Origin of the sequence: Pseudoalteromonas sp. GABNS16E (genome assembly GCF_028598715.1) — a bacterium.
In the GTDB taxonomy this organism is placed as follows: Bacteria; Pseudomonadota; Gammaproteobacteria; order Enterobacterales; family Alteromonadaceae; genus Pseudoalteromonas; species Pseudoalteromonas atlantica.
The window spans coordinates 1-57,671 of record NZ_JAQREZ010000030.1 but is presented as its reverse complement, the minus strand read 5'-3'; the positions used below and the strand labels follow the sequence as shown (position 1 = coordinate 57,671).

43 protein-coding genes and 5 pseudogenes are annotated in these 57,671 nt (G+C 41.0%); 15 read left to right on the top strand and 33 right to left on the bottom strand.

Features of this window, described 5'->3' with window-relative positions; all coding sequences use genetic code 11:
• The first annotated feature begins 70 nt into the window (after positions 1-70).
• From PSI06_RS12975 to PSI06_RS12955, 5 genes are read left to right on the top strand one after another with little or no spacing between them, the layout of a single operon-like run.
• A complete protein-coding gene (locus tag PSI06_RS12975) occupies positions 71-661 on the top strand; it encodes a hypothetical protein (RefSeq protein WP_004586576.1) in 591 nt (196 codons plus the stop codon).
• A complete protein-coding gene (locus PSI06_RS12970) occupies positions 645-1,055 on the top strand; it encodes a DUF6950 family protein (RefSeq protein WP_004586577.1) in 411 nt (136 codons plus the stop codon). The genes PSI06_RS12975 and PSI06_RS12970 overlap by 17 nt, the downstream gene beginning before the upstream one ends.
• Entirely contained in the window at positions 1,048-9,360 is an 8,313-nt protein-coding gene (locus tag PSI06_RS12965) for a hypothetical protein (protein WP_273603896.1), read from the top strand. Before PSI06_RS12970 ends, PSI06_RS12965 begins: the two co-directional genes overlap by 8 nt.
• Before the next feature lie 2 nt (positions 9,361-9,362).
• Entirely contained in the window at positions 9,363-12,230 is a 2,868-nt protein-coding gene (locus tag PSI06_RS12960) for a hypothetical protein (RefSeq protein WP_273603897.1), read from the top strand.
• Positions 12,220-12,846, top strand: coding sequence for a hypothetical protein (locus PSI06_RS12955; RefSeq protein WP_273603898.1), 627 nt, complete (start codon positions 12,220-12,222; stop codon positions 12,844-12,846). The genes PSI06_RS12960 and PSI06_RS12955 overlap by 11 nt, the downstream gene beginning before the upstream one ends.
• Before the next feature lie 532 nt (positions 12,847-13,378).
• Here the strand turns inward: PSI06_RS12955 and PSI06_RS12950 are convergent.
• The 18 genes and pseudogenes from PSI06_RS12950 to PSI06_RS12865 form a co-directional block, all read right to left on the bottom strand.
• Positions 13,379-13,900, bottom strand: a pseudogene (locus PSI06_RS12950) (DNA/RNA non-specific endonuclease); the annotation flags it as partial.
• A gap of 229 nt (positions 13,901-14,129) precedes the next feature.
• Positions 14,130-14,417, bottom strand: a complete 288-nt coding sequence (locus tag PSI06_RS12945) for a DNA/RNA non-specific endonuclease (protein WP_273603899.1) — start codon at positions 14,415-14,417, stop codon at positions 14,130-14,132.
• Between the two features lie 467 nt (positions 14,418-14,884).
• Entirely contained in the window at positions 14,885-15,709 is an 825-nt protein-coding gene (locus PSI06_RS12940; RefSeq protein WP_126007047.1) for an alpha/beta fold hydrolase, read from the bottom strand.
• Positions 15,710-16,091: 382 nt separating this feature from the next.
• Complete coding sequence (locus PSI06_RS12935; protein ID WP_273603900.1) at positions 16,092-17,297, bottom strand: response regulator; 1,206 nt, start codon at positions 17,295-17,297, stop codon at positions 16,092-16,094.
• A gap of 364 nt (positions 17,298-17,661) precedes the next feature.
• On the bottom strand, positions 17,662-18,891 hold the full coding sequence (locus tag PSI06_RS12930; RefSeq protein ID WP_273603901.1) for a hypothetical protein: 1,230 nt from the start codon (positions 18,889-18,891) through the stop codon (positions 17,662-17,664).
• The gene (locus tag PSI06_RS12925) at positions 18,888-20,051 is read right to left on the bottom strand and encodes a hypothetical protein (RefSeq protein WP_273603902.1); all 1,164 of its coding nucleotides are present in this window, start codon (positions 20,049-20,051) and stop codon (positions 18,888-18,890) included. Before PSI06_RS12925 ends, PSI06_RS12930 begins: the two co-directional genes overlap by 4 nt.
• 149 nt (positions 20,052-20,200) lie before the next feature.
• Positions 20,201-20,497: a type II secretion system F family protein gene (locus tag PSI06_RS12920; protein ID WP_273605028.1), complete on the bottom strand. Its 297-nt coding sequence runs from the start codon at positions 20,495-20,497 to the stop codon at positions 20,201-20,203.
• A gap of 2 nt (positions 20,498-20,499) precedes the next feature.
• Positions 20,500-20,874, bottom strand: coding sequence for a hypothetical protein (locus tag PSI06_RS12915; protein ID WP_273603903.1), 375 nt, complete (start codon positions 20,872-20,874; stop codon positions 20,500-20,502).
• Entirely contained in the window at positions 20,871-21,746 is an 876-nt protein-coding gene (locus PSI06_RS12910) for a type II secretion system F family protein (protein WP_273603904.1), read from the bottom strand. Before PSI06_RS12910 ends, PSI06_RS12915 begins: the two co-directional genes overlap by 4 nt.
• Positions 21,739-22,704 (bottom strand): CpaF family protein, encoded by a 966-nt coding sequence (locus PSI06_RS12905; protein ID WP_273603905.1) that lies wholly within the window; start codon positions 22,702-22,704, stop codon positions 21,739-21,741. The genes PSI06_RS12910 and PSI06_RS12905 overlap by 8 nt, the downstream gene beginning before the upstream one ends.
• Positions 22,705-22,710: 6 nt before the next feature.
• Positions 22,711-23,043: a hypothetical protein gene (locus PSI06_RS12900; RefSeq protein WP_273603906.1), complete on the bottom strand. Its 333-nt coding sequence runs from the start codon at positions 23,041-23,043 to the stop codon at positions 22,711-22,713.
• 6 nt (positions 23,044-23,049) lie between these two features.
• Positions 23,050-23,817, bottom strand: coding sequence for a hypothetical protein (locus PSI06_RS12895; protein WP_273603907.1), 768 nt, complete (start codon positions 23,815-23,817; stop codon positions 23,050-23,052).
• Between the two features lie 64 nt (positions 23,818-23,881).
• Complete coding sequence (locus PSI06_RS12890; protein ID WP_273603908.1) at positions 23,882-24,271, bottom strand: hypothetical protein; 390 nt, start codon at positions 24,269-24,271, stop codon at positions 23,882-23,884.
• Between the two features lie 351 nt (positions 24,272-24,622).
• Complete coding sequence (locus PSI06_RS12885) at positions 24,623-25,354, bottom strand: tetratricopeptide repeat protein (protein WP_273603909.1); 732 nt, start codon at positions 25,352-25,354, stop codon at positions 24,623-24,625.
• Positions 25,351-27,270: a pilus assembly protein N-terminal domain-containing protein gene (locus PSI06_RS12880; RefSeq protein ID WP_273603910.1), complete on the bottom strand. Its 1,920-nt coding sequence runs from the start codon at positions 27,268-27,270 to the stop codon at positions 25,351-25,353. The genes PSI06_RS12885 and PSI06_RS12880 overlap by 4 nt, the downstream gene beginning before the upstream one ends.
• A gap of 183 nt (positions 27,271-27,453) precedes the next feature.
• A complete protein-coding gene (locus PSI06_RS12875; RefSeq protein ID WP_024033616.1) occupies positions 27,454-28,026 on the bottom strand; it encodes a tRNA-(ms[2]io[6]A)-hydroxylase in 573 nt (190 codons plus the stop codon).
• 75 nt (positions 28,027-28,101) lie between these two features.
• Entirely contained in the window at positions 28,102-28,731 is a 630-nt protein-coding gene (locus tag PSI06_RS12870) for a sulfotransferase (protein ID WP_273603911.1), read from the bottom strand.
• Positions 28,732-28,742: 11 nt separating this feature from the next.
• Entirely contained in the window at positions 28,743-29,117 is a 375-nt protein-coding gene (locus PSI06_RS12865) for an MAPEG family protein (protein WP_004586599.1), read from the bottom strand.
• Positions 29,118-29,235: 118 nt separating this feature from the next.
• On the opposite strand from PSI06_RS12865, the gene PSI06_RS12860 reads away from it, so the two are divergent.
• Complete coding sequence (locus PSI06_RS12860) at positions 29,236-30,594, top strand: DUF2254 domain-containing protein (RefSeq protein ID WP_273603912.1); 1,359 nt, start codon at positions 29,236-29,238, stop codon at positions 30,592-30,594.
• Here the strand turns inward: PSI06_RS12860 and PSI06_RS12855 are convergent.
• From PSI06_RS12855 to ggt, 3 genes are all read right to left on the bottom strand, one after another.
• A complete protein-coding gene (locus PSI06_RS12855) occupies positions 30,584-31,312 on the bottom strand; it encodes an SIMPL domain-containing protein (RefSeq protein WP_004586601.1) in 729 nt (242 codons plus the stop codon). The genes PSI06_RS12860 and PSI06_RS12855 overlap by 11 nt on opposite strands.
• 152 nt (positions 31,313-31,464) lie before the next feature.
• The gene (locus PSI06_RS12850; RefSeq protein WP_004586602.1) at positions 31,465-33,159 is read right to left on the bottom strand and encodes an NAD-dependent malic enzyme; all 1,695 of its coding nucleotides are present in this window, start codon (positions 33,157-33,159) and stop codon (positions 31,465-31,467) included.
• Positions 33,160-33,301: 142 nt separating this feature from the next.
• Positions 33,302-35,080 carry a gamma-glutamyltransferase gene (ggt, locus tag PSI06_RS12845; RefSeq protein WP_273603913.1) on the bottom strand — a complete coding sequence of 593 codons (1,779 nt, stop codon included), beginning with the start codon at positions 35,078-35,080 and terminating at the stop codon, positions 33,302-33,304.
• A gap of 97 nt (positions 35,081-35,177) precedes the next feature.
• Between ggt and rrtA the strand changes: the two genes are divergently transcribed.
• Positions 35,178-35,756 carry a rhombosortase gene (gene rrtA / locus PSI06_RS12840; RefSeq protein WP_004586604.1) on the top strand — a complete coding sequence of 193 codons (579 nt, stop codon included), beginning with the start codon at positions 35,178-35,180 and terminating at the stop codon, positions 35,754-35,756.
• Positions 35,757-35,841: 85 nt separating this feature from the next.
• Here the strand turns inward: rrtA and PSI06_RS12835 are convergent, their stop codons facing one another.
• From PSI06_RS12835 to PSI06_RS12815, 5 genes are all read right to left on the bottom strand, one after another.
• Complete coding sequence (locus PSI06_RS12835; RefSeq protein ID WP_273603914.1) at positions 35,842-38,373, bottom strand: S9 family peptidase; 2,532 nt, start codon at positions 38,371-38,373, stop codon at positions 35,842-35,844.
• Between the two features lie 104 nt (positions 38,374-38,477).
• The gene (locus PSI06_RS12830) at positions 38,478-39,641 is read right to left on the bottom strand and encodes an endonuclease/exonuclease/phosphatase family protein (RefSeq protein WP_273603915.1); all 1,164 of its coding nucleotides are present in this window, start codon (positions 39,639-39,641) and stop codon (positions 38,478-38,480) included.
• Positions 39,642-39,756: 115 nt separating this feature from the next.
• Positions 39,757-40,908, bottom strand: coding sequence for a 5-(carboxyamino)imidazole ribonucleotide synthase (locus PSI06_RS12825; protein ID WP_273603916.1), 1,152 nt, complete (start codon positions 40,906-40,908; stop codon positions 39,757-39,759).
• A gap of 2 nt (positions 40,909-40,910) precedes the next feature.
• On the bottom strand, positions 40,911-41,393 hold the full coding sequence (gene purE, locus PSI06_RS12820; protein ID WP_004586608.1) for a 5-(carboxyamino)imidazole ribonucleotide mutase: 483 nt from the start codon (positions 41,391-41,393) through the stop codon (positions 40,911-40,913).
• A 150-nt stretch (positions 41,394-41,543) separates the two neighbouring features.
• Positions 41,544-43,133 carry an ABC-F family ATPase gene (locus PSI06_RS12815; protein ID WP_083901794.1) on the bottom strand — a complete coding sequence of 530 codons (1,590 nt, stop codon included), beginning with the start codon at positions 43,131-43,133 and terminating at the stop codon, positions 41,544-41,546.
• Between the two features lie 641 nt (positions 43,134-43,774).
• Here PSI06_RS12815 and PSI06_RS12810 point away from each other — a divergent pair.
• Together PSI06_RS12810 and PSI06_RS12805 are read left to right on the top strand one after the other, a co-directional pair.
• Positions 43,775-44,985: pseudogene (locus tag PSI06_RS12810) on the top strand (porin).
• A 203-nt stretch (positions 44,986-45,188) separates the two neighbouring features.
• Positions 45,189-46,325, top strand: coding sequence for an MFS transporter (locus PSI06_RS12805; RefSeq protein WP_004586611.1), 1,137 nt, complete (start codon positions 45,189-45,191; stop codon positions 46,323-46,325).
• A gap of 295 nt (positions 46,326-46,620) precedes the next feature.
• Here PSI06_RS12805 and PSI06_RS12800 read toward each other — a convergent pair whose 3' ends face one another.
• Together PSI06_RS12800 and PSI06_RS12795 are read right to left on the bottom strand one after the other, a co-directional pair.
• Positions 46,621-47,235, bottom strand: a complete 615-nt coding sequence (locus PSI06_RS12800) for a MarC family protein (protein WP_273603918.1) — start codon at positions 47,233-47,235, stop codon at positions 46,621-46,623.
• Positions 47,236-47,407: 172 nt separating this feature from the next.
• Complete coding sequence (locus PSI06_RS12795; protein WP_004586613.1) at positions 47,408-47,890, bottom strand: GNAT family N-acetyltransferase; 483 nt, start codon at positions 47,888-47,890, stop codon at positions 47,408-47,410.
• Between the two features lie 99 nt (positions 47,891-47,989).
• Here PSI06_RS12795 and PSI06_RS12790 point away from each other — a divergent pair, with 99 nt between their 5' ends.
• Positions 47,990-48,193 (top strand): hypothetical protein, encoded by a 204-nt coding sequence (locus tag PSI06_RS12790; protein ID WP_004586614.1) that lies wholly within the window; start codon positions 47,990-47,992, stop codon positions 48,191-48,193.
• 63 nt (positions 48,194-48,256) lie between these two features.
• Here PSI06_RS12790 and PSI06_RS12785 read toward each other — a convergent pair whose 3' ends face one another.
• Positions 48,257-48,451 carry a CPXCG motif-containing cysteine-rich protein gene (locus PSI06_RS12785; RefSeq protein ID WP_273603919.1) on the bottom strand — a complete coding sequence of 65 codons (195 nt, stop codon included), beginning with the start codon at positions 48,449-48,451 and terminating at the stop codon, positions 48,257-48,259.
• 236 nt (positions 48,452-48,687) lie between these two features.
• Between PSI06_RS12785 and msrA the strand changes: the two genes are divergently transcribed.
• The 3 genes and pseudogenes from msrA (at position 48,688) to PSI06_RS12770 (ending at position 51,305) form a co-directional block, all read left to right on the top strand.
• Positions 48,688-49,287: a peptide-methionine (S)-S-oxide reductase MsrA gene (gene msrA / locus PSI06_RS12780; protein WP_138576380.1), complete on the top strand. Its 600-nt coding sequence runs from the start codon at positions 48,688-48,690 to the stop codon at positions 49,285-49,287.
• 208 nt (positions 49,288-49,495) lie between these two features.
• A pseudogene (locus tag PSI06_RS12775) lies at positions 49,496-50,409 on the top strand (2OG-Fe(II) oxygenase family protein).
• A 137-nt stretch (positions 50,410-50,546) separates the two neighbouring features.
• On the top strand, positions 50,547-51,305 hold the full coding sequence (locus tag PSI06_RS12770) for a substrate-binding periplasmic protein (RefSeq protein WP_273603920.1): 759 nt from the start codon (positions 50,547-50,549) through the stop codon (positions 51,303-51,305).
• A gap of 54 nt (positions 51,306-51,359) precedes the next feature.
• Here PSI06_RS12770 and PSI06_RS12765 read toward each other — a convergent pair whose 3' ends face one another.
• The 4 genes from PSI06_RS12765 to PSI06_RS12750 all read right to left on the bottom strand — a co-directional run bounded on the left by PSI06_RS12765 (position 51,360) and on the right by PSI06_RS12750 (position 56,964).
• Complete coding sequence (locus tag PSI06_RS12765; RefSeq protein ID WP_273603921.1) at positions 51,360-53,468, bottom strand: TonB-dependent siderophore receptor; 2,109 nt, start codon at positions 53,466-53,468, stop codon at positions 51,360-51,362.
• Between the two features lie 90 nt (positions 53,469-53,558).
• Entirely contained in the window at positions 53,559-54,821 is a 1,263-nt protein-coding gene (locus PSI06_RS12760) for a DUF3526 domain-containing protein (RefSeq protein WP_273603922.1), read from the bottom strand.
• Complete coding sequence (locus PSI06_RS12755; protein WP_273603923.1) at positions 54,818-56,266, bottom strand: ABC transporter permease; 1,449 nt, start codon at positions 56,264-56,266, stop codon at positions 54,818-54,820. Before PSI06_RS12755 ends, PSI06_RS12760 begins: the two co-directional genes overlap by 4 nt.
• Complete coding sequence (locus PSI06_RS12750) at positions 56,266-56,964, bottom strand: ABC transporter ATP-binding protein (RefSeq protein WP_273603924.1); 699 nt, start codon at positions 56,962-56,964, stop codon at positions 56,266-56,268. Before PSI06_RS12750 ends, PSI06_RS12755 begins: the two co-directional genes overlap by 1 nt.
• Before the next feature lie 431 nt (positions 56,965-57,395).
• On the opposite strand from PSI06_RS12750, the pseudogene PSI06_RS21695 reads away from it, so the two are divergent.
• Together PSI06_RS21695 and PSI06_RS12745 are read left to right on the top strand one after the other, a co-directional pair.
• Positions 57,396-57,479 (top strand): annotated as a pseudogene (locus tag PSI06_RS21695) (metal-dependent hydrolase); the annotation flags it as partial.
• A 38-nt stretch (positions 57,480-57,517) separates the two neighbouring features.
• Positions 57,518-57,671: pseudogene (locus PSI06_RS12745) on the top strand (IS3 family transposase); the annotation flags it as partial.

Below are 57,671 nucleotides of genomic sequence, written 5' to 3'. Positions count from 1 at the left end.
GGCTTGCAAGTGCTCAGTATAAAAACGGCATTGTAACCAGCTGGAAAATTAAAGGGCGGGAGGCGTTTTAATGGAAAGCCTAAACGCTGCCCTACTTGATGATTTAGCCACCAGTGGTCGCGCGCGCTTTTTTGTACGCCTGGCGTTTAAAAGTGGTGATGTTTTACTGCATACAGGTGTGGGTGAACGTCGCTTTGCTAATTTAACCTGGCATGGCGTGGGTATGCTCGGCACTGTTAGCGAAATACCCGCCAGCGATAAAAACGACAGCACCAGCATACGCTTAACCCTGCATACTCAAGACCAATCCGTATTAGCTGAGGTGGCCGAAAACGACCCCATTAGCCAAGGCTGTGAAATTTACCTTGTAACCGTTGATGAGCATTACCGCGTTAGCCAAAGCCAGCTGCTTGAAAGCGGCTACATTGTTGCCTGTGACGTAGAGCGCGGCGATGTATCGCAAATACAGCTCAGTGTTGCGGGTGAAAGCGAGCGCTGGAAAGAAGCCCGTTTAAATCAACGTTGGAACGATGCTACCCAAAAATCACTATACCCGGGCGATGTATTTTTTAGTGAACAAGCCACCGCCAATAAACAAAACCTACCTGATACACAACCTGGTAACTACATAGGAGGTAAGCGCTATGAACGTCGCCGCTAAGCTTAGTGCGTTTATTAACCAACGTAACTGTGAACCGTTTAAATGGGGCAAAAATGATTGTTGTTTATTTGTTGCTGATTGGGTGCTATTTGCAACTGGTAACGATGTCGCTGCAGACTTTAGGGGTAACTACCGCACTGAAAACGGTGCGTTTAAACAATTATTTAAACGCGGTTTAAACGATGTTCAAAGTGTGTTTAAAGACCGTTTAAACCCATCTATACCTACTGCGTATGCCCGCCGAGGAGATTTAGCAGTAGTTAAGTTTAAAGGTGACCTAGTTGGAGGTATCGTAACGGTTAATGCTGTTGTTTGCGTAGGTGAATTCGGTTTAGTTAGCTTACCCATGAACACCATAAAGGCAGTTTATCCTTTGGAGCCGCGCAATGTCTAAAGTCGTTGATACTGTTGTAGATACTGGCGGTGATATATTTGGCCTTGGCAGAAGCATTTTTGATAAAACCGTGGGTGCTCTTTGGGACTCTCTATCCCCAGAAGTACCTGAAGAAGATTTAGCGACCCTTGGCCAGGGGTTACAAAAGGGTATAGACCAGCCTAGGCGCATTACATTTGGACGCGACCTTGTTGGGGGGGTAATTGCACACCAAGCAGAAGTTGAAAAAGGTGACAAGAAATGGATGCAGTTAATTGTTTTAATTAACGGTGCGCCCATTGATGCCCTTGAAGAGATTTACATTGCTGATAAAAAGCTAAGCGAATACCCCACTGAAAGTTGGGATTATGAGTTAAGTGATGGCCGCCAAACCATTGCAAACACGAAAGCAATGGCAAAAATGGCTGGCTGGACAAGTGAGCATATTGGCTTTGGTCAAAGCTATATTTTTATAGAAATTGAAAATAACCGCGAAGTGTTTGAAGACGGCATAAGCGATATGGGTTTTTTAATACGCGGTGCTCGTGTATGGGACCCGCGCGATACAAGCCAAGACCCTGACGATGAAAGCACCTGGATTTGGAGCCAAAATGCGGTACTGTGCGCCCTGCACTATGTACGATTTTATGGTGCGTATGAGGTACCGTTTAGCCGGTTGCCGCTTCAGTGGTGGATTGCAGCCATAAATGTGTGTGACGAAGAAGCCGAATTTACTGACGCTGAGGGCGTTGTGACCACTGAGCCACGCTACACAACCAACGGTAGCTTTACGTTTAGCACCAAACCCATTGAGGTACTAAACCAATTAGAAGCCTGTTTTGCTGGTAAGATATTTAGACAAATGGGCCAGTGGTATGTTCGTGTAGGTGCCTGGTATGGCAACCCTACTCACACGATTAACCAGGATGACGTACACGGCAATATTAAAATTAAGTGGCATGCTGATTTACGAGACCGTGCTAATGTTGTACGTGCCACTTTTACAGACCCAGACCAAAACTATGACCGTACTGATGCACCGCCCGTAGTGTCTGCTGGGTATCAAGCCATTGATAACCAGATACTTGAAAAGTCTATATCACTCCCATTTGTGCGCAGTAGTACTACAGCACAACGCCTTGCGACAATACATTTAGAACAAACACGTTTAGGCGAAATAGAGTTACCCCTTAAACACAAAGGCTTAGCTGCAGCTGTTGGCCGCACTGTGTATTTAAACTTACCTGGCGAATCGATAAATAATAAGGTTTACCGTGTAACAGAGCGCCGCTTTAGACTAGATGGCGGCGTGACCTTAATGTGTGTTGAAGACGCCCCTGATTTATGGGCTGATAATTTAGTACCTGGTGCACAAAATTTAACGCCAAACAGTGACTATTTAGTGGGCAAACCTCAGCCTATTTTTGATGTACGGGTTACCATTGATGGTGACGGCAATGGTATTATTAAATGGAACCACCCTGCGCCGCTTGCTGTACACGAGTACGATGTTGAGTTTATTAATACTGCTGCTAACGAGGCGGTATTTAAAACCTCTGTAACTTATACGCAAGTTGTAATACCTAATTTGCAACTGGGTGAGTACACCGCGCGTATTAGCGCTAAAAACATATTTGGCCAGCGCTCATTACTTGTTGCTGTGCAATTTAGTGTACTCACCCCTACTTTGCCGACTGTGCATGTAACTGCTGATTATAACCAAATTACATTAACCGCCGAGATTACTGCAGCTGGTATTGGCACTGCGTTTGAGTGGGAGTTTTTAGGCTCTGTAGCACAACCGCAAAGTGGCGAACGTGTGCTTGCACAGATTTATAATCGCATTGGTTTAAAAAGTGAAACTGAGTATAAATTTAGAGTTCGCAGTGTTAATCACTTAGGTTCGAGTGATTGGGTAAATATTACGGCCACTACAACTACCGTTGATTTAACTGAATACATTAATGAATTACCACTCACAAAGCTCAGTAAGGACGCACAAACCCTAATAGAAGATATAAACACCCAAGTAGACCGCCTACGCCCTGAAACTGAAAACAACTTGCCGAGCCTAATTGCAAAAAATATTGATGCCCTCACGGGTTTAAATAGCAAGGTTGAGGTTATAGATTCAGAAAACCCTAACAACCTACAAGCCCAGCTTGCACAATCAAACTCTCAAATAACCAATTTAGAGCGCATTACTGAGGTGTTAGACCCACAAAATGAAACGGGTTTACCTTCACTAATCAAGCTAAATAACTTAGCTATTGAAAAAGAACGCCTAGCCATTCGTAACATTGAACTTAGCGTTTTAAACACCGCTGCTAGCTACACTAATTGGCGTCAAGAGTATGAACGTAGAGTCGCAACAGGTGAACGTTTAATTGATGCAGCCGTGTATATTGATAAAGATACAGGCACTATTGTTAACCGCGCTCACGCTTACACCGATGAAGCATTTAGATCCGCCTCTTTAATGGTTGATGGGGTAAATAGTAAAATCTCGCTAAACGCGCAAGAGTTAGCCAGTTCACAAACCCGTATCTCAAAAGCTGAGGCGCAATTAGTTGTTCAAGCGGCGCAAATAAACCAAAAAGCCACCTTTGAACAAGTAGACTCGCAAATAGCCGGTGCATTGGCCGCGTTACAACCCGCTTACAACTGGCAGTTTAATAGTGGTGATGAAGGATTTAACCCACAAAGCCACCACGCCACCGGTTACATTGTGGCCACAAGCAAAATCACTAGCCCAGCAATCAATTATGATGCCGATGAAAATCCAATGTTTCGTTTGCGTGTTCGTAAGCATGCGGGCGCGCAGTGGCTAGGTAAAATCTATTTCAATGGCGGCAATTCAACCATTAACTTACCAGAGCCGACCACAAATGAGTGGGAAAACTTAAACGTTGATGCTACGGGTACGCAAGATTATACCGGCACCATTAACAGCTTAGAGTTTGATCTTGGTGCGTGTGATATAGACTTTATTCAAGTGGGTAAGCGTGGCGCCAATGATTTAGCACTTGCCGACATTACAGCTCGAACCACTGAGCTTGAACAAGACATAAACGCGGCCACGGGTATTATGGCCCAATACGCCACCACAAATTGGGTAACAGCCCTTGGCTATCAAACACAAAGTAACGTTCAAACGTTAATTGATACATTCAATAGCACATACAGCATAGCAGCCACGCTACAAGAGCTTAACGACCAACAAGTCATTATTAAAGCTAATGCCGCACAAACATGGATTGATGGCGCAGAGGCCACAATACGTGACCAGGTTAGCAGTATTTTAAACAGTGACGAGGGTGTAAACCAGCGTTTGAGCCATGCCGAGCAGTCGCTAGACGCTGTAGCGGGTCAAATAACCTCAAGTGTTACGCAAGTGCAAGGTTTAGCGCGTGATGTTAGCGACCAAGGCATTGCTGGCGTGTTAGCCGCGTACAATGACTTATTGCTTGAGCAAGATTTAGCCGTGCAAGGTGTAAAAATAGCCACGGCGCAAGAGCGTTTAACAGCAATAAGTAATGATGTTGAAAACGTAGCAAGCCAAACCCTTGAACTAATGGCACTGCAAGGTCAAAACGCCGCGTACCTAACGAGCTTGAACCAAGCGTTTGCAAATGAGAAAACAGCCAGAACCATTGCAGAACGTGAACTAAAAGCTGAAATAACCACGCAAAGCACTCAAGCTGTAGCGCAAGCTAATGAGCGTTTAAAAGCTGTAGTTGGTTATTGTATTGACGAAAATGGCAACACGGTAGACGAGCCAGATGCCATAGCGTGTATTGCTGCAGGGCATGAATGGGTAGATGGCCCTTTGGTGCAGTTAATTAATGATTACACCACGGTGTTCGTTAATAACCAAGGCTACCAAACAGCGGCCAACGTACAGCAGTTTATAAGCACCTTTGATGGCGAGTATGGTATTACAGCCACACTACAAGAGTTAGACAGTAACGGTACGATTGAAGCCGCTAAAAGTGCACAGCAATGGATAAGCGCCGCCGATGGCACCATTACCGACCTGATCACCCAGTTTGTTAATACCCCTGATGGTATAAACGACTCGATTGCACATGCCGAGCAGCTTATACAAGCCAATGCCGATGATATTGAAAACGAAGCCACGGCTCGCCAACAATTATCAGTACGCATGGGTGAGGCCGAATCTGACTTAGTAAGCCTAGACGAAGCGATAGTAAACGAGCAGCAAGCCCGTGCGAGCCAAGTTTCACAATTACGTGTTGAGTTCCAAGCGCAAGATATAGCCATGTTGGCTATGGCCAACGAGTACACCCGTGCAACAACGGGCTATTGTGTTGATGCCAACGGTGAAATAGTTGATCAGAACGATGCCGCGCAATGTGAACTTGATGGCCACACGTGGGTTAATTTACCCTCAGTACAAAAAGCTATTGAGTTAAGCGCCGCCTATGTAAATGAGCAAGGCTACCAAACGCAAAGTAACGTTAGCCAGTTAATTGATACGTTTAACAGCAACTATAGCATAACGGCCACGTTGCAGGAGTTTAACCAGAACGACACACTGGAAAAAGCCAATAATGCCCAGCAGTTTATAAACGCCGCTGAGGGTTACATTAAAGAGCAAATCACGGTATTTAATGCGGCTGAGGGCAGTGTAAATGCTAAGTTTGCCAATGTAGAACAAACGCTTGATGCGATCAACGGCACCATAAGTAATAATATTGTGCAGGTGCAAGGCTTAGAGTTAGACCTTGAGAATAAAAACCTAAACGATGTAATCAACTCGGTAAACCAGTTACTAAAAAATAATGAGCTGACAAAAGAAGGTGCCAAACTGGCCGTGGCTCAAACCGAGCTAAAAGCGCAAACGGATGAAATAGAATCTGTAGCTAGCCAAGCACTAGAATTAGCCGCGATTTTTGAACAGGCCAGCGGCCAAATAACCGTACTAAATCAAATTGTGGCTAACGAAAAGCAAGCCGCTGTGGTGCGTGATGAACGCTACCTTGCCACCTTTGACACCGTAACCGCCCGATTTAGTGACGTAACCACAGCCATTGCCACTATTGATGAAGCTAATACAGTACGCGATCAAGAGTTTGAATCGTTTGTGGCCGATACCATTAGTAGCTTTGATGAAGTCGCTGAAACCTTTGCAAGTCAAAATCAGGCGTTTACAACACTTTCGCAAACCTTAACCAGTAAGATTGAAAACGACACCGACCAAGCAAAAAATGAAGCTATCGCCACAGCGCAAGAATACACCCGCACCGCCGTTGGCTACTGTGTTGATGCTGAGGGCAACATTACCAGCGAAAATGATGCTGTAGTCTGTGTTGATCAAGGGGGGTCTTGGGTTCAAGGCCCATTAGCTGAGTACATTTCTAACTTACAAATTAGTGATGGGGAAAGCACAGCCAGCATTAAAGAGTTAAAACAAGTCTTTAAAAAGGTAAACGGTGAGTTAGTGGCCCGTGGCGGGTGGGTGCTTGATAACAATGGTCGCGCCGTGAGTGTGGCCGGTTATAACGATGGAGAAACCGGCAATTTAGATTTAGTGGCTGATGTAATACGCCACGGTGTTATGGTCGGTGAGACCTTTGTGCCAACGATATACGTTGATAACACTGATCCGGCTAATCCTGTGCAAACAGTTCGTGGCCGCATGGTGTTAGGTGATGGGTATGCCGTAGATAGCGTAGATGATATACGCGCCCAAGATGGTGCCGATGGGGTGAGTGTTGCACCCGTGTATTTATACAAAAGAGCCAATAATTTACCCGACAAACCTCATGACCCTATTGTTTATGATTTTGTCAGTAAACAACTCGCCTCTCAAACACTAAATGGGTGGAGCAGCACCATTCCTGAAGGTACAGAGCATTTATATGTAATAATGGCAAGTGCATCTAGCACAGGACGTTACGACACAATACAGCCCTCAGAGTGGTCTAACCCCGTAATATTTTCGGTTAACGGCAAGGAAGGTACAGACGGTCTAAATTCTGCCACGATCAATATATATAAACGAGGCACAAGCACACCAAACCGCCCCACAGGGAGTGCAACATATAATTTTGAAAGCACCTCACTTGACGGGCTAACCGGTGGGTGGAGCTTAACCGTACCCAGCGGTAATGACCCTATTTATGTACGGACGGCATTTACAGCCAGTCCATTTGAAACCAGCACCATTGAAGCTAACCAATGGTCAGAGGCTAACGTTTTAGCTAAAAATGGTGAAAAAGGCGAACAAGGCGAAAGTGCCTATACAAACTTAATTCGCTCACAAGACCATTGGGTTGAAAATACCACTGGGTGGCAAGGTATTTACCACCAAAATGGCGCAGAGAAACACAACAAAGTTATCTCATGGATTGGCCCCGAGGGAACGTATGAACCCGTTTGGGTTTCTGACTTAGAAGCTGATGGCCCCGCAGGTGGTTGGACTGCCGAAGTACCAAACACAAATAAAAATCTTTCTTATCGCTACAGCGTATGGATACGTGAAGATGAGGGCGAAGACCATAGCGTATATTTAGGGTGTGGCCAATGTAAAAACCTAGATCACACCGACAACGGCAACCCCTATTTTTTCCACGGTAACTTACCCGCCAAAAGAAAGTGGTATCTGGTTGTGGGTGTTTTACACAGCATTAATAAATCGGATGCTCAAGACTCCGGTATCTCTGGCGTTTATGACCCAGAAACCGGTGAAAAGGTGTTATCTGGTAGTGAGTTTAAGCAAAGTGATAGCTCAAATACACATGTGCACCGTGTATTTAGGTTTTATGCTAAAAACGATAAGTATGCCATGTTTTGCCGTCCACGAATTGAGGCTATCACCGGCGAGGAAATGAGTCTTGGCTTATTGATGGGGCGCATTCCTAAAGATGGCCAAACACCTCAAATCACCACCAACGCTGATGGGTCGTACACGATTCAAAGTGGTACGAGTTCAATAACCATTAAAGATGGTAATGATGGTGATGATGCGCCAATACCAACGGTAACAGATAATGGAAACGGCACCCATACCATTACTGATGGCAGCGGTAATAGCATTGTGGTTAAGGATGGAAATGACGGATATACCCCCGTTAAAGGTGTTGATTACTTTGATGGTAAAGACGGCAGTTATCACAGCCTGATTTATCAAGCCGCAACCACGATGCCCGCTCAACCTTCGGGGGGCACATTTAATGGCACTACCGAAACGTTCCCAAATGGGTGGCATGATTCGCCTTATTACGTAGAAGGTAAAACAACCTATGTTTCTAAAGTTATTTATAGAGACACAGGCGGCGAAAATTGGTCTCGTGGTTATTGGTCTGCCCCTGCCGAGTATATTATTAAAGGCGAGGACGGCAAAGATGGGCAGAACGGCCAGAACGGGCAGAACGGCCAAGATGGCACCCGTGGCTCGGTACAAATTGAAGTGGCCACAAGTACCGGCGTTTGGTATGACTCAACGGCGAATAACTCCCTGCCAAGTGCGCCGGTTATACATGACCGTGTAACCATTTATAAAGCCAGTGACCCAGCGGTGCAAACAACTAAGCGCTATACCGGCAGTAGTTGGCAATCCTATGTACTACACGTTCACGGTAGCGCACTGATTGACGATACCGTTGACGCCAAAGTATTACGAGCAGGTACACGTATCGCTTCACCTCGTATCGACCTGATAGGTGATAGCTTTATGAAAATAGAGTATGCACCAGGTTTTGGGCCAGATAATGTTTGGTATTGGTATGGCCCTAAGATACTAAGCAATGGTTTGCCTAACTTAGCTGCCCTAACAAAAGCCAATGCCCTCGAATGGAAAGACACCGGTGGCAACGGTTACTTTGGTGGCTCTATTGTGGCCGGTACGTATAGCACCGCGCTTACAACCACCGACTTATCAGCCGATGCCTTTGTCGAAATTGGCCCATTTGGCTCAAATGGTGGCGTAATTAATATTGTGTGTTCATTGCAGCTTAACTCGATGGCCTCGGGTACAAGCACAAACCCTGCAGGAAAGCCAGGCGATCCCGTATACACCATACAGCTATCAGAGTTAGTAAATGGCTCATGGGTAGCGCGCCAAACGCAAACCTACCACGGCGCGGGCACAATTGTTAATAATGAGTATGATCGTGAATCCGACTCATACCATTGGCTACTAACCCAATCGGCGTCAGGGTCTTTTACCTATACAGACAATAAGCGAACCACTACAGACAGAACGTACAAGCTCGCAATAACAAGCCGGTCAGGCGTAAATATTTACGGCTCATGGCAAAACCCTTCACAAAAACTTTCAATTATTTCACAAGAGGATTAATTATGGCTGAGTATTCTGCCTCACAAATCACGATAGCTAACGGCTCAAAAGCCGTGGTTATAAACAGTGGCGAAAGCCCTGAGAACGTACGCCAAGGTGACTTTTTATTTGTTACAGGCAGTGACCCTGTAGCTATTAATCGCACCTATATTAATGATAACGGTCAACACGTTATTGAGTTAACCAAAAACTGGGGCCAAGGCAACAAGAACAACCAGCCCGCCATTGTGTTACCTAGCACAGCCGAATACAAAGCCGTGGCCGATGCCCTAAAAAATGCTAATTTATTGGTGAATGATAACTTTGTGGCCATGCAAGACTGGCAAACAAAAACCGGCACCGTAACGTTTGTAAATATTGATGGCACAACCACCACAGTTAAAACACTCAAGCAAATTGAAAGTGAAGCCCAAGCTCAACTAGACGCTTACCACCCCCACCCATGGGCGATGCGTAAGGTTGAGTTTGAAGCGCGTAGAGCGGCTAATAATGAAAAGTTTGCCGCCAGTGGGTTTGTGCATTTTGGTAAGCATGGGGAGTCATCTGGAAATATCGTCCCCGTAAACCAAGGCATGTGGGTGCATGAGGCGGGCGTGGAGGCATCAAAAGCGCTACACTTTGGACGTAGAGAGAATTATATTGGAGGCATCTCTAAAACCGAAAACCCCATAATAAATATTGCCGGTGTGTTATCCGTGATAAATATTAATCATTATTCGGGCGATATTTTTAATGACAAATCCGCAACGTCAATAAAGTTCCCACCCGCAGAAGATGGCACGCGAACATACGACAGTGCAACGGGTATTAGCGTAACTCATGCAACGCCGGCAATTGCATTTGCAAGTGAGACTGATACCAACAAGGTAGTAACTGACCGCGTTGATGCGTGGGGCTTTGAAGCGTTTTTACGTGAGATTAATGATACAGACCCGTTTGTATATGATAAGGGCTTGATTCAATCGCAAGCTACGAATATTAATGGTGTTGCAACGGTTACAGATAACGTGCGCCCAGATACGTATTTTGCATGGTATGAAGGTGATGATTCAAGCACCGGCAAAGGCGTAAACTGGCAAACAGCGACAGAGGCGCAGCGCACCGCTATCGCAAGTAACCCTGATAATAATATTTACTTTGATGATGCAACGGGTAAGTTTTACCAATGGTGTGTCCGTGGGCGTAGTTTTGCGGGTGTTGGCAATGGGGATTGGGAAGAATTATCGGTCAGTGGAGTAAGCGCTCTAACACCGAAAAAAAATGTGAATATGTATCTTCATGCTCAAGGCGGCATAAACGCCATTACCTCTTATGGCTCCCCTAGCACTTACTTTATACCACCTAACGACTCAGGTAAACGTACCGACAAATCGAAGTTAGGGCATTGGACAGGGCAAGGCTCAGCGCTGCAATTATCTGTTATAGAAGGACACTGTTATTTCCTCATTTGCGGCACAGTGAATAGGCTTAACCAAGGAGCTTATCATCCTAGCTACAACCCATTAGGAAGTGGTCGTGTTTCTTTAACAGATAATAATAGTACAAGTAATGGCAATGACTCTTTTTGGTATGCAGATGGAGGTTCGTTCGGAACCAACCCATTCCTTTCGGGGTTGGCGAATAATTTAGAATCTTGTTTTAAGTGGGGAGATCCTAGGGGCAGCATTGCTGGGCAGCGCTCTGGTAGAGCAGATAACCGTTTTTTCGACGCCATCTACGCCAGCGGCCAAGGCGGCGTTTGTCGTGATATGCGCTATTCGGCTTGGGGTCTAACTCAAGAAGATTTTGCTGAGGCTGATTTAGCTATTAAGTCTGGTGAATATCATGGCAGGGAAGGATTACTAAAAACATATGTTATAGAAGGGCAACTGACAGTTGCGGGGTCATCCAGAAACATATATATAGCAGGCTCCAATCTAGGGGCTTTGGCAACAACTGGAGCTAAGTTTTATGTTGTTTCTAGTGATGGGACTGTTCAATCATCAAGGGTTGGATCTACTGGTTCAACAGGCTTTATATCTGATGATACGTTAAATAACTTAGAGACAGTAACCCATGTGATTGTTTCAAGCACTGAAAATGTATCTATATCAGGTAAATACACTTACACAGAAGTAATCGGCGACCCTTCTAACATTCTTCTTTGTGATGATTTAAAAGATGGGTGGGTTGGTGGTTGGAATCCTGAAATTCCCGACGGGACAAACAAGGAATACAGGCTAACTAAAAAACAGGAAGGATCGGCAATATCGGTTATATACTCTGACGATTTAGGGGAAACTTGGAGATTAAGTTCCACTGTCGTCACTGATGCTGCAAAAAACATCCTAGAAGTTGCCTTACCTGCGGACGCCCTTCGTTTGTGGATCTACACAGCCAAAGCGAAAATGACAGAGTTTAGTGAAAATAGTGAGATTTACGGGGGGGCAGAGTCGGTTAAAAATGTTTCATTCTACAGTGACCGTATTTACAGTGCGTTACAGTATTCTCTGATTGACAAGATACCAACACAAAGAAACTGGCTTAACATTCTAGAAAATATACCTTTGAATAGTTTTAATATATTTTCAAATAAACTGAGCCTTTCAGGTAGTCCAGCGGCACATTCAGTTATAAATCCGGCACCGCCGGCTAACAACAGTTCAGCCTTTAAAACCCTTAACTACAACGTAGTCGAAAACCAGCAAGGCTTTATTAACTATGCATACACAGAGCTTACATATGATGACGCTGCGAGTGATTGGGGCGATGATGGCAAAATTCATATCACCGACAACCAAGCAACGCGCTTAGATGATAACGGTAATAGCGTTGTGTATGGCACCGCACGTATTGTTGAACCTTTAGGGTGGATTAAAAATGATAAATAAGATTTTAGATTTTATCGTCCTTGACGATGACCAGGCACCAGTTTTAAACGAGCAAGGTTTGCCGCAATTACTCCCACGCCCTGACACTAAAACCACACAGGATATTGAGCGCTTAATTGCGCTCAATAAGCCGGTAGAGGTGATTAATAAATTTGCTGAGTTAACGAGCTTGGGTGAACAGTGGGATTGGGCGCAAAGCTATTACGATTACTTGGTGGCTAAGCTGGAAGTTGAGCAATACAACGCAAACCTACCTGAACCCTTAGAAAATGAAGAAGGCGAGCTAATTGAGCCTGAACCTAAGCCATTACCCGCAGAGCCAGAACAGCCAGCCGTAAAAACCGTTGAGGACGTACTTGCCCCTTACGCCCGCACCATTTTTAAATTAAATCGTCAAAAGCTATTAGACACCTTAACCGTAGAAGTAGACGGCATGGTATTTGATGGTGATGAAGCGAGCCAAAGCCGAATGGGGCGCGCCTCGTTTTCAATGCAAGACGGTGAAACCATACCGTGGGTTTTGGCTAATAATGAAAAGGCTATCGTAACTAAGGGTCAATTAGCCTTAGCACTGCGTTTGGCTGGCGCGAAACAAGCCGAGTTTTGGACTGAATAAACCAATTTAAAAGAGTTCAAAATTAACTAGGGTTTAAGCTTAGACTAAACCCTTCTTTATTTTTGTTATCTTGCGCCCTTGCCTTCTAGTTATTACTTTAAGCCTTTATTTAACATAATTAAATAATTCTAAAAACAAATGTATATAGTTCTAAATTCAAACAGCGGCTTACAAATAGTCTTTTAAAGTTGGTCTTTCAGTTAACCGTTAAAATTGTTATGCACAGTAGCTTTCACAACAACTTATGCACTACATTATTTTACACCTATATTTTCGCTAATATTTATGTAGTCTTTCAATCTTATAAAGCCTAGCAATTACAAATTCCATATTGCAGCCTCTATACTCCTTTTGTATTGCCTTTATTAATTACCTTTTTTAAACAGGCTCAAATTTTGTAACCGTCGTTTCTATCATTTTATTTAAAGCTAACTTATTGCTACAAAATTTTTTGCGACTCATATCAGGTTTAATTTAAAGCCTTAGATTTAAGTTCTTCAAAACCTAAGGCTTTACTCAAAAATAATATGACTTAGTTACAACCTAGTTCAGACCTTAAACCATACATTGATGATTCAATTGTTTGTGCACTGTTATACGATAAGTTTGGCATTACATTTATACCAGAGCGCGATTCAACTTCATCAATACTTACTTCGGTATTGCAAAAGTTATCACTACGACTTGCTGTTTGCTCCATAATAAATGCCGATGCTTTAATTGTGCTACCAGTTTGCTGCATAACAATTTTAAAATAGCCGCTTGGAATGGTATGTGCTTCGTTAGCTTGTGGTAACTCTGCAAAATAATATTCGTATAATGGACCTGTTACTACATATAAATCATTTCCATTTCCTACGTGATTTCGCACTGCAGATTCAAGCCTAACCCATGGGCCTTGATTTAATGCGGATGATTGCGGCGTAATATTAGAAAGTAAGTTTGTTAGTTTCCAATCATCCGTATTGCTAAAAGATGCTAATGGAACTTGATGGCCTCTATCGGTATTTATTGTTGCATATGCATCGGTGTAATCACTAGGTTTAAGGGCGTGCCAGTCATTCGAGATTGAATTTGCAACAGTGTGTTTGGTTTTTAGGCAAGGCAGAGCCTATGTAGTGTTATTCCCCATAAATTGGCGATAACGCCGCATAAGTACCAAACACGCGTTGCCTGGTAAGGTTCTTTCTAGGGGCGATTTACTCTTTGTTACTCGATTTTTACTTAGCCCACTAGGTTACAAAACTCGTGCCGCGATTAAATAGCCCCTAGTTCGAACAAATTTAATCCTGAAAGACAGGCACGCCATTTGTATAGTGAGAATATAAATCCGGATCGGCTTTCCAACTTCTGCTTCTCGATGGTCCACTCATAGTGCTAGTCGTAACATGGTAAGCCACCCAATCTGCAAACTTTGTATAACGATTATTTTTTAAAGTATAAATACTCCGCTCAATTTTATTGCCATTATCAAAACCTGTTGGGCAACCTTGTAAACAGTTGTCTGCACTTGCGCTGTGTGCAAAACATAAACCTGTAAGTACTATTGATGCCTTTATTATTGTCTTCATTGTTTTATCCTCAATTAAATGAGGGTAAAATTAGCAGTACATTATTACAGCAATATGTATCTAACTAATTGTTTATAAATACAATAATATCGTCATAGGCTTTTGGTATTACTAATAAAAGTCGCGAGTATACAGTTACCCTCGCCTTATATTCAACGTAGTAACGTTGTTTGTAGACCTAGCGAATAAAGGGGTTTTTATATACTCAAGCACATTATGTTAAATTGGCTTGTTTGTGCTTTTCTATGCGTAATCACCCTGATATAAAGCGTATACGCACACTTTTAATGTATGAATGTTGAGCAATTAATAGCGATTTATACTTAAATGGTTTAATACTAAAAAATAGATGAAAACAAAAAGCCGTTTGAATAACTAATTATATAAAAATTAATACAGCTCAAACGGCATGGTTTTATGTACATGTTAGCCAAAGTGGCTAACTAGGCCTTTAAAACTAAGGTGTTTTAAAACTTTTTATCAGCCAAAAATTCACCCATTAACGAAGTTACTCGTTCTGGTTTTTCATCTATAACCCAGTGCCCTGCTTTTTCTATCCAAGTTAGTGTTGCATTTGGTAAGGTTTGAGCTAACTGAGGTGCATATTTAGGTTTTTGAAAGTTATCTTCATCACCCCATAAAATGAGGGTTTCATGCTTTAAGCTTTTAAGCTCACCGGCAATTGCTTGTGTGTACTCTTTATTAAGTCGGCGCATATTATTAAATAACGCTGCTTTACCTTGCTCATTACTCCATTGCTTTAAATACTGTTTTTTAAGTTCGTCGGTCATTATGCTTTTATCGTATACACCTTTTGGCATAAATTCATTTAGCGTATCAACAAACTCATCAACCGATGTTTCTTGCTCTACACCAGGCTCAAGCAAAGGTTCAAACTCGGGTATTGGCCAAGAATCAAAGCAAACACTATCAATTAATATTAAGCTGTTTACTTTTTCTGGGTAATTTACCGCCATGAGTTGTGCAATTCCGCCACCTATATCATGAGAGGCAATGTTTGCTTTAGCAATACCTAGCTCATCCATAAATTGACTGATTATTTTGCACTGAGCATTAATTGATACATCGGTATTTTTTGGCATATCCGATTCACCGTAATTGAGTAAATCAGGTGCAATAACACGATGTTGCTCACTCAGTGTTGGCATAACATTTCGCCATAGCGATTTGTTAGTCGGAATACCATGTAATAATAGTAGCGGTGTGCCCTCGCCCATTTCTTGATACGCAATTTTGTGGCCTTCTACGGTAATGGTTTGTGTTTTACTCATACTTAATATCCTCATCAATATTTAAAATTTAGCCTAAACCTGTGTATGTATAGAGATGAGCAATTATCATCCCAGCTTGTTTTTTAAATAATTTTTTTGAGGTTTTAATAATTATAAAAACCTGAGAGGGCTTTAAAACGCGGTCTGTGGCTATTAATAGTAAGTAGGATTTATTTTGAGTTAAGCGAAAAGAGTAAAATATAAAGAGTTATAAAATAACCTTCATTTTTAAAATTATAAAATAAAGTAGCAGCTACATGAAATAATTACTGCCAGTTTGGGCCTATTAAAAATAATAGGCCCTGTGTATTTTACAGTTTTATATTGTTTAATTTGGCCTAGCTTAGCAAATGCTTAATTTTATTAATTAATACTTGCTGTTTTACTGGTTTTTCAAGCATATCGTCAAACCCAAGTTCAACATACTTAGCATTACTATTTGTGTCAGAATCTGAAGTGTGGGCAATAATTTTGGTCTGCTTGTCTGCTTGTCTGCTTGTCTGCTTGTCTGCTTGTCTCCGTTATGTTTTTTTATTTTAAGCATCGCGTCTGTGCCCGAGAGTTCTGGCATAACAATATCCATTAAAATAATATCGTAATTATTTTGCGACACCATCAACATAGCTTCTATTGCATTTCTTGCATAATCTATTGCTACGTTTTCATCTTTCAGCATGGCTTTAATAACCATTTCTACGAGCGGTTCATCATCAACTAATAACAACGATTTGGTATTGTTAAATTCTGTATGCGTTGTAGTTTCAGTAATGGGTTTTTGCTTGTTTGCACTTACGGGTAACAATTCTACGGTGTTAACTAATAACGATAAATTAATAGATGTTGTTTTACCGCGCTCGTGCACAGTAATTTTTTTACCGCCGAGCATTTTAAAAATTGAGAGAAAAAACCGCAGCTCTAATGTAGCATCAAAATTAATATCGCTTTCAAAAGAGCGTTGTTTGCATACCATTTGTAACTGACTATAAAAACTTCCCTGATTTGTTAAGTTATTTATAGAAAAATCCAGCGACAAATAATGTTTACCTTGCTCGTTAATCAGCTCAGAATTTAACGACAATTTGCCTTGATGTGTGCTTTCTATAAGCTCACTAGCCAGCTGAATAATTAATTGCATAATCAGTTTTTCATCACTGCTTATGCAATTATCTATGGGCACATTGTTATTAATAATTATATTTTTATCATCAGAGTCTTTATTAAGAATATCGGCCGTATTTTTAAGTAAGTCAGCTAAATTAATAGCGCTCATTTTAAGCTTTAATTTACCGGTATCGGTTTTATTTATATTAACTAATTGTTGCACAACACAACTTAACTGTGTGCATGCATTTTCTAACTCATTGTTAAAATTGCCTTTACTGTTTTTATAATTAAGCTCTACTATAGATTGCAGTGAACTAAGTGGTGCTTTTAATTGCATTGCTAAGCGTGCTACAAATTTATCTTTTAGCTGGTTAGCTTGCTTAGATTTTTCTACTACTTGGGCAAGTAATAACTCTTTTTGATGCGCTTGTGTTTCATCTCTAAAGTAACAAACAAAGCCACCAAAGTCGGTATGCCTTTGCACAACGGTGATCCAGCGGCCATCACTAAAGCCGATATCTATTAATTGGCTATGTTCATTAGCTAATTTATTATGCTCTTGATAATGCGTAATAATATTATTTTTTTAGATATACTCATTATTTGGCTGTAACTTAATTGCTTATTGTTTTGAATAACATGAGAAAACAATTCGTTAAATGCCTGGTTAGTTATTACCGGAAATTCGTTACTATTAAAAATGGCAAAACCATGCGGCAGCGCATCAAGCGAGCTTGAAAACAGCGATTCCCTATTAAGTATAAGGGTGTTTTTTTGTTTAATTTCGTCATGTAAGCGCCTTGGTAAACGTGAAAAATAATAAACAAATGCAAATATAGCTAAGCTAATTAATGCCTAGATACATTAGCAGGCGTTATTGGTTTAATGGGTTGCACATGCAAGCGCCACGTAGCAGGGAAACGACTACTTGCTGCGCTTATGCTGTTAGGGATAGTTTTAACATTTAGCTCCCCCCTACTTCCTAATATAAACTGAGGGGTTGATATAAATAAATTATAATTTTGCGTATTTAGCTTACCTATTATGGCATTTAAAAACTTACTTAAATCAAAGGCTTTGAGTGTATAAATAGCGCTATTACCCATGTTTATTTCTGAAATTAAAAACGCTGTATCGGCAACAGTAAATACCTCTACTGATTGTTTATTTGCGCGCATTGAAAATGCGTTTAGCCAATTAGTAAAGCCATAAGCTGCTAAATCAAAGTTGTTTTTAGACCATATGGCAAGTTGTTTATAGTCATTATCAAATACAACAAAACCTTTATACGTTAAACTGCTTGATACCTGCGTTTTTACTAAATCACTTAATTGTTGCTGAGTATAACTTTGTTGGCTTTTTAAAAAGCCTGCGACAATTTTATCTTTTTGAGTAATATAAAGTGCTTGGTTGTCAAAACGCTCTAATGCATCAAACAGCGTTTGCCTTAACTGCTGAGTTTGTATGGCATAGGCACTTTTTTTGTCTTTTTTATCTAACGTATATAAAAGCAAAGCCGAGAACGAGCAAATAACCAGCGCAATTAAAAAGGCCACCGGCGCTAAGCTAAATAAGTGAACAAATCGATTTAGTGATTTTGTCTCACTCGGTTTAACTGTCTTAGTTGGGGTAAAATGCTTATTAAGCTGGGTTTGCAGTAATTGCGCAAAAGATACAAATTGCTCTTTTTGAGAGCCTATAAGTGTTTTAGGTGAAATATCGGCAATGATCAGTACGCCAATTAAGCTGTTATCTAAATTATAAATGGGATATTGAGAGTAAAAGCGTACCTGTTGGCAGCGCCCTTTTGTTAGTGGGTCAAATAAGGTGTCTTCAATTATGTAGAGTTTTTCTTGTGTGCACGTTTGTGCCAAGCTATTTAATTCACTGTCGGCTTTGTATGGGTCATCGCAGCTAATAATTTGTTGCGTATACAAGGCATTATAATCAACGAATTTAACAATAGAAACATCATAAAACTGCTTCATTAGGGTCAGCGTTTCGGTTATTTCTTGTTTTATTTCATCTATTTGTGTGTTGTTAAATTCATTTATATTATTTGCATATGAGCTGTTCATGGGCGCACTCCTTCACCTTTCGGCGGTGTAGAAATCCAACGCGTACTGTTAGCACTTGTATGTGATGGAAGTTTTACTCTAAATGGCGGAAGTAAGTTATTTAAAGCAGGTTCGCCTTGTGTATTTAACACCGGCTCTGCCGAAGTTAAATTGAGCGAAGCCTCGCAGTAAGTCACGCCAGGCTCTATGCCAATAAGGGCCAGCGTTTGAATAATTATGTCGTTATTTATTAAATCGATACCTAGCAGCTCAAAAGTTGTTTCTAAAATAGTAAATACCAGTGTTTCTACTATATTTTCATCTTCTTCTAGTTGCGTACCTTGTGGGCAGCAAATACTGCCTAGCTCCACATCTACACTGCTTGCTACACCTATGAGCGCCAGTGCATCAAGCGCGGTTCCTAATAACACTTCAACTTGTGGCAAATATAAATCAAGAATATCGCCTTGCGGCTCATACCCTGTTTGGCAACTATTGCACGACTGCGATAATTGCTGACTGTCTATGCCTAGTAACGGATTACCAAGCGCAGTTACACCAACCAAGCAACTACTATCGGCTTGTTGTTTAGCAATTGAAAAGCTTTCGCACGGGTTACCAGTAACTACCTTTTGAGACATATAGCGCGATAAAATTTCGTCACCTGTTGCGGGGCACGCTAATGCTGTACTTTTTAGTAATTGACCCATTACGGAGTTACTTAATTGCCCAATGGCATAATTAGGGCCTTGCTGTAGCGCATTGATATAACTTACATTGCCACTATTCGCGGTGTTACTAACTCCTAAACTATCTGAAAACTCATCACTTAAACTTTTTATACACGTGTTGCCTTGGCAATTAGGCGCATCGTAATAAATGGCTTCTCGTGAGGTGAACCTGTCATCGCGTATCCCAATTAAAGCGCGATATGTTGCATTGACTTGGCGGTCTGTGTAAAAAATTAAAAGCGCTTGGTGCTCATCAAACCCAATGGCGATACCTAAAGGGGTGTTATTAGCATCAACCACTGTTATTTGGTTATCTACTTTTGTGTGATAGCGCTTAATGAGTGCATCGCGCACTAAGATAACACCACCAATTGAGCCAATAATTAAAATGGTAATAATTAAAATCAGCTCAATAGTGAGTATGTAGCCCTGTTGGTATTGTTTATTCATAGAGCGCTCCTATAGCACTTCAACCAGCATTTTTAGTACATTCATTACCTGCAGCGCTGCAGGAAAAAACACCAGTACTAAAAACATAGGAAAACAAATTAAGATAATGGGAAAGGTGGTATGCAATGCTTTTTTATTTACTTTTTTAGCTAATAAAATATTTTTTTTAGCGCAAAGCTTTCTAATTGTGACTCAACCGCCTGTATTAACGGGGTGCCAAGCTTAGAGCCAATAAGCATTAAATTAGCTAATTTTTTAAAACCCGAGACCCCTGTTCTGTCATATAACGAATTAAAGGCTGTTTCGCGGTCTTTACCGGCACTGAGCTCAAACAAAAATAGTTTAAGCTCTTTATATAAAGGGTGTTTTTCACTTAACCCGTGATCAACCGCTAAAGCAAATGCGCGCTCTAGCGAAAAGCCAGCGCGCATATACACTAACAGCACACTTAAAAAAACTCTAAGCTATTGTTTATTTGTACTTTACGCTGGCCTTTTTTAAATAAAAACCACATATCAGGCGCAAAAAAGCTAATAAAACAGATAATGGCTACAAGCGGTGTACTTAATACATAACCAGTGATCTCTATGGCAGTATAAGCACAAAATGTGGCGGCCATTTTAAAGCAGTACATGCTCAATAAAATTTTATTTAACTGATACCCTGCTTGTCTAAATTGGCTTTTTGAAATAACAATTAATGGATACCAATTTATATTGGTTTTGATAGGTTGCTGAACCTCAGCCTTTAATGACTGCTTTTGAATATGGATAAATGCACCCATACTCACCAATAAGCCAACAAATAAAAATAGGTCTATCATAGCGTTACCCTCAAGCTTAGGCGAAGCCATAAAAAGCCAAATAACTGGCAAAGCACAGCAACGGTAATAAATGCCATGCCATTGGGGTTATTTAACAGCGGATCGAACCATGTTGGATCGGTGTAATTAAATAAAGGCACTAAAGCGTAGGGTAAAACGCCACTAAACAGCGCAGCGTATTTAGTACCAGAAAGCTTAGCTTTGAGCTGCTGGCGATCTAGCGTTCTTAACGACATCATTTTGCATACACTTTTAAGCATGTCAGTTAAATCGCACTGGCTTTGTGTATGAGTAATTATGCTATGTGCAAATAACCGCACGGTTTCGCAGTTGTAGCGTTTAATCAAAGGGGCAAACGAGCTTTGTATATCACTGCCCATATTTAAGCGCTGCAGTAATAAATGACTTTGCGGTTTAATGTATTTATCGGCGTGTTCGTCGGCAAATTGCATAGCCTGAACAAGTGAAAGCCCAGTACTTAAACACGATTGTACGGTTTCTATGTACTCTAAAAATAAGTGCTCAAACCTGGCTAATTTATAGTGCGCTAAATCAATAATCACTATAAAGCAGGTTATAAATACAACCAAAGAAACGATTAATGCACTTGTAGTTGCTTGAGGATAAAAGTACTGTGCAACATACCAAGTACTGGTGGCAAGCGAGCAAGCAACGCTTATAAATAAAGCATTACTGATGTTAATCCCAAGTACCCGCAGTGACACTGTGATAATGTCTTTTTCTTCAAGTACATCAACCTCGTGTTTAGTACTTGCAGCGTGTGTTTTTACTTTAAGTGTTATAAAAACACTCAGTGCTAAGGTAAATGACATAACACTTGCTATGGCCAGTAAGTAATCAAGTTTATTCATAATTACGCTCCCTGGCCGGTTGCAGTAATGCACTTATTTCGTTTGCATTGACACCTTGGCTTTGCATAAAGCTCACCACGCTTGAGGTACTAATTGCCTTATCATTTACTTGCTCGGTATCGCTTACGCTATACAGCGCAGAGTATTGCGCACATCCGTCTCCGTCTACTCGCTTTATTTCGCCAATACTTTTTAGGGTTCTTACACCGTTTGTATTTCGAGAAACATGCACAATTAACTGAATGCTTGATGCAATTAATGCGTTGGTGTGGGTGTCGCTTAGCTGCGCGTTATGTAATTGCACTAGCGTTGATAATCGGGTTACCGCATCGCTTGCACTATTAGCATGTACGGTGGTCATTGAGCCTTGGTGGCCGCAGTTCATGGCTTGCAGCATGTCTATTACTTCACCTGCGCGTACTTCACCTACGAGTATTCTATCGGCGCGCATTCTTAGTGCCGCTTTTACTAAATCACGCAGGGTAACGGCGCCTTTTCCATCGCTGTTGGTGTCGTGCGCCTCTAACTGCACCACATGATTATGATGCAAATTTAGCTCTGCACTTTCTTCTATAGTTACTACCCGCTCGTTGGTATTTATTGAATTAGCCAGTACATTTAACAAAGTGGTTTTGCCTGCGCCGGCATTTCCACACACTAAAATATTGACCCCTAAGGCCACCGCGGTTTTTAAAAAAGTGAGGCAGTTTTTGCTTAAAAACTTATTCTCGATTAAAAAATCATCGTTAATTTTTTTGTGGTTAAATTTTCTAATCGAAACAATAGCAGCACTGGTGCATGCCGGTGGCACTACAATATGTACCCTGCTGCCATCTTTTAGTTTGCCATCTACAATGGGATTCAGAGCGTTAACTTGTCGAGCGCAACTATCAAGTAATCTATCAACAAAACGACGTAAGTGACGTTCATCGTCAAACTTACTGGCTGTACATAGCAATTTACCTTACTTATCTATCCAAATATTTTGCGTATCGTTAATTAAAATATCGCTTACTTGGTCATCCAGCATAAATTGCGCTATTGGTCCTAAACCTTGTATTTCGTCGTAAACGGCTTGTACTACTTGAGCTTGTTGATGGCTGTTAAATGATGATTGTGCAAATTCGTCAATATCACTGCAAAGGGCAGATATTTTTTCAAGCAGCGCATCATTAAGCAAAGCACTTGGGTCTTGCTCGTACTCTTCAATTACCGCATCGTGGAGAATTTTTTTAAGTGATTCAAAGGTATTTAAATTGGTTTCTACAGACTCTGGTTTACTTGATAAATTAAACATAGCGCCTCACTTAGCTACATAAACAGCTTGGTTTTTAACGCCTTTAACCACTTGAATTGTTCGGCTAGTTTGTAATTGGGAGAAATTTTGAAAGCGACCTTGTTCAATGTCATAAGCGCTGTGCACAATTATCGATACCTTATCTTGGGTATCAATTGCGGCTAACGAATACACATCTTTAGGAAGTACAGCCAACACTAATGACACACCCGCGCTGGTTGCCGGCTCTTTTTGTGCTAGGCTGTCCATCACTCCATTTTTTTGCGCTTTACTGCCAGGGCCTTTTGAAATGCCAATAAGCTGCACATCGCGCGCAACGGTTCTTACAAGCCGGTTTGTTTTAGCAACAATATCTAAGCGGTCGCCTTTGTGCACCCGCGATAATGGAATATCTAAAGTGTTTAATTTTAATGTATAAAGCACTCTGCCTGCGGGGATCGCCTCTGATAAATTTTGGCTTTTAACCTGCATAAAATCTGTTTCAAATAATGGTTGTTCACCCATTTTATTAGTGGCTAATTGCTTACCAATAAAGGCGCGGGGATTTTGTATACTTAGCGCCATATTTGTATAGTTACTGGGGTTTACATCTTTTTGGGCAATATCGTGCACACTCACTACTTGCCCCGCCGACATATTTTTATTTACCACCCAGGCAGTAACTAAGTCTTGTTTGTTTACTTGTCTGATGCCAAGCGCTGAGGCCAACATGCCAGAGGTGATAAGTAAGGTGAGTGCAGCGGTAGTCGCCCCTTTATTATTTTTACTTTTCATAATTTCCTCCTGACAAATTTCACTGCCACACGGTTGTGGCAGTGTGATTTAGGTAGTTATAATTTTAATTACCTTGTGAACCACCTGCTGCTGTACGTGTTGCAGCATCGCCACTTGGCGTTGCATTAATAAGTGCAGCACTTTCACTAAAGTCAGAGGCAACAAAAGTAAACGAGCTACCATCGCCTGCGTAAACATCTACTGCATCCACATAGCCAGAGCCTGAAATTTCTGCAGTACCTTCGGCGTTGATCATGCCATCAAATACATAGATTTGATCTAACGAGCCAATTGCTTCTGCTACATCTTCAAGCTCGCTGGTTACAGAGTCTCGTAAGGTTGATAAACCAATTACCAGAGCTGCCACCATAGAAGTTGAAAGAATAATTAGCTCAGAAGTAAGTACAAAGCCTTGTTGTTTTTTACCGTTTAAGTTGCTTTTCATAGTTTTCATAATGATCACCTTAAATGTGTTAGAGCTTATGCCCACTTTATATATAGCGAGGACCGTGCCATTTATTAAGTACATAAAAATCAGTTAGTTACTTTTATTTTTAAAATATGCTTTGCTTATCCTTGTTATGATTCGCATTTTGCAAATCATTATTAAAGTGCGTTAAAACGCAAGCAGAGATTAATTAAAAGGCAAGCTGTTAACTCATTTATGGCAAGCTTTTAAAAGTAAGAGAGACGAGCAATTAGTTGGGATTATTCACAAAGCGAGATAGGTTTAAACAACGACGAGTAAGGGTATTTTAATTGTTTAGGTAGGTACGTTGCTTATACTTTTTATGAGCGGGTTTAACTAAGGAGTGCGTAGTTTAATAAAATAAAAAGGCCTTGCGGCCTTAACTTTTACAATTACCAAGTACCGAAAGTTTCGCGTAGCGCGCTGTGGCTTGGCTGTGGCTTGGCTGTGCTGCGCATCAAAGCCTATTGCCTCATTATAATAATGACACGCCAATGCGTTATCAGGTGTCGCCTCAGCTATTAGCCCTTTGTGATAGTAATAATGGCTTTTATGCGTGCCAAATTTATAGGCAAGCTCTAAATAGTTAGCTGCAATAACATAATGCCCTTGCGCATAATAAATAGACGCCATTTTTAAATACGGTGAAGCCTCAGTACCAAATTCATCAATAGCGTATTGGGCAATTTGTTTAGCTTTGGCTAAATTGCCTTGCTCAATAGCTAAGTTAATACCTAAAGATAGCGCGTTTAAAGGCGGATTAGGTAAATTAATAAGCTTGTTTATTACCGATTGCGCCTGATTAGCACGTCCGCTTTTATACAGCGCATAAGCTGATACAGATAAAATAACCTTATTGTTTGGGTGCTCAAGCATTAACTGATTAAGCTCATGCACTAAGGCTAAACAATTAACCGCGCTTACCCCTTCACAAGTTAAAGCACTGGTGTTTAGTGTATACTTAGTAACAATATCACTTAGTGCAGTATGTGGGTTTACACTGGGCGCATAATCTATATGTGCGCAGCCCGATATACTCAGTAAAATAACGATATATATTATTTTCATAACCCTTGCTCCTGTATAAAACTGGCCATTTGGCTATCTAAATCAACTGTTTGCCACACACGTAAATTATTAACTGGCTCGCGGACTAAATTAGGGGTAACCACAATAATCAACTCGCGGTTGTTTTCGCTTTTACTGGTTGTTTCGCTTAATTTACCAAACAGGCTCTCGCCGTTTGCATCGGGTACAAAGTCGTGACTGGCGTTGTTATCTGAACTAATTAAGCCACCAATAATTAAAGGTTGCCCATCTTGTAAACGGGTAGATGTTTGCATGCTGCGCGTATTAAATGCACTGCTGTTTAAACTGCTGCCGGTGCTTTGTGCTATTTCTGCTGTGAGTGTGGTGTCTGGCAATGAAATAACAGGATTTAAATCAAGGGTTATGCGGTCTTTGTCATCCACTAAAGCACGAACATTGAGCTCAACGCCGAACGATTTAAACTCAGTACCACTAAACACTGAACCGCTGTTACCTTGTTGCCCGCTGGTAACGCCAGATGGGCTGTAGCTTGTAGGTACTGGCACTTCGCCGCCGACTTTAAATACCGCGCTCTCGCCTGCAAGTACGGTAAGTGTAGGTCGCGAAAGCGTTCTTGAAATTCCCTCTTGCTCTATCAAAGAAAACAACATATCAATGGCAAATTGCGAGGTTGATAACTGCAAGTTATTTGTTAATTGTCCGCCAATTAATTGCAGTGCGTTTTCTATTGATGCTGAGCCAGACTCACGGGCATTCATGCCTTCTAGGCCAAATAAACCTTGCTCGTTGTTATACCCATTTGAAAGCACACTAATATCTGGACGCCATTGCTTTAAGCGGCGCTGATTAACTTCATAAAGCTGCACCGACACCCTCACTTGAGGTAAGTCTTCTACTTCAATGCTTGAGAGCACTTTACCTTTAGCCACCGAAAGCAAAGTTGCCCGCGCTACGTTTGAATTAACATTGCTTAAAGTCAGGCCAGAATCGCCATTTAATAACCCGCCAGACTCATTTGCGAGTACTTCAATAGCGATTGTTTCGTTTTGCGTTGCACTACTGATAAGCCCGTTTGGATCTAGTGCCGATGTGGGTGCTTGGCTTGCTTGCTCTGGTTCAAATAATTTATTGATGGTATTTAACAAACGCACCAGTTCAATTTGATTTTTAACCGTGCCGCTGAGCATAAACACATCGTTATCATCGTTTGATAACTCATCCACCGAAATACGTTTTACAGTTACTGTGTCAGCCCCCATCGATTTTAACACCTGCGCTATGCGCGCTTCCTTAGGCTTTGGCGCTTGCGTAACTTTAATAAGGTTAATAATCGCTACTTTACTTGAGTTTTGTGCTAAGCCATTGTTTAAATTACCCATGGCCTGTAAACGCTGCGCTAAAGAATTAAACATTCCTTGGTTAGGCGCAGAGGTAATAACAGGTTGCGCCGATTGCGAGCTACTTGCATATAAATAGTTTTTTGCCGCTTCGTGGGCTGCATGACGATAATTAAGCGTAGGTACTTCGCCGCGAAGAACTACCGCGTGTCTATCAGGTGCGATGGTGAGCGCTAAGTTAGGATGAATATCGTTAAGGGCATTTTCAAGTACACTGTAGTCTTCGGTCACGCCTAGTAAAAATGTTTCTGATGTGTTGTCGTCATACCACACCATCATAGAGGTGCGGCCCAACTTTTTAGCTAAAATTAATAGCTCGCGTCCGTTTACTACGTTTACATCGAGTGTGGTTTCGTGGCCTAGCGCAACACGTGCTATATCGCGGTTAAATACAAAGCGAGTATGGGTCCACTTAACTAAGTGGGATACTTTTTTTACTCTATCGCCATTGGCGTTTTCTATGTAATTTAAATTGCTTTGCTTGGCGTATACACAGCACGGTAAAAAAAATATTACAAAAATAATGGCTTTAAACATATGCGCGTCCTCAAGTATGCGTTGAATTAACAGAGCAAGTTTAAGACCAGCATATATTTATCTTTAAATTCAATAAATTAAAATGGTTGGAGATATAAGCACAGGCGGCTTTAGTATTTTGATTTGCAAAATGCAAATGAAGTTAGGAGAGAAGGCACAAAGCAGTGCTTTGTGCCAAAAGTATTAATGCAGTGCGGCAGTAAAAGGAATGTTTTTACAAATTTCAGCTTCAGCGACTAGTAGCTCTTCTAAACGAACATCAACTTCTTCTTTATCAAAGTATTCGTACGCTAACTCTACAAATAAGTTTTTATGTTTTTCTTCTGATTTAGCAATCGCCACATAAAAGTCTTTTTCTTTACCCTCTGGTAATGCTTGAGCAACCAATGAAAAGCGCTCGTGGCCGCGGGCTTCAATAACGCCGCCAACCAGTAATCTATCCATTAAAAATCCATCACGGCCATGTCTAAATAAAGCGCGTATTTGTTTTATGTATGGATCTTTTTTGTCATCACCTAAATTAGTATCGCGTTCAATAAGCAGTTTAAGCACTTGTTTAAAGTGGATTAACTCCTCAAGCGCTAAATCGGTCATGGCTTTTACCAGTTTACGTTTGTCTGGGTAATGAGACAGCATAGAAATAGCCATACCCGATGCCTTTTTCTCAGCAGCAGCGTGGTCTTGTAAAAACGTATTAAAGTCGGCTAAAACCGCTTCGGTCCATTCAAAGGGGGTGTTGTATTTTAATTCAAACATTTTTTGTACTACTTAAAAAATAATGCGGGGATTTTAGCGTATTTAATAGTAAAAATCTTGCAGCGCAGGGCAAAATTAACGCATATAAGGTAAATGCTTATCTATGCGCCCTTTTGATGTTGAGTCAATTTTTAACGGGTGTTTAATATCGTTCCATGCGGTCACTTTGCCGCCTATGTTCATTTTTTCAAAGTCGGTACGCTCGCTTTTAATGCCCAAAAACGCAGTAAGCTCGGCAAAACTTTGTGGCTTTGCTATATCAATTTCTAAGTAGTCGTTACTGCGGTGCTTAAAATACTCACGCGCGTTTGCTAAATGTGTGTTGTAGCACTTTGTTAAATAATCATCTTGGTTAATATTATCAATCGATAAGTCAGTAAAGGTCGTTAAGTAACAGCGTTTTATATGAATATTAAAACCACCGTCTGGGCGCGTTAAATTAGTATGCATTCGCAGCAGCAACTGCCTAATTGAGGCAACCCAGGGTGTTTTTTCGCGCGCTAAATATATAAATTTAGCGCCGGGGTAATGGCTATCTAATGCTCGGTAGTCATTAAATACGGGGGTATCGGCTATGGCTGTGGCGTTTTCAAAACAATACGAGGTGTACGCAGTGTGCGCCGTGGCAATGCCAAACTCTAAAAAAGCGTGGCATACACTGGTGGTGCCTGTACGCGGAAGCCCTATTATAAATATTTTACTCATAACAGCTATTACTAACTATTGCGTGTTACAAGCAATAAAAAGGCACTAATAACCATCACTAAAAAGGTGGCAATGGTACCAATTTGGCGATATTTAAGATTGTTTTCAACAATGCCTAAATTGTGAAAAACGCGCCCTATTAATAATGCGCCCCCTAAAATATTACAATAATGGCTGGCAAGGCCTTGGTATTCGGCTAAAAAAAGCAAAATAATCGCAAAGGGGGCGTATTCCATAAAATTAGCATGGGCACGCACAGCACGTTGTAATTTAGGGTTGCCGTTATCGCCAAGCGACACTTGTTCGCTGCGGCGCACTTTGATCACATTAAAACTTAAATAAATATAATAAAACGCTAAAAGCGCAGCATACGTAGAAACTATCACGGTGTTGTCCTGTTTTATTTTTGGCAATAATAACATAGTTTTGCACAATCATAAGTTTACTTAGTAACTATGCTACAGTGTGTATTAGTTGAATTTTATAACGCAATGAAAGGAATTTATGTTTGTCCCTCGCAAAGTAGCCGACCGCTATCGTGAAATGATCAACAGCATTGGCTTTTACCCTTCTGTACTTTCGGTTGGCTTTTTACTTTTTGCTGTAATTACCATGTCGCTTGAATACATAGCGCCTGTAGAGCAGCTCAAGGCGTTTATATCTGTTGTGCTGGTAGATAGCGCCGAAAATGCCCGCACCATTTTAAGCACCCTAGCAGGCAGTATTATATCGCTTACGGTGTTTAGTTTTTCTATGGTGATGGTGGTTTTAAATTCGGCCAGCGCCAGTTTATCTCCGCGGGTTGTACCTGGGCTTATTACCCGTAAGTCGCATCAAATGGTATTGGGCTTTTATTTAGGTAGCATAATTTACTCAATTATTATGCTCATTAATATTAATAAACTTGAAGGTGGCGATACCGCTATCCCATCGCTTGGGGTGCTGCTGTCATTGGTGTTTGGCTTAGTATCGCTTGGTTTGTTTGTATTTTTTATTCATTCAATATCTAAAGCCATTCAAGTAGATAATGTACTTAACGGTTTATTTAGCCAAACTAAACGCGAAATTAAAGCCATTGTCGATAGGCAATCAGAAAAACCGTTCACTGACTTTCCTGATTTTACACAGTGGCACTCAGTTAATAGTACTACCGAGGGTTATTACAAAGGGGTGCATACAGATAAGTTATGCGCCATATTAGCCGAGGAAAATATTCGGGTGTATATCTCGGTAAACCAAGGTTACTTTACCGTTAAAGGCTATCCGTTTTTAAAATGCGATAAAGACATTTCTAACAACGAAGAACTTATCGCTAAAATTTTAGACTGCTTTATTTTTTATATAGAAGAGTACATTAGCGATCATTACCGTTATGGATTAACGCAAATTTCAGAAATTGCCGTTAAAGCAATGAGCCCAGGTATTAATGACCCAGGTACAGCGGTTAAATCGATAGATATGCTGAGTATTTTGTTAATTGAGCGCCTGTCGCTTAACGATACAAATTATTCGTTTAAACACAGCGACAACGCCCCGTTACTCTTTATACACGAAACCAGTTTTGATGAGTTACTGCACCATAACTTTACGCCACTGCGTAATTACGCAAAAGGCGATGCGTATGTAATGACAAACGTTTTAGAAGCATTTAAAAATATATTGTTTGTAGCGCATGGCAATGATGCAGCCCGAAACAGCCTATTTAATTACTTAAATGCCATTGTAGATGACATAAACGAGCATGTAAGTAACGAATACGACAGACAAGAAATTACCAACATGCTTAACGCTATTGCACGTATTAGCAAGCCACAAGGGGATAAACTAGTGGCTCGTTTTACCTGCCAACATACTAGTCAATAAAGTAAACCGCATAGCTAGACGCTGTTACTTTAATTTCTCCAGCATGATACGCATCAGGAACAAAATTACCGGGTGCGCTATCTGCTACCATCATTGTTTTTTCTGAGCGTGCATAAGGCTGAGCAGGTACGTTCATCGGGCTTAGCGATGCCGTATATAACCCTTTTAGCTCAACGCCGTAATCGGCACTTAATTCTTTGGCGGCTTTGCGGGCATCTTGAATGGCCAGTTTTTGCGCCTGTTTGTGCAGCTCTTCATAGTTACTCGCTAAAAATTGCGTTTGGTTTATTTGGTTAATGCCGTTATTTACTAGGTTTTGTAACAGCTGAGGGTATTTTTCGATTTGGGAGAGTTTAACGCTTAACGTACGCGACACTCTAAAGCCTTTAAATTCTTGCTCTCCAGAGCTTCTGTTGTATTGGCTTTCGCGATTTATAGAAATATGCCCTGCATTAATATTACCGTCTTTAATGCCAAGCTCTTTTACTAATTTGATAGCTTTAGCCATAGTTTTATCGGCTTTGTTTTTAGCATCAATTAGGTCTTTATCTATTTCTACAATACCTACGCTTAATTGTACGTAATCAGGCATAGTGGTTACGGTTGCTTCACCTTTAACATAAATATGAGGAGCATTAGGTGTTGAGTTTGCATGCGCATCAACGCTTAAAGTACTTAAGGCAATTGCGCTACTTAATAAAAGAATGTGTGTTTTCATTGCATTATCCATTGTATTTTTGTTGTCACCATTAAAGAGCCTACGTGGTTAACAATAAATGAACAAGCACAAAAAAACAGGCAATTGCCTGTTTTTTGTAACTAGCTGTAACGCAATGTACAGCCTTATTTACTTTACGTTACTCAGCGTAATTAAATGCTACAACGTTTGTAGTTACGGTATTTAGGTAACCAGTAATTTCTATCAATAGCAGCCCACAGTGCATCGTCGCTAATCTCAAGAGCTACGCCCTCTTCAATTGCCTTTTTAGCCACTGCAAATGCAATACGCTTACTTAATGTTTCAATTTCAGTCAGTGCAGGTAATAAGCTGCCTTTACCGGTGTTTGCACGTGGTGATGACTCAGCAAGCATTTCGCTCGACATGCTCAGCATTGCATCGGTAATGCGTGTTGCTTTTGCTGCAATTACACCTAGGCCAATACCTGGGAAAATATAACTGTTGTTACACTGTGGAATTGGGAACACTTCACCATTAAATTCTACTGGCTCAAATGGGCTACCCGTTGCTACAAGTGCTTTACCTTCAGTCCATTTAATAACATCAGCTGGGTGTGCTTCAACCTGCTTAGATGGATTACTTAATGGGAAAATTATCGGCTGCTCACAGCCTGAGTGCATAGCGCGGATAACTTGCTCGGTAAATAAACCCGGTTGACCCGATACACCAATTAAAATATCAGGTGCTGCACAGTGCATTACATCTAATAATGAAGCGTATTCGCCGCTGTAAGTCCACTCGCTTAATGCAGCTTGTGGTTGCGCTAGTGCTTGTTGGAAATCGCGTAAGCCTTCCATACCTTCAGTGAGTAGGCCAAAACGGTCAACCATAAATACTTGGCTGCGCGCTTGTGCTTCGCTAATACCTTCAAACACCATTTGGCTAATAATTTGCTCAGCTATACCACAACCGGCTGAGCCTGCGCCAACAAATACCACTTTTTGCTCACTAAGGGTTGAGCCTTTAACACGACACGCAGCTAATAAAGAGCCTACAGTTACCGCTGCTGTACCTTGAATGTCATCATTAAAGCTACAAATTTCGTTACGGTAGCGCTTAAGTAAAGGCATAGCGTTTGGCTGAGCAAAATCTTCAAACTGCAGTAATACATTTGGCCAGCGACGTTTAACCGCTTTAATGAATAAGTCTAAAAACTCATCGTATTCATCTTGCGCAATACGCTTATGACGCGCACCCATGTACATAGGGTCATTAAGCAGTTTTTCGTTGTTAGTACCAACATCAAGCATTACAGGTAATGTGTACGCTGGGCTAATACCACCACACGCTGTGTAAAGTGATAATTTACCAATAGGAATACCCATACCACCAATACCCTGATCGCCTAGGCCTAAAATACGTTCGCCATCGGTAACCACAATTACTTTTACTTTGCCTTTGGTGGCGTTACGTAGAATGTCGTCAATTTGATAGCGATCTTCGTACGAAATAAATAAGCCACGCGCACTGCGGTAAATATCTGAGAATTTTTCACAGGCATCACCAACCGTTGGCGTGTAAATAATTGGCATCATTTCTTCAAGATGATCACGCACTAAACGGTAGTAAAGTGTTTCGTTGTTATCTTGAATGGCACGCAAGTAAATATGCTTGTTTAAGTTATCGTTAAAGCTTGAATACTGCTGATAACAACGCTCAACCTGCTCTTCAATTGTTTCAAAACGTGGAGGAAGCAAACCCGCAAGGTTAAAGTTTTCGCGTTCTTTTTTACTAAACGCGCTGCCTTTGTTTAAAAGCGGAGTTTCAATTAGGCCAGGGCCAGAGTAAGGAATATAAAGGTAGTTAGGATCAGTATTAGTTGTCATATTTCCAGGCTTTAACGGAGTCTTAAGTTATGATCTGCCATTATCATTGTAAAAGGTTAAATTGCAATGACAATTAAGCTTGTCAGACCATTGAGAGAAAACACATGCAGGCTTCACTGCCTGCATGGCTATTATACATAAATTAAAATTTGATAGTGGCGTTTTTGTCAGTTAAATCCGACAAAGCAACCCCTTCACGGCGCGGATCGGCACCGCCATACAATTTATTGTTTTTAACTTCTACGGCATGTAAGCCAGAGTTTAAATCAAGTACGCGTACCGCATGGCCGCGTTTAGTTAATTGTGGGGCTATGGCTTCAAGCGCGGTGCCTTTTTCAAGGCTCGTGTAATCGTTACGATTGGTGGTTCTTGGCAGGTTAATCGCCTCTTGTGCCGATAAATTCCAATCCAGTACACCAATAACCACTTGCGCTACGTAATCAATGATACGGCTGCCACCTGGCGAGCCAACCACTAAGCGTAAGCTGCCGTCGTTGTTAAACACCATTACTGGCGACATAGAGCTGCGTGGGCGTTTGCCCGCCTCAACGCGGTTAGCTACTAATTTGCCGTCAATGCGTGGCGAAAGCGCAAAATCGGTTAATTGGTTATTTAAAATAAAGCCATTAACCATCACAGTTGAGCCAAACGCCATTTCAATTGAACTGGTCATTGATACGGCATTACCAAAGCTATCTACAATGGATACATGCGATGTTGATGGCAACTCAAAAGAATCATCTTTTGCGTAGCTTAAATAGCCTACTGGGTTACCAGCTACTGCTTTTGTGTCTTGCTCAGTAATAAGCTTGGCGCGCGATGCAATGTACTTTTTATTTAACAGCTCTTTGGTAGGCACTTGTGTAAAATCTGGGTCGCCCATGTACATATTGCGATCGGCAAATGCTATGCGTGAGGCTTGGCTAAAGTAATGAATTGCCTCTTCGCTATTAGGTTTAAGCGCGCTCATGTCTTTGTGTTCAAGCAAGCCTAAAATTTGTAATACCGCTACACCACCACTGCTCGGTGGTGCCATAGAGCACACATTATAAGCACGGTATTTAATACATACCGCGTCGCGTTGCTTGCTTTTGTAATTAGCCAGGTCTGATTCGCTTAATGTACCCGGTGCAATTTTTGAATTTTGCACTGCGTTTACCATTTGCTTAGCGTTATCGCCTTTATAAAATGCATCAATGCCTTGTTTAGCAATGTCTTTGTATAAATTAGCTAAGAGCTGATTTTTTTTAATCGTACCGGCTTTAATTAATTCGCCATTAGGGTAAAAGTACTCGTTAATCACCGGCATACTCATTACACCTGGGTTTAATTGGCGTGCCAATAAACCGTGTAAACGTGGCGATACCTCAAAGCCCTGCTCGGCAAGTTTAATAGCGGGTTTAAATAACTCGCTCCACGCAAGTTTACCGTATTGTTGATGCGCACTTGCAAAGGCGTGCAAAATACCTGGCACACCCACAGAGCGACCGCCAACAACTGCTTCAATCCACTTAACGGCTTTACCGTGTTTATCTAAAAACAGATTTTCGTCAGCATTTTGTGGCGCGGTTTCACGGCCATCAAAGCTTGTAAGTAGGTTATCGGCTTTGTTGTAGTACATCATAAATGTACCACCACCAATGCCCGATGATTGTGGTTCAACTAAGGTAAGCACTAATTGCGTTGCAATTGCCGCATCTACCGCGCTTCCGCCTTTAGCTAAAATCTGTTGTCCAGCTTGTGAGGCATACGGGTTGGCCGCGGCCACCATGTATTGATCACCAGTTACTAATTGTTTTTGTACAATTGAGGTGGTGGCTTCTGGCTCGCGAATTTCTAATTTTGCAGGCTCTTTTGCTATTGTTGGCAGCGTTACTGCAAACAAACCAATAGTAAATAATGACTTAAGTTTAAAATGCATAAAAATACTAAAAACACTTAATTACGTAGTTGTATTTGGCATCTTAAAGTTAAACGGGCACAATATGCAAAAATTTTGACTAAAAAAACATAATAAAATGCTTAATTTACCGCTACAACCTCGTTATTTACTTCCGCCATTATTTTTGATGCTTTTTAGTATTGTTTTTGCTGCATTTGATTTAAATAATTTACTTGAATTTAACCGAGCGCTCATTGAAAACGGCGAAGTTTGGCGAGTGTTTACCAGTCAATTTGTACATGCTAACTGGGCGCATTTAGGGTTAAACGCATTAGGCATATTTTTAATTTGGTTACTGCATGGCGAATACACATCACCTGCGCGTTATGCCTTTAATGTGTGTTTTTTAGCACTGTGGTGTGGGCTCGGCGTATTATGGTTTTGCCCTGCTATATCTATATACACGGGGTTAAGCGCCCTATTGCATGGTGTCATTATTTGGGGAGCGGTGAAAGACATTACCCTGTCACTTAAATCGGGTTATTTATTATTTATAGGTGTGTGGATAAAAATAATAATGGAGCAAGTAAACGGCCCCGATGCCAGTATTGGCCAATTAATTGATTCAACCGTTGCCATTGATGCGCACTTAATTGGCGCGGTGGGCGGCACATTGCTTGGCATACCTTTAGCAATTAAATACTTAAAAAAATAGCGATTAGGCTTTTCAATATTAATAAAAACGCCGCGTTAGTTAACGCGGCGTTTTTGTTTTTATACTTTAATTTAAAAATTTAAGATTAAAGTGTTTCTTTAAATAATTTATGAATACGGCGGTATTCATCTAACCAGCTTGACGGCTGTACAAAGCCATGCGGCTCTACCGGGAAGATAGCTGTTTCAAAGTTTTGTTTTTCAAGTTCAATTAATCGCTGTACTAAACGTACTGAGTCTTGAAAAAACACGTTATCGTCAACCATAGGTGCGTTAATTAATAAGCGCTTGTTTAAGCCCTCAGCGTAATAAATTGGCGAGCTGCGCTCATACGCTATGGGATCTACATCTGGGTGATTTAAAATATTAGCCGTGTAAGCGGTGTTGTAATGCGCCCAATCGGTTACTGGACGAAGTGCTGCCCCAGATTGAAATAGCTCAGGGGCAGTAAATAGCGCCATAAAGGTCATAAACCCGCCGTATGAGCCACCGTATGTGCCTACTGCGTTGGTATCAACATTTGCGTTTTGCGCCATCCATTTAACGCCATCTGCTAAATCTTGCGTTTCAGGTGTACCCATTTGACGATAAATCGCAGTACGCCAATCGCGGCCATAACCTTTAGAAGCGCGGTAATCCATATCCATCACTATGTAACCTTCATCGGCAAGTAATGAATGAAACATAAACTCACGAAAATACACAGACCACCCCATGTGTGAGTTTTGTAAATACCCTGCTCCGTGGTTAAAAATAACCGCTTTACGGGTTTTGCCTGTTTCACCTTCTACATAGTCACTTGGGTAATACACCTTGGCATAAATAGGTTGCTCTGTGTGGCTAGATGGCACGGCAACAATTTTAGGTGCGGTGAGCTTTTTAGCTAAAAATTCATCCGACACCGTATGGGTGAGCTGTGTAGCAGTGGTGTTTGCTTTAGCATCGGCAACAAAAAGCTCTGTTGGCATTGTTATTTTAGAGTGCTTAAGCAGTAATTTACTTTCGTCTGGGCTTAACGTGTAGTCGGTCATACCGTTAAGGTCTGTAACTTGCTCATTTTTACCTGTTTGTGGATTAACACGGTAAATTTCGTAAAGACCTGGGTGCTCTACGTTTGCCTTGTAATAAATAGCGCTATTATCATGAGTTAACGTAATGTCCGATACTTCAAACTGGCCACTAGTTAAAGCGGTTGCTTTGCCGTTAAGCGGTTTTTTGTAAAGCTGACTATAGCCCGACTCTTCTGATAAGTAATACAGGGTGTTTGAATTATGTAACCAGCCAAAATTGTTAAACGCGTAAGCTATCCAAGCATCATCATGTAGGCGGTGCTGCGACACAAGCTCGTTTTTATCAAAGTCGATTGTGGCTATCCAGCGGTCTTTGTTATCCCACGCCTCTAGCATAATGGCAACTTGCGTGCCGTCATCGTTCCACACTATGGGGGCTTGGTTTAAACCCCAATTAGTAATTAAGTTAATACCGCGTGGCGCTTTTTTAGATTTATACGTTTTACCATCACGCGCGAAGTTTTCTTTTTTAACCTCGGCTAAAACATCTTCATCAAAGCCCGGTAGCGTATCAAAGCTCAGTGGCGTTTGTGTTTTATCTACAAGGTTAATGTGTATCACCGATGATGTTTGCTCTTTTGCATCAGCCACACGACGGCGCACTTTTTTAGGCTCAATAGTGGCATCATCGGTGATGTAGTTAGGCATAATATCGCCTTTATCACGCCACGATTGCTGCTTTTGCAGCACAACAATTAAAGCATCACCGTTTGGCGATAGTTGCGCCTCTTTAATTACATTGCCATCACCTAAATAAAAAGCGGTGTTAGCAATGGAGCTATTTTGCGCGTTTATTTGCTCATTGCGTGTTTGTGTATCCTGTTTGTTTTTATGTTGCAGCGCCACAAACTCAATCAGTTTATGCTGCTCTTTTGCTATGTAACTAGTTGGCTCTTGTAAGCCTTTTGGCTCATCGGCCAATTTTAAGTTAGCAAGCTCTGTACTTAGCCCTGTTTTTAAATCAACTTTAAAAAACACATTACCTTGGCGGTAAACTAAATCGCCATTGTTTAAAAACTGTGGTTTAGACTCATTAGCTGAGGTGGCTGTTATTTGTTTAAGTTCACCCGTTGTAAGGTTTTTAACAAATACATTGCCTTTAAAGGTATAAGCTTGAAGTGTTCTATCTGATGAATAAACCGCTTTAGAAGCACCTACAGTATGCAGTTTATCAAGTGAAACTTGCATCGCTTTTTTGCTGTTAATTGGCTGGCTATAAATATCGTTTAGGTTACTGCCATGCTGCTTTTGAGCATAAATAATGGTGGCTGAATCACTTGCCCAGTACGCATTTTTAGGCTGGTTGCCTATCCAATCAGGATTTGCCATGGCTTGTTCTAGCGTAATATTTTGCGAGCCAGCATCAGCAGGTGTGTTTACAACCGCAGCATCAGCAGGTGTGTTTACAACCGCAGCAACAGGAGTTGCTGGTAAAGCGCTTTGCTGTGATGAAGAGGTATTAGCGGTAGCACTACAACCTGCAAGCATAATGCTAGAGGTTACAGCAAGCGCTACTAATGTTTTTGATGACGATAGGTTAAAAATCATAGTGCTTCTATACGGTTATTATAATTGAGCCGTATTTAAGCAGAAGCACTTGAGTTATTGCAATTTTTTAAGATAAATAACGCATTTTCACGGTAAAGCTGAGTTTACTCTATTAGCAAATCGAGCCACACCAATCGGTGATCGCTCGATGCGTTTCTATCTTTTATTAATCTATATTGCTCGCTGTTTTTAGTGGGCCAAAACACCCCGCCATCTTGTATTTTGAACCCATAGGTAGACGGTAAAACATAATCTACACGCGCTTGCCAGTTAGCGGTAAAGTGCTTTGCGTATGACTGCGGGTACTGCTCTTTAGCACCGGCGCTTTGCGGTATAAATTGCGAATTTATAAGTGGATTATTTAAAATTTGATTGGTGGTTTCAACCCGAGCTTTATCCCCTTCAGGCGTGGCGTTTAAGTCACCTAAAATAACAAACCGTGAGTTTGCTTTTAATCCGCCTTTTTGGCCGTTATCGTCGTAAATATAGGCTTTATTAGCAACATAATCGGCAATTAACCTAACTTCGTCATGATTACGTTTGCCGTTTCTGTCTTCGTCGCCATCAAACACCGGCGGTGTTGGGTGCGAGGCAAGTACATGCACTGTTTTATTATTTACTACAACAGGTACATCCCAAAACGATTTAGAGCTAAGCCTAAGCGCTTGCCATTCTTGCGTGTTATACCAATTCTCTTTTGTTTTAGGGTCTACTGGCATTTGCGCATTAGGCATATCTTTATATTTAAACGTTTGAAGCGTGCGCAGTTTCTCAAGGTTAATGGGGTATTTAGATAAAATAGCCATTGCGTAATGCCCTTCAAAAAAACCAAAACCTTGCGCATCGCCCATTACAGCGGTTTTTTTACCGTTGTTATCAAGGTCAAAATCAGTAGCAAGGCCTGTATTTACAGGGGCAATAAAGCTGTATGGGTAATCAATGGGGGCTTGTTTATTTTGGCTTACATTTAAAAACTGACGTTTAAAAAAATCTATACCTTGCGCTTTTGGTACGTAGTCAAACTCGTTTAATAAAATAATGTCAGGGCGAACACGCTGAATTATTTCGGCTATATTTTTTATTTGCTGGTGGTTTGATTTTAGTGCCTTAACTAGCGCATCGGGGTTTACTTGCTCGCCTTTTGGCGTGTGATTAGTTGCATCCATACTCACATTAAAAGTGGCAATACGAAGGCTTTGGCTGGCTGTAGCATTTAAACTAAATGAAGCGGCAATGGCTAATGCGCCATAAAGTATGTTTAGTTTCATTTTTTTACTTCAAAAAATTAAAAAATAGACTTTACCAGTATTACACAATTAATACCTATTTTTATGACAAAAAAATACCGGCTTAAGCCGGTATTTAATTAGTTAATTGCAGCCTTTACTCACTTAGCATAAGTGCAGTAGCAGCTTTTAAAATGCCGGGGTACGCTTGCTCAGGTAGGTAATCGGTAAGTTGCCCAAGCTTATCGGCAAGGTTATTAATGTTATCTGCAGATACATTAATATGCCCCATTTTACGTCCAGGTTTTGCCGTTTTTCCGTACCAGTGGCTGGTTACATCACTGACTGTTAAAACCTCGGTAGGAATACATCCTTGGCCCAGCACATTAATCATGGCGGTAATATGCTTAAGCTCTGTATTACCTAGCGGTAAACCCGCTACAGCTCGCATGTGGTTTTCGAACTGCGAACAATGGCAGCCTTGCTGTGTCCAGTGCCCTGAGTTATGAACTCGCGGCGCAATTTCGTTAACCAGTAAAGTACCGTTTACATCAAAAAACTCAATGGCAAGTACGCCAACATAATTAAGCTCGTTGGCAATTTTTGTAAATGCACTATGGGCCTGCTGCTCAACCAGCGTGTTATTTTTACCCGCAATCGACAAAGTAAGCACGCCGTTGGTGTGCTCGTTTTCAGTAATTGGGTAAATAGCCACATTACCTTGCTTATCGCGTGCACCAATAATAGAGACTTCACGGTCAAACGGGATCATTTTTTCAGCAATAATGCTGTGGGGCGCATCCTGTGTGCCAGAGGCAATAAAATCAGCCATTTCTGACCAAATTTGCTCTATTTGGTCATCTGATTTTAAACGCCACTGCCCTTTACCATCGTACCCTGCTTGGCACGTTTTAATAACCAGCGGTTTACCTAGGGTTTTAACCGCTAATTCTAAATGCGCTTTTTCTGTGATCAGTTGATACGGTGCACACGCTACGTTTGTTTTATCTAGTAGCGCTTTTTCTAATCCGCGGTCGCCACCGGTTTTAATGGCAGCTTTTCCTGGGTAAAATTTATTACTGTTGCAGCACAGTGTAAGTACATCATCGGGGATATGCTCAAACTCTGCGGTAATCGCATCAGCGTCACTAATTGCCTGCTCAAGTGTGGTTGTGTAAATTTCACCGGTTAGCGGATGCATAATTTTTTGGCTGCCTACATCGTACGCAACCACATTTAAATTAAGGGGGGCGCCTGCTAGGCTCATCATTCGCGCAAGTTGGCCGGCACCTAAAATTAAAATTTTCATTTTTACTCTGCAGGACTAGGGTTAGCTAAAATAGTCTCGGTTTGCTCTTTACGAAATGCTTCAATTTTTGCAAAAATTTCTGGGTTTTGGCACCCTAAAATTTGTGCAGCAAGTAAACCTGCGTTAGCAGCGCCTGGCTCACCAATTGCTAGTGTACCCACGGCTACGCCTTTTGGCATTTGGCAAATAGATAACAATGAATCTACACCGTTTAAGGCTTTAGATTTAACCGGTACACCAAGCACAGGAAGCGATGTAAATGCCGCTGCCATACCCGGTAAATGCGCAGCACCACCGGCGCCAGCAATAATCACTTTTATGCCACGATCTGCGGCTGAATTTGCATAATCTGCAAGGAGTTGAGGAGTGCGGTGCGCAGAGACCACTTTTGTTTCGTACTCAATACCAAATTTTTCGAGCATGAGCGCTGCGTGTTCCATGGTTGGCCAATCTGATTTAGAACCCATAATAATGCCAACAGTCATAAATACTCCTCAGTAATGTATTTTAAAAATAGCGGACTTATGTCCGGTTTTAGGCGGGTATTATACCCAAACCAAGTTTAATTGCGACTCACAAAAACAAAAAAAGCCACGTTTAAACATGGCTTTTAAAGGGTTGCAGTTACAAAGTGCTTATACTTCTTTGCTTGCTAGGTATTCGCTGTAGTTGCCTCTAAAGTCAATCACCTGGCCGTCTTTTATCTCCCAAATGCGGGTGGCAACCGATGATACAAACTGGCGATCGTGCGATACAAACAATAATGTGCCTTCGTACGCTTCTAATGCAAGGTTTAACGCCTCGATAGACTCCATATCCATGTGGTTTGTTGGCTCATCCATTAACAGTATGTTTGGTTTATGCATCATAATTTTACCAAATAACATACGGCCTTGTTCACCACCTGAAATAACCTTTACAGACTTTTTAATATCGTTTTGCGAAAACAACATGCGTCCTAAAAAGCCACGAACCACTTGCTCGTCGTCGCCTTCTTGTTGCCATTGCTCCATCCACTCAAACAAGTTCATGTCTTTTTCAAACTCGTCAGCATGATCTTGCGCGTAGTAACCAATATTGGCATTTTCAGACCACTTAAACTCGCCCGACTTAGGTGCTAAACGCCCAGCAAGAGTATTAAGTAAGGTTGTTTTACCTACACCGTTTTCACCGATAATAGCAATGCGCTCGCCTACTTCTACTAAGCCTTCTAAATTTGAAAATAGCGTATTGTCTTCAAAACCTTGGCTTAGGTTAGTCATTTCTAATGCATTACGGAATAGCTGTTTTTCTTGCTCAAAGCGAATAAACGGAGATTGGCGAGAAGAGGCTTTTACTTCTTCTAGCTGAATTTTATCAATACGTTTTGCACGCGACGTTGCTTGTTTTGCCTTTGACGCGTTTGCAGAAAAGCGCGATACAAACTGTTGTAGTTCGGCAATTTGGCTTTTCTTTTTCGCGTTTTCACTTAATAGGCGCTCACGTGCTTGTGTTGCTGCAAACATGTACTCATCGTAGTTACCTGGGTAAATACGAAGTTCGCCGTAATCAATATCAGCCATGTGTGTACATACTGAGTTTAAAAAGTGACGGTCATGCGAGATGATGATCATGGTGCAGTCGCGTTGATTAAGCACATCTTCTAACCATTTAATGGTGTAAATGTCCAAGTTATTGGTTGGCTCATCTAGTAGCATAATATCAGGGTCAGAAAACAGTACTTGCGCAAGTAACACTCGTAGTTTAAAACCGGGTGCTATTTCAGACATAGGGCCGTAATGCTGCTCTGTCGAAATACCTACCCCTAATAAAAGCTCACCCGCTTTAGACTCAGCTGAATAGCCGTCCATTTCGGCAAACTCAGTTTCTAAATCGGCTACTTTCATGCCGTCTTCTTCACTCATCTCTGGTAATGAGTAAATGCGATCGCGCTCTTGTTTAATATCCCATAATTCTTTATGGCCCATGATTACAGTATCAATTACAGAGTATTCTTCGTAAGCAAACTGGTCTTGGTTTAGTTTAGCCACACGTTCATTTGGATCTGTACTTACGTTACCTGCAGAGGGCTCTAGTTCGCCACTTAGGATTTTCATAAATGTAGATTTACCACATCCATTTGCACCAATTAAACCGTAACGGTTTCCTTCGCCAAACTTTGCAGATATGTTTTCAAATAACGGTTTAGCACCAAATTGCATGGTGATGTTAGCTGTACTAATAATAGCGCTACCCTCCAAGGGGACATGATGTATTTAAATTGCGCGCAGTTTAAACTAAATACTGCTTTTTTTCTATGAAAGTTTAAGGTTGAAAGCGTATGAACTATGCCCTATTCCACTCATTAAAGGCGTAAATTAATGCCTAACAAATAGTGCCTAAAAACGTGATTAAGCCAGTGAATGCTTATTCAACTAAAAAAATGTGCTTAGCTAAAAATAATAGCGCGATTTGTGTGCCATATCAGGGTTTAAATTTTAATTAAAAAAAAACCCGTTTAACTTAATAAGTCGATTGTTTATCGCAAAGCATTTTAAAAAACAGATAACTGGGTATATATTTATGATATAAAATGCTTTTTAGAGTTTTTGCACTAGCGTTTTATTTTTATCCAACATGAAAAAAACTCAATTTAAAACCCACTTACTAGCGCTATTTTCAGCACTATTTACGTAGTTTTTAATCAAAAAAAACATATCCCTTAACAGATAAAAAACACCATTAACCTCCAGTGAATATTTATTCATTTTTGGTGTTAATTTCATTGATTATTTTTCACTTTTTGGGCCCATTAGGGCTTTGCTAGTCTTCATGCCTTCTAAATTTAATGTCACTTTTTAAAGTTAATACACACAAGGCATCACAAATGATTAAAAACTTTGTAACCCTACTATTAGGAACAAGCATAGTAGTCGCGCCAGCTGCTTCAGCAGTAGAGCTCTATAAGGATGAAAAGAACACTATTAAAGTAGGTGGTTACCTTGATGTGCGCGTTATTAATACGCAAAACCAAACCGAAGTGGTAAATGGTACATCGCGTATAAACTTTGGCTTTACTCGCCAACTTAAAAAAGACTGGTCGGCACTGCGCTTGTTGAATGGGGTGTAAACTCTGTTGGTAGTAGCGATATTATTTACAACAACCGCTTTGAATCTATTCAAGATGAGTTTTTATATAACCGTTTAGGTTATGCTGGCCTTTCGCACGAAAAGTACGGGCAAATTACCATTGGTAAACAATGGGGTGCGTGGTACGACGTAGTTTATGGCACCAATAACAGCTTTGTATGGGATGGTAATGCTGCGGGTGTTTACACATACAACAAAGACGACGGTGCTGTAAATGGTACTGGCCGTGGTGATAAATTAATTCAATACCGTAATAGCTACAACGACTTTAGCTTTGCAGTTCAAGCGCAACTTAAAAACAGCGAATTTTATACCTGTGATGTTGATGATATTTCTGAAGAAGCGTGTGAAGCCTTGTGGAATGATGGCGACAGCGCAGCTCAAGAAGTAGAGTTTAACTACACCTTTGGTGGTTCTGTAACTTATAACGCAACCGACATGCTAACGTTAACAGCAGGCGTAAACCGTGGTGAATTTGATGTAACGTATGGCGATGGCACAACACAAACCGTTGAAGACTTAATTTTTGGTGCGGGTGTAATGTGGGGCAGCATTGAAAAACCAGGTTTATACGTTGCCGCTAACATAAATAAAAGTGAAAACCACGATACCGATAACCTAGGGCGCTTAATTAAAGACTCTATTGGTGTAGAAACATTTATGTCGTACCGTTTTGATAACGATGTGCGCCCTTTTGTGGCTTATAACATTTTAGATGCCGGTGACGATTACGTTATTCAACCTAACTTTAATACCGTTCCTAATGATGTATTCAAACGTCAATTTGCTGTGATTGGTGTTCATTACTTAATTGACGAAAACACCATTGCCTACGTTGAAGCCCGTAAAGATTTTAGCGACTTTGAAAGTGAAGACAAAGACCAGCAATCGCAAATGGAAGCCTCAGAAGACGACGGGATTGCATTTGGTTTTAGATACAAGTTTTAATTTCCCACCATAACAACACACAAAGCCCAGCTATATGCTGGGCTTTTTTATTTTAAACGTTAAATGATGAAAAAAATTAAATGTTTGAATGCGTTAACAATCGCTATTATTTGTTATAACACTTTATAAAAGCTGTGTGCGCTGCGTATTAATAATGCCTGTAAACATGCTTACAAATTCACCCGAAAATTAATGGAGAGAAAATGAGTTCACTCAAAACCGCCGGTAATTTTACTCTACTATGTATTGCCAGCTTAACCATAATGGTTGGCACCCTATTAGCGCCGGGTTTAGTTACCATTGCTGATGGCCTAGGCATACAAAGCAACAGCGTATTATTAATTACTTTACCTTCTTTAGGTGCGGTGGTATTTGCCCCCCTAGCCGGAAGGTTAATAGACAAGTACGGCGCATACCCTTTACTTATAATAGGTTTATTTTTATACGGATTAGTGGGTGCATGTGCTTACGTTTTACATGGCCCAACCTTAGTATTTATTAATCGTTTTGCATTAGGTGGTATTACAGCAATAGTGATGGCAAGTTGCACCGTATTAATTTCAACGTGGTACAGCGGCGAAGCCCGACTGAATATGATTGCCAAACAAGGCATGGCGATAGAGCTAGGTGGCGTTATATTTTTATTTTTAGGCGGTGTTTTAGCGTCAATGTATTGGGGATTACCCCTTGCTTTGTATTTAATTGCTTGGGTATTTTTAGCTATGTTGCTCATGTTTGTACCCCGGAAGCAGCAATTGAACGCCCAAAACACAGAGCAAACTCAACAAATAAAAAAGAGCAATTCAAACGCATTAACGCTTAAAGGGGTGTATATAGTATCAACCCTAGCTATGACCATATTTTTTACCTCAACCGTGCTTTTACCTATTACCTTGCACGCACTAAATTTTAATGAATCAGAAATAGGCCAACTATTGGCTTTTATATCGTTAATTGCGGTATTTACAGCGGGATTTATGCCTAAAGCAACTAAACGCCTTAGTGAAAAAAGTGTATTAGCAATCGCATTTTTTGCCTTTGGTTTATCATACCTTTGCTTTATGCAATCAAGTACATTGATATTAGTATTAGGCGCGCTATTAATTGGTATTGGCTTTGGTTTTAGCATTCCTCTTTTAAACCACATGACCGTAGAGCTAAGCCCAGAAAATGTTCGCGGACGTAACTTATCGTATTTTACAATGGCTGTGTTCTCCGGTCAGTTTTTTACCTCGTTTATGGAGTACATACCTGGGGGTGAACATAACGTATTTATAATATGCAGTATTTTAAGCGCCGTTGTAGCTATCGCCCTTCTTGTTAAACCTAAAGCGCACTAAGTAGCAATCAATAACCGGTAAAATTATTAAATTAAGTAGCCAATTATCCCCTATTTATTGGCTACTTTTATTCTCCTTCACTCTTTGGCTAAGTTAGGCATTTAATAACAACTTAGTATGATGTGTTCTTTTACTATAAACCCACCAGCAATGGTTGTTGCTTTAGTTAATTGCGTTGTAAAGTCAGTTTTTTAGCCTTAGCAAACAAGTATTAATTAAAGCGATTATAAGCAAAAAGGCATGCGCTGTATATAAATACAGTGCATGCCTTTTTTATAACAAACCTTAAGATTCATCAGGGCCCTAGCGTTACCCACTGCTTAACTTCAAGTGCAGTCATTATCAGCTCTACAGAAAAAGCGGCCAGTATCATCCCCATCACGCGGGTTAAAATAGACGCACCGCCAATACCAATTAGCTTTATAATTTTGCCCGACAGCAACAACAAAATTAGGGTTACACCCAACACAGCCAGTGTAATTAACGCTGTGCCTATTTGGGTTGTAATTGGGTGAATGTGATTATCGGTAAGTAATATAACGGCTAAAATAGCCCCTGGTGTGGCGGTAGCCGGTATAGCAAGCGGAAACACTGCAATATCGTGCCCTGGGTCTTGTTTAGCTTTATTTGAATCATTGCCAAATATCATTTGTAGGCCAAACAAAAATAAAATTATCCCGCCCCCTAACTGAAACGATACCAGCCGTATACCCATCGCATTTAAAATAAGCTGCCCTATTAAAATAGAGCCAAGTAATACAGCGCCTGCATATAGCACAGATTTAAACGCAGTTTTACGACGTTGTTGATCAGTTAAATGAGAAGTCAGCGCAGCAAAAAGCGCCATAGTCCCTATTGGGTCAATAGTGGCCCAAATAACGAGGGCATCTTGAGATAGCTTTTCTAGCATATAAAATCCTTGTTAAGCGAACACGTTTTAAAAACTCGGGTAACAAATTCATTTGCTTACGCTTAACTATAAGCCAAATTGGCTATTTTTTATATTGCATTTGTTCCTCTTATGATGAAATTTACTAACGTGGATAATGCAAATGCAGCACTAATACATGACTAATGCAGTACTAAACATGTTTATACCAAATAGAATGCTCACCCAAGCTAAAGCCTAATTTAACTAATAAGTTATGCGAACGCGCATTATGTGCACTTACCTGCGCCGCTAAGTAGTTTAGCGGTATAGCCTCTTTAAGTGTTTTAACAAAGCCGGTAATTACCTCAAACATAATGCCCTTATCCCAATACATAGGATCAAGCTCAAATCCAATAAACGCCCTACTTTTACAAGGCGATAAATTATAAAGCCCGCAGGTGCCCATAAGTTTGCCATTTATATTATGTTCAATAGCCACTCTTATCACTTCGCCTTCGTAATAGGCGGTAATATCGTCTTGTATTAATTGCTTAATTTGGCATTTACTTAATGGGGTTTTATAGTCGTTAAATTCGCTCACTTGCGGGTGATTCAAAATAGAAAATAACTGCGGGGCATGCTTATGGGTAATTAAACGCAATGTAACGCGTTCAAGCTGAGTTGTTTTAAACATTTTATACAGGAGTTAAAATAGCGCTTTATGGTTAAGCATTATTAACTTACCATAGCGTATTCACAAGCATTATCTTTATAGCCAATATTGAGAGCAATAATGAGCGACGATTTTAAAGTAATTCAACCTACCACAACCGTATACTGCCCTAAACGTGGTGAGGGCTGGACCCTAACAGGCATTACTAATATAAACGAGTTTACCTCGGTAATGTTTGACGGCACACGTTATACACTCCCCGCACGCGAAATAGTAGAAGAGCTGTTACCAAACCAACTAGCCCGAGAGCAAAATAATAGCTAGCGCCCGTGTATAAACCGTAGTGGCTGCCACTGTGCAGCCAACTATATATAGAGTAACGAAGGATTAAAATGTATCGTCTTCACTGTATACATTTACTTTTAACTCGTCTTCATCTTCAAAAACAACAAACGAAATAGGCTTACAACATACTTGGCAGTCTTCTATGTATTGCTCACCAGTATCTGCAGCGTCTAATAATACTTCTATGCTTTCGCCGCAATACGGGCAACCTATCGATTTTTCGGTTAACTGGTTCATTTAACACCTGCTACTTTTATCTCAATGCTTTCACTTTAATAAACACACTCTGATAATACTACATTGTGCTACAGAGGTTTCCCAATGTACGTATGGTCTTAATTAAAAACCATTACGTATATTACTTTTTCCGCTATTCACGTTAGCCTACTAAAAACAATGAAATAGGTTTTACAGTTAAAGGGTCTAACTATTAAGAATATGTATTTAAACTCATACTAGAGGTAGATTATCATATGAAAAAATCACTTACGCTTGCATTAACATCTGCCGCAATGTTGTTTAGCACCTTTTCACATGCAGCCAAAACCGAAAAAGCAGTTTTAGCCGGTGGATGTTTTTGGTGTATGGAAAGCGACTTTGAAAAGCTCAAAGGCGTAAAAGATGTTATATCGGGTTTTACAGGCGGTAAAATTAAAAACCCGACCTACAATGGTAACCATCAAGGCCATTATGAAGCAGTACAAATTACTTACGACCCTGATGTAGTAAGCTACAAAGGTATACTTGATCATTTTTGGGTAAATATTGATCCCTTTGATGCCAAAGGCCAATTTTGCGATAAAGGCCCAAGTTATTTAAGCGCCATATTTGTAGCTAACGAGCAAGAGCGCAAAATAGCAGAGCAAACCAAACAAGCCGTAATAGCAGAGTTCCCAAATCAAACAGTGGTCACGCCAATACTTAATGCCAGCACTTTTTACCCAATTAAAGGTAAAGAAAGCTACCATCAGGATTATTATAAAAATAACCCTATACGCTACAATACCTACCGCTGGCGCTGCGGACGCGATAACCGCCTAGAAGAAATTTGGGGCGATAGAGTCACACATTAAAAACTATTGTTAGAACAATTGATGGGTATACACAAACCCATCCCAATTACAGCTAACAGCTATCTGCTAATTCTATTCATTCCGCCCCTAATTATAAACATTATTTTGATACTGTTTCCTAAAACAGCTTATTTATCTAACTTTATAAATATAATAAATTGCACTCCTAAATTGATAAAACCTAATTCAACAACTGGAGTTACACATTATGTCTGCCACCCAATTACAACTTGCTCGTGCTCTAGCGTTATCTTCAAGAGAAGCCATATTAAATCGTGAGCACTCTGTACAGCATTTTGGTACAACAACGACCAACTACTTACACAAGCCTGGAAAGAGTGGGAAGCAACCGAAGTAGATACAACCACCTTTACCTTGGACGATTCATTATTAGATAAAAACTTACGTGAAGCCGTTAATGCTGCATGGGAAGATCCATCTAAAGAGTATTTAGTAAAATCACTACTAGAAGAAGTAGCGACTGATGTGTATCAGTTTCAACTTTTTGATCCTGAGCGCCTAGCAGCTTTACGTGGTTACCTAGAAAAAGTATGGAATGCTAACATTCCTATGCGTCCACCATACGGTATTGTATTAAACCGCCGCGGCGCCATGCTCGACAAACGCTCAGAGGGCTATTTAGCTGCTCCTAGTTTTCAGGCATTTTATAACCAAGTATTAAATACATACATGCGCCCTATTTCACGTTTATTGTTTCCTGAGATCATAGGTTACGATACCCAAACATTTGGGTTTTCTATTTATTACGACCCAAGTACGGATGCGTCTATTCGTCCGCATACCGATGCATCATCAGTAACATTAAATATTAATTTAAACTTACCTGGGGAAGAATTTAGCGGATCAGAACTTGATTTTTACGACCAAGTAAACGCAAAAGTTGTACAACTTAGCTTTAAACCAGGCAGCGCTATGATCCACAAAGGCAATGTACCACACGCGGCAAAACCTGTAACCAGTGGCGACAGAACAAACCTAGTGTTATGGCTTTTTGGCGATAATGGCCGTATACCAGCGCCGGGTTCAAAACGTACAGATATTGACGCAAAAGAGCGTTGGACTACGCCAAAAACAACGCCAGACGGCTACGCACCTTTTTAAACGGTGCCTAGTTTAACCTTTTGTGCCTAGAACTTGCCCATTAAAGACATTTAATAATACTTTAATGGGCTATTTACTTGTTGCATAACCACTTAGTTACTATCTTTTTAGTATGCCAAGTTAATTTAAACAGCCTAATGAAGTTAAACCTTTTTATAATAACTACAATAACTACACTGCTTGTATCATCTTTTGCCTGTGCATCGCCTACTAAACAAAAATTAGTTGTAGGTTTTGGCGAAACCCTACCACCTTTTGTAATGTCACATACCAACAGTGGACTAACCCTCGATATTATTAAAGCCGCATTAACGCCTTTAGGTTATCAAATAGAGCCACGCTATTATCCTTATACTCGCCGCGCGAAAGGGTATATAGATGGAAAGCTCGACATACTAGCCGACATAAACTTAAGCACAGAAAACGGCAATCTCCTAAGCGGTTATATTTCAAATGAAGCCTATGAATACGAAAACGTTGCGATAGCCCTAAGGAGCAAGCATTTTAACTTTACTAAAATTTCAGATTTAACACATTACAGCTTAATCTCGTGGCCCAGCGCCGGCATACATTTAGGTGAAGAATATGCAAAAATGGCAAAAGCCAATACACAATATTACGAAGTGCACGACCAATCTCTTCAAGTTAAAATGCTTTTTTCAAATAAGGCTAATGTGATTCAAATGGATAAACAAAGTTTTGATTACTATCGCTCAACCCTTAAAGGTATTGATAGCACACAACCTGTAGATCACTTTGCGCTGTTTGGTAAAAGCCCTAGTGGCTATTTATTTAAATCAAAAAAATTACGTGATGACTTTAATATTCAGCTGCAAAAGTTAAAAAATTCAGGCGAGTACTCTAAAATATTAAAAAAATACAAACACGCCAAATAAAAAAGGTCGCTTTAGCTAAGCGACCTTTTTACGTTTACAGTGCAAAAAAACCAATTAAAACTTATAAGAGGCAGAAAATTTAACGTTACGCGGTGTACCAGGTTGTACCCATGCATCGGCAAACGAGTTTGTGTAATACGTTTCATCAAACAGGTTATTTACCTCTGCCGTAACACCAATAGCGTCTGTTACATCGTAATTTACAAATACACGCGCGGTTGTATAACTGGGTAGTTTAAAGTCGGTACCAAAATAGCCATTGTGTTCGTCTACAAATAATAGCCCGCCACCAAATTTAATTGCATTGCCATATAACTCGCCCGATTTAACAAGCTGCAAGCTAAGTTGATGCTCTGGTACATTTAAAAGTGACTCGCCGGCCTCTACTGTGTAGCCAAAGTTAGCATCAAAAAATGAGTTTTCTATTTGGGCATCTACATACGCATACGACGCCCAAATTTCTAAACTATCGCTAAGCTCACCCGTTAGGTCTATTTCTATTCCCTTACTTTGCGCTTCGCCAATGGCTGCGTAGGTAAACGCTGTTGGGTCGTCTACTACTAGCATGTTGTCTTGATCTACTTTAAATACGGCAACGGTGCCAAATAACGCGCCATCGTTAAGGGTAAATTTTACACCTAGCTCAGCAGAGGTAGATTGGTTTGGCTCAAAACCATCGCCATTGGTATCTGTGCCCGACAGCGGACGAAAGTTTTCGCCGTAGGCTGCATAAACAGATACATAATCACTGGCTTCATACACCACACCAAACTGCGGGCTGACGCGCGACTGCATTTGTTTAGTATTAGTACCTGCTAAACGGTTATTTAAGCGCTGCTCGTAATCATCAAAACGGGCACCAATACGAATATCTAAATTATCGGTTACGCTTATTTGGTCTTGAATAAATCCCCCTAGTGACTCTTGAATCTCTACGCGGTCGGTATTAGATGTAGGCGTTGGTAATTCATACGCGCCGTAAACAGGGTTAAATACATTAATATATTGCTCGCCCCGCACACGTAAAATAAATTGATCGTTTTCAAATTTATCAGCATCTACTCCCATAATTAAACGGTGCTCAAAGCCGCCAAGCTCAAGGCTGCCGCTTAGCTCTGCACGCAATACATGGTATTGAGCATCAAAATCGCGGTAGCGCCTAAAGCGGTTTACTTCGCCATTAAATACGCCGCCAAACCCGGTTTCGGTTGCAAAGCCTTCCATAGAGGTATCACGGTAGTTTGCACCAAATAAAATGCTCCAGTTATCATCAAAGTCATGAATGTACTCTAACTGATGCCCTAGTACATCGGCTTCAATTGGGCCATCGCCCGGCTCACCTAAAAAACGGCTTTGTGGTATAAGCCCAAGCTCGCCATCTATAGCTAGTACGCCTCTATCAAACGGCACTTCTTGGTCGCTGTATTCAAGCTCGTAAACTAGTTGGCTGCTGTCGTTAATATTCCACACTATTGACGGGCTAAAGCCGTGTTTAGTGGTTTCTATGGTGTCTCTAAAGCTCTCGGCGTCTTCGTAAAAACCAACCAGTCTAATTGCAACGTCGTCGTTAAGCGCTGTGGTGTAATCAACATCGGCGCGGTAAGTATCAAAACTTGCTATCGAGAGCTTAATTTCACCTTGCGTATCAAACGTTGGGCGTTTAGTAACTAGGTTTACTGTACCACCTGGCTCACCACGGCCAAATAAAGCCGCACGCGGGCCTTTTAAAACCTCAACCGACTCAATACCCGACAAATCACGCGAGCCACCAAAACCGCGCCCAGCATTAAAACCATTTACTAAGTAGTTACTCGGTAGGTTTTCATCGCCTACAAAGCCACGTAACGAAAAACTATTCCAAAGCCCACCAAAGTTATTTTGCCGTGCAACAGAGGCCGATAAATCAAGCGCTTGGTCTAGGCTTACTGCACCTGCATTTTCAAGGGCTTCTAAATCAATTTTAAGCTCTGATTGTGGAGTTTCTAGTTGGTTAAAGTTACCTTGGTAAGCTTGGCGCGTAGCAACCACAGCCAGCCTTTCAATGTTTGTGTTAGCACTGTGTGTTTGCTGGTTTTGCTCAGCAGCCAAAGCGTGGCTGCTAAATAAGCTTACTAGGCACGCACTTAAATAGGTGAGCTTAAGCCCTGTTGTGTTGGTTTTCATTGTGAACCTTGTTAGTAATATAAGTATTTTATAATTATGGTGTTGTTACTAGGTGCGCTAAACAACGGCGTTTAGCGCACCTAATAAGGATTACTTTGCTATAGCCTCAAAGCGTGGCATGTTATTGAGAACTGATTTAGGCGGGTTACCCTTATAAAATAACCAAGGGTAGTAAAACTCACGTAATTGCTGATGATAATCACGAATTTGCTGCTCGTATGCATACGCCGCTACTGAGTCGGTTTGGGCGGCTCGTGTTAAGCTGCGCTGCAATAATAGCGGTGGCGAAAACCACGACACAACGCCTGCTAAGTCATATTTTTTAGCGGCTGCGTCTCGGTATGCTTTTGAAAGCGGCGCTGCTTTTAAATCGCCCATTTGCTGAAATGCGTAATACCATTTCCACTCAAACTCACTGCTCATAGCAATGTATGGCGCAAGTGCTGGGTACTCTTTAATAAAAGGCTGCATAGTGGCAGATTTAGGTAAATCCCAGGCATCATTTACCGCTTCACGCTGAGTAAGCATAATGTCGCCACCCTTAGGCGAATGCACCGACTTGCTTATAGCAAGGTCGCCTAAAATAGGAATAATAAAAGCAAATAATACCCATAAACCAATTAGGCCAGAGGCAACGCGCGGCGCACTAGTCGCGTTTTTGCCCCACCACACACTCAGCGCAGTCCAAAATGCAAGGTAAGCAATACAAAGCAGCGATACATACGCAATTTCAAACGCGCTTGCCCCAGCTATAAATGCACCTATAAAAAATGGCAGCATTAAACACACTATTACTGCTAAAAACCTTACCGTTATACGTGCGCCCCACAAAGCAAAGTACGATTTAGCTGTAGTAACCAGTAAGTCGTGCCTGCCGCTAGTGCGCTCATTTGCAAATAAGTCATGAAACAGCAAAATAATAACCAGTGGTGCTAAGGCGCTAATTACAAATACAAAATCAATTTTACCGGCCTGTGCCAGCTCGGCATTTTGCGCATCGCTTTCGTAAATTTGCCCCTCTATGGCCAATAAATTAATACGGTGTTTCCACGGGAATATATCGCGTTCCCCTAATACTGCAAAAGCAAGGTTAGATGGCTGAGAATACGTTAAATGAAAACTGTAATAAGCCAACATGCCCGGATCGTCTTGCTTTTGCTGCACTTTAGCGCGATCGCTTTGATCTGCAGCTTTTAAACGCTCTATTGTTTGCTGCTGCGCGCTCACTTCGCTAAGCCCGCTATATATTGCAAAGCCCGATAAAACAAAGCTACATAACAGCAATACCACAAGGTACTTTTGACGCAGTAAAAAGCCCCATTCTCGTGTAAGTTGTGTAATTAAATAACTCATATCAAACGTTTTCCTACCAATTTAATACCGCCTACAAGTACTACAATCCACAGTATTAACTGTAAAAAAGCAGGTACACTTCTTTGCGCACGAACATCAGCGCTATCTACATCAAAGGTAAAGTTTTGCAGTATTTGCCAGTTCTCTGACCCTACGCGCGCTTTTTTAGTAGCCTCGGTATTGGCGTTGCGGTTCATATCAACTTGGTAATCAAGCTTTTCAATGTGTACTTTGTTAAGCCCCTGCACAAAATCAAAGCGCAGCTGTTCGGTTTCTCGTAAAAAGCGATGATGGGTTTCTATGCTGGTACCCACTACAATCATCGACAGCGATCGAATAGCCACCATTGGCGATACCCAACCAAAGTAACGAGATACCTGCGTTTGTTTAAGCTCACTTTGCATGCGCTGCTCGGCAAACTGGTTTAATACCTTAGTTTGTTTGGCCTCTGATTCACTGGCCACTAACCCTCTAAAGTTTACTGGCAGTTCATCAATGCTGTTTACGTTGTATTTTTTAAGCAGAGATTGTTTAAATTGCTTAAAGGCGGGGTCGTTGGTGTTATGGCCATCACCTAGTTTTCTAAGCTCAGCTTTTACTGCAAAGTCGGTTTCTATTTTACCGGCCGATGGCACAGCCGTAGAGGCACTGGTACTTGCTACGCGCGGCATAACAATGCACAGTAAAATCCACACAAACGCAAGCGCTGTAAAGCTGCCACTATTTTTACTAAACACGCTCGATGCTAATAAAACAACTAACACCCACACGCTTAAATACAATGCATAGCCCACAATAAAACTAACAACTGCTAAAAGGCTCTCACCTGCGCCCAGCGTAAACAACGCCGACACCGCTAATGGCGCAATAATTAACCCAACAACACACAAAAGCGCCAGCCCTTTACCCGCAATCAGCGTGCTGCCCTTGGTGCCTTGCGCCAATAAATACGACAACGTTTGAGATTCGCGCTCACGGCTAATAGAGCTGTAACCAATTAAAATAAGCAGTAACGGCGCTAATGTTTGCACTATAAAAGCTGGCGTTAAGCTGCCAAGTTTTGTTAAAGCTGTGCCTTGGCGCTGCTCGGCAAACATTGCACTATTTTGCCTATGCCCTTCTAAAAATATTGAGTTACCTGTGTAGGCATCAATCCCCGGATCTAGGGTGCTCAGAGGGGTTGGTGTTCTAAAAGCGTAATGCCCGTAATGCACCATTCTGTGTGGGTGGCGATCGGGCTGCTCAGCAAAGCTTTGCTCTGCATTGCTTTGTAATTCATTACGAGTGTGGATAAGTTCGTGCATTGTAATGGCAGTAACCACCACAGATGAAAGCGTAAGTAATAAACCTATGGCTAAAACGGTCATCGCCAGTTTTGAGCGAAGCCAATAGCGCCACTCATCTTTGGCAACTATCACCACCTTTGAAAAATTATTTTTGCTCATTACGCGCCTCTTTGTGCAAACGCGGCATGAACTTGCTCGGTATCAATACGGCCGTTTTCTGGCGCGTCAAATTCGCCCACCAGCTCGCCCGCTCTTAATAAACCAATTCGGTTTGCAACTTGGCATGCGCCGTATACATCGTGCGTTACCATTAAAATAGTAGCGCCGGTTAATGCAAGCTCACGCACTAACTGGTTAAACTCATCAATAGCAACAGGGTCAAGGCCCGATGTAGGCTCATCGAGTAAAAATATCGGGGCTTGGCGTAAAATAGCCAGTGCAATCGCAGTTTTTTGCCTCATGCCTTTAGAATACGTTTGCATAGGACGCTCCCATGCAGCTTGCTGTAGCGCTACACGGTTAAACGCAGCATTAATTTGCTCATCGGTTTTTTTAATATCAGCAAGCGATAAAAAATACGCCACGTTTTCGCGGGCAGTTAAATGCGGATATAACGTTGCTGACTCTGGCAAATATGCTGTTTTGCCGCGTACAAAATCAAGTGCGTGTGTTACCTCTTTGCCCGCTACTTTTACAGAGCCTTGAGTGGGTTTATTAAACCCAAGCAAAGTTTTTAACGTGGTTGATTTACCCGCTCCGTTACCGCCAAGTAACGCGTAAATTTCGCCCGAGCCTACGCTAAAGTTTAAGTTTTTTAAAATGGCGTTGTTTTTAATGCTAAAACTTAACGAGTCCACTTCAATAATGGCTTGCTTTTAACTGCTTGAGTAGCGGCTTGAGTTGTATTTAGGTCTTCATTCCGTGTTTGTTCTGCACGTGAGGATTCTTTCGGTGATGTTTGATTAACAGCTGTAGGTGTACTCACATTCAAACTCTATTAAGGGAAATTAGAATGCAGTGAATGTTATACCATATCAAATACATATTGCAACACTATAACATATTAATAATTAACAAATGATGCAGAGGTTTTAATAGTGTTACCCTCGTTGATTTATTCAACGGGTTTTGTCTATTACAAAACCCATAACCATTTAGGCTAAAATCATTCCTAAGGCAGCGTTTAAAATTAAGTACTTAAGTTATTTACGTCTTACCTTTAAAGTAAATTGAACAATGAACTTTTCAATTGCTAAAATGCCCACCTATTTTTCTATCAAGAGATACAATGGCAAATTTCAATACTCATCTTAATACGGCAGTCATCATCACAGGTTTAGGCTCGGCCACTTTATTAACTGCAGGCCATGTCTTGTCCTGAAATGTGTTTACACATTTAGGACTTATTTTATGAAAACCACTAAAACTAAAGACGTCAAGCGTACTCAGCGAGATTATACATTAGGCTTTAAATTATCTATTGTTGAGCAAGTAGAAAAAGGCGACTTCACCTATAAACAAGCGCAAAATCATTACGGCATTCAAGGCCGCAGTACCGTTCTGG

Excerpts from the sequence above, each read along its gene's own strand:
- PSI06_RS12805 (WP_004586611.1), top strand. The coding sequence starts at position 45,189 with ATGAGTTCACTCAAAACCGCCGGTAATTTTACTCTACTATGTATTGCC.
- PSI06_RS12860 (WP_273603912.1), top strand. The coding sequence starts at position 29,236 with ATGTTTGTCCCTCGCAAAGTAGCCGACCGCTATCGTGAAATGATCAAC.
- PSI06_RS12765 (WP_273603921.1), bottom strand. The coding sequence starts at position 53,468 with ATGAAAACCAACACAACAGGGCTTAAGCTCACCTATTTAAGTGCGTGC.
- PSI06_RS12835 (WP_273603914.1), bottom strand. The coding sequence starts at position 38,373 with ATGATTTTTAACCTATCGTCATCAAAAACATTAGTAGCGCTTGCTGTA.
- PSI06_RS12880 (WP_273603910.1), bottom strand. The coding sequence starts at position 27,270 with ATGTTTAAAGCCATTATTTTTGTAATATTTTTTTTACCGTGCTGTGTA.
- PSI06_RS12790 (WP_004586614.1), top strand. The coding sequence starts at position 47,990 with ATGAGCGACGATTTTAAAGTAATTCAACCTACCACAACCGTATACTGC.
- PSI06_RS12830 (WP_273603915.1), bottom strand. The coding sequence starts at position 39,641 with ATGAAACTAAACATACTTTATGGCGCATTAGCCATTGCCGCTTCATTT.
- PSI06_RS12890 (WP_273603908.1), bottom strand. The coding sequence starts at position 24,271 with ATGAAAACTATGAAAAGCAACTTAAACGGTAAAAAACAACAAGGCTTT.
- rrtA (WP_004586604.1), top strand. The coding sequence starts at position 35,178 with ATGCTTAATTTACCGCTACAACCTCGTTATTTACTTCCGCCATTATTT.
- PSI06_RS12800 (WP_273603918.1), bottom strand. The coding sequence starts at position 47,235 with ATGCTAGAAAAGCTATCTCAAGATGCCCTCGTTATTTGGGCCACTATT.
- purE (WP_004586608.1), bottom strand. The coding sequence starts at position 41,393 with ATGACTGTTGGCATTATTATGGGTTCTAAATCAGATTGGCCAACCATG.
- PSI06_RS12875 (WP_024033616.1), bottom strand. The coding sequence starts at position 28,026 with ATGTTTGAATTAAAATACAACACCCCCTTTGAATGGACCGAAGCGGTT.
- PSI06_RS12925 (WP_273603902.1), bottom strand. The coding sequence starts at position 20,051 with ATGAATAAACAATACCAACAGGGCTACATACTCACTATTGAGCTGATT.
- PSI06_RS12970 (WP_004586577.1), top strand. The coding sequence starts at position 645 with ATGAACGTCGCCGCTAAGCTTAGTGCGTTTATTAACCAACGTAACTGT.
- PSI06_RS12960 (WP_273603897.1), top strand. The coding sequence starts at position 9,363 with ATGGCTGAGTATTCTGCCTCACAAATCACGATAGCTAACGGCTCAAAA.
- PSI06_RS12955 (WP_273603898.1), top strand. The coding sequence starts at position 12,220 with ATGATAAATAAGATTTTAGATTTTATCGTCCTTGACGATGACCAGGCA.
- PSI06_RS12915 (WP_273603903.1), bottom strand. The coding sequence starts at position 20,874 with ATGATAGACCTATTTTTATTTGTTGGCTTATTGGTGAGTATGGGTGCA.
- PSI06_RS12975 (WP_004586576.1), top strand. The coding sequence starts at position 71 with ATGGAAAGCCTAAACGCTGCCCTACTTGATGATTTAGCCACCAGTGGT.
- PSI06_RS12755 (WP_273603923.1), bottom strand. The coding sequence starts at position 56,266 with ATGAGCAAAAATAATTTTTCAAAGGTGGTGATAGTTGCCAAAGATGAG.
- PSI06_RS12895 (WP_273603907.1), bottom strand. The coding sequence starts at position 23,817 with ATGAAAAGTAAAAATAATAAAGGGGCGACTACCGCTGCACTCACCTTA.
- PSI06_RS12885 (WP_273603909.1), bottom strand. The coding sequence starts at position 25,354 with ATGAAAATAATATATATCGTTATTTTACTGAGTATATCGGGCTGCGCA.
- ggt (WP_273603913.1), bottom strand. The coding sequence starts at position 35,080 with ATGCATTTTAAACTTAAGTCATTATTTACTATTGGTTTGTTTGCAGTA.
- PSI06_RS12930 (WP_273603901.1), bottom strand. The coding sequence starts at position 18,891 with ATGAACAGCTCATATGCAAATAATATAAATGAATTTAACAACACACAA.
- PSI06_RS12770 (WP_273603920.1), top strand. The coding sequence starts at position 50,547 with ATGAAGTTAAACCTTTTTATAATAACTACAATAACTACACTGCTTGTA.
- PSI06_RS12795 (WP_004586613.1), bottom strand. The coding sequence starts at position 47,890 with ATGTTTAAAACAACTCAGCTTGAACGCGTTACATTGCGTTTAATTACC.
- PSI06_RS12785 (WP_273603919.1), bottom strand. The coding sequence starts at position 48,451 with ATGAACCAGTTAACCGAAAAATCGATAGGTTGCCCGTATTGCGGCGAA.
- PSI06_RS12825 (WP_273603916.1), bottom strand. The coding sequence starts at position 40,908 with ATGAAAATTTTAATTTTAGGTGCCGGCCAACTTGCGCGAATGATGAGC.
- PSI06_RS12870 (WP_273603911.1), bottom strand. The coding sequence starts at position 28,731 with ATGAGTAAAATATTTATAATAGGGCTTCCGCGTACAGGCACCACCAGT.
- PSI06_RS12760 (WP_273603922.1), bottom strand. The coding sequence starts at position 54,821 with ATGAGTTATTTAATTACACAACTTACACGAGAATGGGGCTTTTTACTG.
- PSI06_RS12945 (WP_273603899.1), bottom strand. The coding sequence starts at position 14,417 with ATGAAGACAATAATAAAGGCATCAATAGTACTTACAGGTTTATGTTTT.
- PSI06_RS12900 (WP_273603906.1), bottom strand. The coding sequence starts at position 23,043 with ATGTTTAATTTATCAAGTAAACCAGAGTCTGTAGAAACCAATTTAAAT.
- PSI06_RS12855 (WP_004586601.1), bottom strand. The coding sequence starts at position 31,312 with ATGAAAACACACATTCTTTTATTAAGTAGCGCAATTGCCTTAAGTACT.
- msrA (WP_138576380.1), top strand. The coding sequence starts at position 48,688 with ATGAAAAAATCACTTACGCTTGCATTAACATCTGCCGCAATGTTGTTT.
- PSI06_RS12850 (WP_004586602.1), bottom strand. The coding sequence starts at position 33,159 with ATGACAACTAATACTGATCCTAACTACCTTTATATTCCTTACTCTGGC.
- PSI06_RS12910 (WP_273603904.1), bottom strand. The coding sequence starts at position 21,746 with ATGAATAAACTTGATTACTTACTGGCCATAGCAAGTGTTATGTCATTT.
- PSI06_RS12965 (WP_273603896.1), top strand. The coding sequence starts at position 1,048 with ATGTCTAAAGTCGTTGATACTGTTGTAGATACTGGCGGTGATATATTT.
- PSI06_RS12940 (WP_126007047.1), bottom strand. The coding sequence starts at position 15,709 with ATGAGTAAAACACAAACCATTACCGTAGAAGGCCACAAAATTGCGTAT.